Raw genomic sequence first — 57,671 nt, forward strand, 5'->3', positions numbered from 1 at the left:
GACTTGATACGAAACTGTCCCGTGTGCAGCGTCTCAGAGCGCTCCAGGGAGACTACGACGTCACCATATGTGTCCCACCCCTGCTCGGTGAGGTGCTCCTGAACGCAGTCGGTGAGGAGGTCGGTCACCCGGGCCTCATCACCGGTGAGCCGTTCGTGGTCGGACGGGCTCAGGAGCACAACGTAGTGGTTGCACGCCAGCAGACGGCCCCCCGCGAGCTCCCGCAGCTGGACCTCAGCCTCACGCTGCAGGTCCTGCGCGACCTCTTGCGGGACCACCTTCCCGCCGAACACGCGCGCGAAGCCATTGCCGACCATGCCTTCGAGCTTGCGCTCGAAGCGCTGCACGAGGCCCACGACAATCCCCTCCACGCGTACGACTCCGGCACCCATCGTATCTGGGTCAACGGGGCGGGACACCGACCAGTTCCCAACTCGTGCCACCCCCGCTGAAAGTCACCTTCGGAGGGGTGCTAATCTTTCCCAGCCAGCACGACGGGGGCACGGAACACCAGCCAGGTGAAACGGACCCCGGTGCAGACGGCCGAAGCGGGCAGGATAAGCTTCGACCAAGCCACGGGCGAGTGGCGGAATGGCAGACGCGCACGGTTCAGGTCCGTGTGTCCGTAAGGACGTGAGGGTTCAACTCCCTCCTCGCCCACCAGCGAAAGGCCCCCGGTTCAGCCGGGGGCCTTTCGTCGTTCTCGGGATGCTCAGTCCGGGGGAGTGGTGGTGAGCACGTCCAGCGCGGCCCGTAGCGCGGGACGTCGGCCCGCCCCCGTTCGCCACACCGCGTGCACGCGCCGGGACAGCGCCGGGCGCACCCGCACCATCCGCACCCCGTTCGGCACGGTGCCGCGGCCGAGGCGCGGGACGATGCCGATGCCCTGCCCGGCGGCGACCAGGGCCAGCTGCGTCGGGTGCTCGGTGACGGCGTGCGCGATCAGCGGTTCCACGCCCTGCCCGCGCAGCGTGTGCAGCAGCCAGGCGTGGCAGGTGGAGCCGAACGGCCAGCTGATCCAGCGCTGCCCCGCGACCTCGGCGAGGTCGACCTGCTCCCGCCCGGCGAGCGGGTGGTCTGTGGGCAGGGCCACGTCCACCGGGTCCTCGAACAGCGCGGTCCTGGTGAGGTGGTCGGGCACGACCAGCGGATCGGTCTCCCAGTCCTGCACCAGCGCGAGGTCGACCGCTCCGCGGGCGACGGCCGGGATCGACTCGCCGGGGTCCTGCTCCCGCAGCTCGACGCACAGCTCGGGGTGGCGCGCGGCGAGCTCGGCCATCACCCCCGGGAGCAGCCCCCGGGCCGCGGTGGCGAAGGTGGCCAGCGAGAGGACGCCGTAGACGCGGTCGCGGTGCTCCTCCAGGTCGGCCTTGGCCTCCTCGACCAGCGCGAGGATGCGCTTGGCGTGGTCGACGAGCCGGTGCGCGGCGTCGGTGAGGCGCACCCCGCGCCCGTCCCGGACCAGCAGCTGCTGCCCGGCCTCCCGCTCCAGCTTGGCGAGCTGCTGCGACGCGGCCGACGGGGTGACCACGAGGGTGGCGGCGGCCCCCGCGACCGAGCCCTCGGTGGCGACCGCGTGCAGCAGCCGCAGGCGTTCGAGGTTCACGGGAGCCCCCTGTCGGGAATCATCAGTTCTGCTACGTGGTCGAGCTTAGAACAATTCGCTTTTCTCACCTGTTCATCGGCAGGAAGCTGGGGTCCGGGCCGCAGGAGCACGCGGCACCCGCCGAGAGCGAGGTTTTTCACAGTGCGCGACACGACTGACGCGAACCCGGCCGAAGGGCCCCCTGCCGAGCTGCGCCGCCACCTGACGGTGGTCCCGGCCACGGCGCTCGCCGTCACCACGGTGATCGGCGGCGGCGCGCTGGTGCTGCCGGGAGCCGCGCTGCGCGAGGCGGGCGACGACGCGCTGCTGGGCTGGGTGCTGGCCGCGGTGATCACGATCCCGCTGATCTTCGTGTTCGCGCGGCTGGGAGCGCGGTTCCCGTCGGCGGGCGGGATCGCCGGGTTCGCCAGGGCCAGCTTCGGCCGGGTGAGCGCGGCGGGCGTGGAGGTCGTGCTGATCGGCACCTTCGGCCTGGGCATCCCGGCGATCGCGCTCAGCGGCGGCGGCTACCTCGCCGCCGCGCTGGGCTGGCCCGCCGAGCGGTCGTGGATCGGCGCGGTGGTCCTGCTGGTGCTGGTGGCGGCGATGCTCACCGCCGGTTCGTCGCTGTCCGCGCGGGTGCAGACGGTGCTGGCGGCCGTGCTCACGATCGCGCTGCTGGCGGTGGGAGCGCTGGGGCTGCTGGCGCCGGGAGCGCAGTTCAGCGGCCCGGACCTCGGGGCGGGCGGCTGGCAGCACGCCCTCGCCGTGGTCGGCATCGTGTTCTTCGGCTTCACCGGGTGGGAGATGATCGCGTTCACCACCGGCGAGTACCGCGATCCGCGCCGGGACTTCCCGCGCGTCGTGGCGCTGAGCTTCCTGATCGTGATCGGGGTGTACCTGGTGCTCGCGGCCGGGGTGCAGGCGGTGCTGGACCCCTCGTCGCCGCGGGCGGACACGGCGCCCCTGGCCGAGCTGGTGGCGGTGGCGTTCTCGCCCGCCGCGGCCGCGCTGGTCTCCGCGCTGGGGGTGCTGATCCTCGGCGCCAACCTCGTCGGCGCGGTGTGGGGCGCCTCCCGGCTGGTGTACTCCAGCGCCGACGAGGGCTTGCTCCCCCGGGCGCTGGCGGTGGTGGGCCGCGCCAGCGGGGTCCCGCGCCGCGCGGTGCTCGCCACGGCGGCGCTGTTCCTCGTGGTGGTGGTCGTCTCCGCCGCGGGCCTGATCTCGGTCACCACCATGTTCGAGGTCGCCGGGCAGAACTTCTTCCTGCTCTACGTCCTGTGCGCCGCCGTGTACGCGAAGGTCGCGGAGCGCGCGACGACCAGGGCGTTCGGCATCGCGGTCGCGGTGTGCCTGGCCGCGGTGGCGGTGGTCGGGTTCGACCTGCTCACGATCGGCTACCCGCTCGTGCTGTTCGCCGCGGGCGCGGCGGTGTCGCTGATCCGCTCCCGGGCCGCGTCACCGGGCGGCCGGCAGCGGGTGCGGCCAGTCCTGCTCGGGGAGGAACCGGGTCTCCGGCTGTGGCCCCATCGGCCGGATCACGTAGCAGGCGCCCTCGGGACCCGCGACCGATCCGTGCACCGTTCCGGCGGGTAGCTCGATCACCGCGCCCGGCGAGCACCGGCGCTCGTGGTAGCCGGTCGTCCCGTCGTGCCAGAACAGCACGAGATCACCGCTGATCACGTGGAGCTGCTCGTCCACGCTGTGCGCGTGCCAGCTGAAGGTCTTGCCTGGGCCGTCGTGCTGGAGCTCGACGGCGCCCTGCTCGGGGAGCAGGTCCGCCAGCTCCCGGGGGAGCGGGAGCGCCGCGGCGTCGGTGATCGCTGGTCCGGTCATGGTGGTTCCCTCCGGTCGCGCGGACAGCGGGCACCGCTGCCCGCCGGGCGTGCTCTGATCGGTGTCGGGCAGGAAGTACTGGGCCCACTCCCGGTTGTGCGGGGCGCCGAAATCGCCGAGATCGGCGTGCACCGGGATCCGGTCGTACTCGGCGAGGCGCTTCCGGATGATGCCCCGGGCGTTCTTCCCCGCCGGGCTGTCGGCGGCGAGTCCGTCGAACACGAATCGGGGTTGGAAGGTGATCGCGAAGTGGTCGAAGTTCCGGCTCCTCCGCAGTTCGTGCGCGGGGGTGTTCGCGACCACGAAGAACGGTGTGCCGAAGCAGGAGAATTCCCAGAGCGGGCTTTCCGGGTCCTGGTCGATCCCGTCCGGCCAGGGGTGGTCGTCGGCATCGCGGACGGCGCCGAGCAACCGCCAGAACTCCGCCCGGAACGCGGCGATGCCGTGGATCCCGGGATCGTGCTCGAAGAAGGTCACCAGCGAGGTGCGCCGCCCCAGCCCGGCACATCCCGCCGCGTATTCCCGCAGCGCGGCGACCAGGTCGGGAATCCGGTTCCGCCCGCTGCGCGCGAAGGCGTAGCGCAGGGTGCCCCTGCGCACCGCGTCGACGCCGAAGATGCAGGGGAAAGGCTCCCGCGATTCGAGCATCCGCTGCTCGAAGGCGGCGAGCGCGAGCCGCTGCCAGCGTTTCGGCGGTGACTCGCCGGGGATCACCAGCACCGTTCTCCCGCGCTGGTCGGCATTAGTCGTGGACGTTTCCATGAACACGTGCTGCCCCCAGTTCTCCGTGCGGTCCGGAAACCGCGCGAAAATGGCCGCAAGAATGCGCGTGACGACGTCGATTTCGTGGCCGAACTCGACCCGTCGATCGACGGAGAGATTCAACCCACCCCAGTGGTACCCCTCGGTGGACAGCATTCATCAGATCGTCATGACGGGCAATGTTCTGGTTGACAATGCATTCAGACGGCTCAGCCGTTGCTCCCCTACGGGCTCAGCGGGGCTGCGCTGGGAAGGCCGCCGCGGTCCGAGCCGGGCGTGGTTGCATGTCCCCGTTGCCGACGGGCGGGAGAGCGGTGTGCTGACAGCGGCCGAAGTGGAGTCCTTCGCGCGCGCGGCGAGCGCGGGCCAGGTCGACAAGGCGGGGCGGCCCTACGCCGAGCACCTGGCCGCGGTCGCGGGCGGGGTCGCCGCGCGCGGCGGGGACGAGCACCAGGTGGTCGCGGCCTGGCTGCACGACGCGGTGGAGGACGGGGCCGTTCCCGAGGACTGGCTGGACACCGCGGAGATCTCCGAGCGCAGCAGGCTGATCGTGCTGGCGCTGACCAGGCGGGTAGGGGAGCGGCCCGAGGACTACGCGGCCCGGATCCTCGCGACCCCGGGAGCGCTGCTGGTCAAGGAGGCGGATCTCGCGCACAACGCGGATCCCGCCCGGCTGGCGGAGCTCGACGGGCCGACCGCGCGGCGGCTCGCGGCGAAGTACGCGGCGATGCGGGCGCTGCTCGGCGTCGCGGGCTGAGTCAGGCGTTCCAGGTGACTTCGCAGGGCTGGTGCGGGCGGACGGTGTCGTTGCAGTCCCGGCAGCGGGCGGTGATCGCGTCGATCGCCGCGTCCCGGCCGGCGAAGGGCACCTTGATCCAGCGGTTGCAGATGGTGGGCAGCAGCTGCCCGCGGGGGAATGCGCCGGGGGCGAACTCCACGGCGTGCCGGACCTTCGCACCCGGCCCGACCAGCCAGTACACCGTCTCCCGCATCGCGCCTCCCCGAGCCTGGCGGTCCGGTGAACGCTAGCCGCGATGCTGCGCGATCAGTAGATATCGGTGGAGTGAACCGGTCGGTCTCGGATAGTGATCGGCCACGCGCGGCGGGTGCCGCGGGCGCGGTCCGCCCGATCCGGCCGGACCGACCACCGGGCTCGGCGAACGGCCCTTGGCCGCCGACCGGGACTGTGCTGGGCTGGGCACCGGGACGAGGAGCCGGCCGGGAGGACGCGATGGCGGGCAACAGCCGGGACGCGGGGCGTTCGGTGACGGGGCGCGCGTTGAGCGTGCTGACCGCGTTCGACATCGAGCACACCAGGCTCACGCTCACCGCGATCGCCCGCCGCTCCGGGATCCCGCTGGCCACGGCGCACCGGCTCGTCGGCGAGCTGGAGTCGTGGGGAGCGGTGCAACGCGCCGCGGACGGGCGCTACGAGATCGGGCTGCGGCTGTGGGAGATCGGCCTGCTCGCCCCCGTGCACACCGCGCTGCGCGCGGCCGCGCTGCCGCTGATGCAGGAGCTGTGCGAACTGACCCGGGAGAACGTGCACCTGGCGGTGCGCGACGGGCGGGACGCGGTGTACGTGGAGAAGCTGACCGTCCCCCGCGCGGTCCCGATCGTCTCGCGGACCGGTGGCCGGTTGCCGCTGCACCCGACCGGCGTGGGCCGGGTGCTGCTCGCGCACGCGCCCGCGCACGTGGTGCAGGAGTACTGCGAGCACGGCCTGTCCCGGCACACGCCCTACACGATCACCGAGCCCGGCAGGCTCGTGCGGGAGCTGCAGGCGGTGCGCAGTCGGGGGTTCGCGCGAACGTCGGAGGAGATGACCCTCGGTAATTGCTCGGTGGCGGTTCCGGTGCGCGATGGCGGGGGTGCGGTGGTCGCCGCGCTCGGTCTGGTCGCTCGCAGTGTCCGAACCGAACATTCCAAGCTGGTCAAGCCATTGCTCCCCGCGGCGGAAGCGATCGGGAAACGACTGGCCGAGCACGATCCGGCCCGTTCCGGCGCAGGTGGGGGCGGGTTCGCGGACCGCGGGACCATCCCCTTCTGAGCGTCACCTGATTGGCCGCACCGCCGGGCTGAAGTCGCTGAACCGCTCACCGACCGGTCACCGACCGCTCGCCGCCGCCGGTCGCAGGAGCACCGCATGAGCGCAGAGGAATCGGCCCCGACCTGTTTTAGTCGAGCTGCCTGGGAAGAACGAATGCCGGGCGAGTGAGCACTTTTTGTTGCAGCCAGTGCATCGAGGGAGGCGGGGAGCCGTGACCGGAATGCCGGGACGTGCCACGGTCGACAACGAGGTCCGGATCAGCTCTACCCACGCACGATCTCCGCTCGATTTACCTGCCTCCATCGGCAGGCTGACCTCGCTGGCGGCCGACGCCCTCGCCTGGTCCGGCACGGTGCTGCCGCCGGTGAAGATGCTCGGCAGGCACGTGGTGCCGGTCGCGGAGCTCGTCCCCGACGCGCACGCCGAACGGCTGTGCTTCGGCAGCGAGCCGGTGCTGGACCGGGCCGAGATATCGACCTGGGTGTGGCCGGAGATGGATGGCCGGGTGCCACCACCGAGCGCGCACCTGGTCGGCATGCTCGCGCCGGCGAGGCACTGGCGGACCGCGCTCACCGCGGCCGTGCCGTTCGCCCGGTTCACCAGCACCGCGATCATCGTGCCGAAGAGCGTGACGCTGGCGAAGGACTTCATGTCCACCTGCCTGATCCGGGCGCGCCAGTTCGGCGTGGCGGTGCTCAGCGCGGAAGCCGACGACGTGCAGGTCGAACTGCCGGGCCGGTCCTTCGCGGACGCCCCGCCGATCGAGCACACCGCCGTGTCCCGCTGGGTCAACGAGGTCGTCTACCAGCAGCTGCTGTCCGCGGAGGCCCCGGCTCCGTCCCGCAGCTGACACCCGGTCCGGAGCGCGCGGTGGCCGCGCGCCCGGACCTAGGGTGGGGGCATGCGAATCGTGGTAGCCGGAGGACATGGCAAGATCGCCCGCCACTTCGGGCGGCTGCTCGCCGAGCGGGGTGACACGGCGGTCGGGTTGATCCGCGACCCGGAGCACGCCGACGACCTGCGCGCCGACGGGGCGGAACCCGTGGTGCTGGACCTGGAGTCCACCGACGCGGCCACCCTCGCCGCGCAGCTCACCGGTGCGGACGGGGTGGTGTTCGCCGCGGGAGCGGGCCCCGGCAGCGGCGTCGAGCGCAAGGACACCGTGGACCGCGCCGGTTCGGTGCTGCTGGCCGAGGCCGCGCAGCAGGCGGGCGTGCGGCGCTTCCTGCAGGTGAGCGCGATCAGCGTGGACGAGCCGAAACCCGCGGACGTGGGCGAGGTGTTCAGCGCCTACCTGGACGCGAAGCTCGCCGCCGAGCAGGACCTGCGGGCGCGCGACCTGGACTGGACGATCCTGCGCCCGGGCACCCTCACCGACGACCAGCCGACCGGCCGGGTCGAGCTGGCGGAGCGGACCCGCCGGGCCGAGATCACCCGCGCGGACGTGGCGGCGGTGCTGGTGGCGTTGCTCGACGAGCCGAAGTCGACCGGCCACGTCCTCACCCTGATCAACGGGGAGACGCCGATCGCCGAGGCCGTGCGCGGCGCCGTCGCCTGACCGGACGGCTTCCCGCGGTCCCGCCGGCCGGGGCGTCCCGGGGGAGCGCGGGAAGCCGCTGAGGTTCCGCTACCTGAGCACTACGCGGCAGAAGTAGCGGGACAGGCAGTCACCCCAGCACCCGGTCCAGGTACCGGTTGCGGAACAGCCCGCCCGGGTCCAGCTCGGCCCGCAGCGCGCGGAAGTCGTCGAAGCGCGGATAGCGCTCCCGCAGGTCGTCGGCGGCGAGCCGGTGCATCTTCCCCCAGTGCGGCCGTCCGCCCGCCGCGTCCACGATCGACCAGAACGCCTCGAACCACTCGCGGTGCGGCATGCCGGCGAACTGGTGCACCGCGATGTACGCGCTCGGGCGCCGGTGCGCGGTGGACAGCCAGATGTCGTCCGGCGCGGCGACCCGCACCTCGACCGGGAACATCACCGGGTCGGTGAGCCGGGCCGCCGCGGCGCGCAGTTCGCCGAGCACCGCGGGCAGCGCGGCGCGCGGCACCGCGTACTCGGACTCCACGAACCGCACCCGCCGGTTGGTGACGAACACCCGGTGCGCGTGGTCGCTGTAGTGCCGGGCGGACCAGGTCGCCGCGCAGAACCGGTTGAGCGGGCGCACCAGCCGCGGCTGCACCCGGCCGAGGCGGCAGAGCGCGCCGAACGCCCGGTTCTCCACCACCTCGTACTCCACGAACTCGCGCACCCTGCTCAGCGGCCGCGGCGCGTCGCCGGCGGGGAGCCGGTTGTTGCGCTTCACCAGGGTCCGGGTGCTGTGCGGGAACCAGTAGAACTCGAAGTGGTCGTTCTCCGCGGCGAGCTCCTCGAACCGGTCCAGCACCTCGGCCAGCGGTTCCGGTCGTTCGTCGGCGACCAGGTGGAACGCGGGGACGCAGCGCAGCGTGACGCTGGTGAGGACGCCGAGCGCGCCGAGCCCGACCCGGGCGGCGGCGAACAGGTCGGGCCGTTCGGTCGCCGAGCAGCGCAGCGTCCGCCCGTCGGCGAGCAGCAGTTCCAGCCCGGTGACCTGGGTGGCGAGCCCGCCGAGCTCGGCTCCGGTGCCGTGGGTGCCGGTGGAGATCGCGCCGGCCACGGTCTGCCGGTCGATGTCGCCGAGGTTGGGCAGCGCGAGCCCGAGTTCGCCGAGCTCCCGGTTGAGCAGGTGCAGCGGGGTGCCCGCGCGGACGGTGACGTCCGTCCGCTCGACGCGTTCGATGCCGCTCCAGTGCACGAGGTCGAGTCCGAGCGCGCCGTCGTCGGGGGCGCCGACGCCGGTGAACGAGTGCCCGCTGCCGAGGGGGCGCACGGTGCGACCGCCGTGGGTGGCGGCGCGGAGCAGGATCGCGGCTTCGGCGACGTCGCGCGGCCGGGCGGTGCCGCCGGGCGCTCGGCTGACGGTGTGCGCCCAGTTCGTCCAACCTGGTCGAGACATGGCGGCAGACCTCCTGTGGCCCGGGCGGTGCTGCTGCTCGAGGCCGGTGCGGGGGCAGTGCCGAAGAAATTAAGTGAATGAGATTCACATAACAACCCCCGGCCGCCTACCGTGGACGAGTGGCCCACACCTCACCGCAGCCCGACCCGGAAGCCGACCGAGCCAGGCTCGACCGGGCTACCCGCGACCTCGACCCGCCGTTCGCCGTCGTCGACCTCGACGCGTTCCGGCGCAATGCCGCCGACCTGCGCCGCCGCGCCGCGGGTACCCCGATCCGGGTGGCCTCCAAGTCCGTGCGCTGCCGGGACCTGCTCGAACGGGTGCTCGGCACCCCCGGGTTCGAGGGGCTGATGGCGTACAGCCTGGCCGAAGCGCTCTGGCTGCACCGGCAGGGCACCTCGGACGACATCCTCGTCGCGTACCCGACCGCCGACCGCGCGGCGCTGCGCGCGCTCGCCGCCGATCCCGCGGCCGCCGCCGCGATCACCCTGCTGGTCGACTCGGACGAGCACCTCGACCACGTCGACCACGTCGTCGGACCGCACCGCGAACCGCTGCGCGTCTGCCTCGAGGTGGACGCCGCCTGGCACCCGATCCCCGGCGGCCTCGCGCACGTCGGGCCCCGCCGCTCCCCGGTGCACACCCCGGCCCAGGCGCGCCGGTTCGCCGAGCGGATCGTGCGCCGCGACGGGTTCCGGCTGGTCGGGATCATGGCCTACGAAGGGCAGATCGCCGGCCTCGGCGACGCCCCGCCCGGGAAACCGCTGCTGGCGTCCTTGCTGCGCTGGATGCAGCGCCGGTCCGCCGCCGAGCTCGCCGAACGCCGCGCCGACGCCGTCGCCCGGGTGCGCGCGGTCGCGCAGCTGGAGTTCGTCAACGGCGGCGGCACCGGCAGCATCGAGACGACCGGCGCCGAGAGCAGCGTCACCGAGATCGCCGCGGGCTCCGGGCTCATCGGCCCCACCCTGTTCGACGCCTACCGGGCGTTCCGCCCGCAGCCCGCCGTGCTCTACGCGCTGCCGGTGGTGCGCAGGCCGAGCCGGTCGTTCGCCACGCTGTTCACCGGCGGCTACATCGCCTCCGGCCCCACCGGGCCGAGCCGGGCGCCGAGCGTGCACCTGCCGCGCGGTTTGAAGCTGACCGCGGCCGAAGGGGCCGGGGAGGTGCAGACCCCGGTGTCCGGCGCGGCCGCGCGGCGGCTGCGGATCGGCGACCGGGTGTGGCTGCGGCACGCGAAGGCGGGCGAGCTCGCCGAACGCTTCGCCCACTACCACCTGGTGGAGGGGAACCAGCTGGTCGGCGAGGTGCCCACCTACCGGGGCGAGGGCGTGTCGTTCGGCTGATCGTCGGGCATCCGGGTCGACAGGTAGCCGCGCACCAGCTCCTTCGCCTCGGCGACGAGCTGCGGATCGCCCGCCGGGTCGCGCCGGAACGCCAGGTTCAGCACCGCGTCGGCCGCCTCCACGGCCACCGACAGCGGCAGCACCAGCTGCTCGCCGTCCAGCGGGAACCGCTCGCCGAGCAGCGCGACGAGCTTGTCGGCGATCACCGCGTTGTTGTCCTTGCTCTCGTCGAGCAGTCGCAGGTCGACCACGTCGCCGAAGTGCAGCCTGCTGAACGCGGGCACGTCGCGGTGCATGGTGATGTACACGTCGATCACCGTGTCCACCGCGTCCCACCAGTGCGCGAGCTCGGCGGTGGCGAAGCGCTCGCCGATCGTCTCCACGAAGCGGTTCAGGTTGCGCCGGGTCAGCTCCTGCACGACGGCCCGCTTGTCCGGGAAGAACTGGTACAGCGAGCCGACGGCGACGCCGGCGCGCTCGGCGATCAGAGTCGTGGTGACCCCCTCGTAGCCGAGTTCGTCGATGAGCTGGGCGCAGGACTCCAGCATCTTCTCCACGCGCTGGGTGCTGCGCTGCTGGACGGGCTTGCGCCGCAGCGGTGCGACTTCGGCGGACAAGGCGACTCCTTGATCACTCGTGCGGACCGTCGTGGGAGGGGCGTCCGGCAGGTGCGCGGTGGACGGTCGGCGAACTCCCCTTGCGGTCCCGCCGCGAGATCATCCCAGGTCCTTGCGTTCGAGATCATCTCAATCGACGAGATCAATCATCCTCGGAAGCGATTCGCCGCCGACCGGATCGACGAGCGGGAACCGCGCTCCCGGCCGGAGCCGCCGGTGCTCGCCGTTTCCGGATCGAGGTGCCGCGGGACGACGGTGCGGCAGCGCTCGGTCCGCCACAGTGTCCCGCGCGCGCCGTCCGCGCAGGCAGCGGACATGCCGGGGCCGGTGTCCACCGAAGGGGTGCCGCTGCGCGGGGTCGTCTCGCTCGGCGGAAGGAGCGGCTTGCGGATTCATCTCACCCCCATAGTGTTCCAGGTCACTGCTATCGGGTCGGAGTTACGGTACTGGCGTATGCATTCGGTCACGTTGCCGACGCGCATTGTCACTATCTAGCGTGAGTCGACCTGACCCGAGCTGTGATGGAAAGGTGATCGTGAGCTACTGCGGCGTCGCGCCTGGTTCTCCCCGCATCCGCACTCCCCGCGACCTCGCGCCGGGGCGCCCCGCCGGCCAGGACCGGATCGCCCCCAGACTTCCGGCGGCCCACCGCCACCCCGCACCGCCCGGCCCGCGCGCGGTCCCCGCGCCGGCACCGCGCCAGTCCGCCCGGTGACCGCGCACACGCCGGTCTCCCGGCCGAGTTCCGCGGCGCTCCCGGCCGCCCTGGTCCCGATGTGGACGGACCGGCCCGCCCAGGACCTGTGGTCCCCGCTGCCGGTACCGGAAGCCGACCGGATGCTGCACGACGGCGGATACGCACTGCGCCTGCGCAGGCACGGCGGCGAGCTCCGGCTCGTCGGCGACGGAGCGGGCGACGGCCTGCCGCTCGGGGCCGAACCGACCTGGGCCGAGCTGTACCGGCTGCTGGTCCGGTTGCGGCGCAGGCGGCGCGACCACGACCCCGGCTGGCTGCGCGCGCTCACCGGAACCCTCGGCGCGGTGCTCCCGCCGCGGGCCGACCTCGCCGCCGACCCGCTGCCGAGCGCGGTCCGCGACGACCCGGTGCTGCGCATGCACTGCGCGACCCTCGTTCCCGACGCCGCGCGCCGCGGCGCGGACCCCGACCCGCGCGGCGGTGCGCTGCCCACCCCACCGCATCCGCAGCACCCCGGCGGCACCATCGCGGTCCGGCCGGCCGCGCTGCTGGCGCCGGGACCCGACGGGGCGCCTGGGCTGCTGCGACTGGTCATCGACAACCGCTTCGGCCACCGGGAACACGAGCTCTGGTTCTTCCTGGAGCACTTCGTGCGCCCACCGCTGCGCGCCTTCCGGCACGCGCTCGAACACCGGGGCACCGCGCTGTTCGCGGTCGACGCCGCGGGCACCGACCCGATCGCCTTCGAGCTCTCCACCGAGCTGGAGGCCACCGGGCGGGTCATCGCCTCCGCCGCCGTCGCGGAACCCGACGAGCAGGCGGTGCGCTCCGCCGCGCGGGAGCTGCTCGCCGTGATCGCCGAGCTCGCCGACGGCTTCCGCCGCATCGGCTACCCGCTGCCGCGCGGCGAATCCGTGCGCACCGGCATCGACCGGGTGCTCGACCAGGAGCTGCGGCACCTGGACCGGCCCACCGCGCGGCTGCTCGGCCGCACCGACCTGCGCGCCCACGCGCACTCGGTGGACCCCGAGCAGCACGCGGTGCTGCGGCGGGTGCTCGACACCGTGCAGGAGCGGACCCGGCACCGCCGCTGGGAACCCGAGCGGCCGCGCCCCACCGTGGTCATCGACCTCGACCTGTGCGGCATCGTCCCGCTGCGGCGCACCGTCGAAGCCACCCGCGCCGTGTCCGGTCCCCGGCCCGGCGCGCCGCACGGCATCCCCGAGCTCGCCGATCCCGACGCGCTGCCGGTGCTGCCGACCTACGCCGAATCGACCTGGGACGTCTTCCTGGAGCTCACCGGCCTGGCCGAGAAGTACCCGGCGGTGGACTGGCGCGCGGTGCACGCCGAGTTCTTCCGCGCCTTCGCCCGGCCCTGGCAGCGGTTGCGCACCGACGAGGTCAACGCCGGCCTGGCCCGTTTCACCTGGGACGTGCGGGACGCGGGCGGGCAGGTCGTGTTCTGCACCGGCCGCCGCGAACGCGTCCGCGAGCACACCGCGGCCGTGCTGCGGGCGGCGGGCGTGCCGGACGCGCCGCTGCTGTGCATGCCCGACGACCGCACCCGGCCCATCCCGGAGCTGAAGGTGGCGCGGCTGCGGGAGTTCGGCGAGCTCGACGTGGTCGCCGTCTTCGACGACATGCAGGACAACCGCACCGCGCTGGGCAAGGAGTTCCCGGGCGCGCTCACCGTCGCGGTGGAGGTGCCGGGACTCGTGCACGAACGCGTCCCGGGTGGGCCGGTGCCGGACGGCGCCCCCGCGATCGCCACCTTCGAGGTGGAACCCCGGCCGCGCGCGGGCGGATCCGGACCCGGGCTGCTCTCGCACACCCACTCGCTGGAGGAGCTGCAGATCGGCGCGCTGCGGGCGAACCGCTCCGCGCAGCGCTGGGCCGTGCACCTGGACCGGGACGCCGCGCTGGAGCTCGCCGGGAACGTGCTCGCCGACGTGGACCGGGCCGCCGACCGGGTGGCCCGCGCCGCCCGCGACCGGTTCCGGCTCGACGAACCCGCGACGGAGTCCGACCACCGGGAACGGGTGGTGCACGCGCTGCACCACGTGCTGGGCCGCAAGCAGTTCCTCAAGGGGGCGCGGTCCCACTACCAGGTGGAGCACCTGCGCCAGGACGTCGAACCGTTCTTGCGGTCGGGCGAGCCGATCGACGTGGTGCTGCTGGGCTTCCCCATCAAGCAGTGCCTGAACGGGCTGAAGGCCAGCGGTCCGCTGCCGGACCTCGCCGAGTTCGGTGGGCTGGCGCGCTTGCGCGAGATGCAGCGCGCGGCGAGCGCGGTGCACCCGCCGGGGCTGCGGTTCCGCATCCTCACCGACGGCAGGCACTTCCGACCGCGGCCGCTGTCGATCACCGGCACCTACAGCTCGATCCTGCGCGAGTACGCCGACCTGGCCGGGCTGGGGTCGGCCGCCACCATCGAAGAGGTGGACGCGGTCGCCGCCCGGCGGCTCGACGTGGACCTGCCCGCCGAACGAGCCGAGCGCACCGCGCGGCACCGGCGGCTGCTCGCGGAAGCGTTGCGGGGGCTGGACATCTCCGACAACCCGCTGCGCACCCTCGACCAGGTGGACCGGCGCGCGGACGGCGTCGCGGAGGAGGTCGCCGCCTCGGTCCGGATGTTCCGCGACATGCTGATGTCGGTGGTGTTCTCGGTCCCGCTGTCGGTGCCGGAGGGCATCGACCGGGCGAACTGGGCGCGGGCGGTCTACGCGGACGTCTACGACCTGGACGGGAACGCGGTGCCGCCGCTGCTGCGTCAGTCGCGGGTGGAGGTGCTGCGCCGCGCCTGGCACACCGTGGTGCGGTACCTGGCGACGATGCGGGTGGACGAGGAACTCGGCTACGAGGAGCGGTTGTTCCCGAACCGGGTGCGGCTCACCGTCAGCGCCGCGCGCCCCGGGCGCTGCGGGTTCACCTACCTCGGCGGGTCCGGGCTGCTGCCGTGGCAGGGCACCGGTGCGCTGGACGGCCGCGGGCGGCTCGGCGCCGACTTCGCGGTCTCGTTGCAGGACAGGGGATTCGTGCCGGTGTACACGCCGCTGCTCGGGCCGCGGCAGCCGTGGTTCGCGGTGCCCGCGGAGCACACCCGGCCCGGCCCCGACGGCGGGATGCGGCTCGACCCCGAGTTCGCGGCCACCGCCCGGCTGCGCCGCAAATGACGGGCTGCGGCTGACGGCGAGAGCGGCTGAAGACAAGAAAGGTCCCGGCGCTCGTCCGGGGAAACGAGCACCGGGACCCCTCGTCCACCCCGGCGCCCCTTCGGGGAAAGGGGAACCGGAGTCGTTGGAATCCGCGGACCGGTACCGGTCGGGGGAGGGGAGTGCTGCAGCACCGGCCCGCGGAAGACTCGTGCGGCGGCGATCTCCTGCGGTTCGGGAGTCCTTCGGGGGGACTCCCGAACCTGGCGGGGAACGGAGCTCTTCGGGGTAGCTCCGGGCTCTCGGGGAGCTCGGGCGCCTTCGGGGATCAGGAGATCTTCGGGGCGCCGCCTGCACGTCCACTGTGGAATTGGAAGTTGTGTGGTGGCCGGCGACCACTGCCGTGGTCGGGGGTGCACGGCGTTGGTGCGCCGGCCACCGGGGCGATGGCTCGATCCGTCCGGTTCGGGGAGGGAGTGGTGCTGACCGGGGGATCGGGCGATCGCCGGTCTACGGCACCGGCGCCGCCGGGCGCAGCTCGTGCGCCGGTCGCTGGTGCCGTGCGGGACGGGGTGCCAGGGCTCCCGCGACCAAGTGCTCGTAGGCCGAGCGCCACACCGAGCACGGTGCGCTGCGGGGTCGCCATCGGGAAGAGCACTCGATGCAGTTGCCCTTGTCGTCGGTGTCGTGCGCGGCCAGCAGCGTCCGCCATCCCTCGGTGAGCCGGGGGAGTTCGGAACGCGCCACGGACAGCAGGGACGGGGCGTCCGCGCGGTTCGCCAGCTCGCTCAACACGTCGAGCCGCTCCCACACCGCGTTGCGCAGCACCTGACCCAAGATCTCGTCCACCGCAACCTCACCGTCACTTTCTCGCCTGCTCAGCGGCCCGCCGCAGTGCTTCGCTCAACTCGCCGACTCCATCGGTCGACAGCACCACGGTGCGGCCGGGCGGTCCGACGAGAACCACCCTGTCCCGGTTGACCAGCACGGTGAGGTAGCGGCGGATGTGCCCCACGTCGCGACACAGCACCCGCCACCAACGGCGGCGGCCGGCGGGTTCCGCCGCGGATCCGGCCTGTTCGGGCACCGCCGCGTTCGCGGTGACCTCCACGCCGCCCCGGGGGTCGGACTCCGTCATCCCGTCCACTGCCGTTCGGGTTCCTCTCCGTGCTCGGTTGCTACCGATGACTAGATTGGAATGCGTCGAACGCGGGCGGTAGCCGGTAGGCGATGACCGGCTCAACGGCGACGACGAACGGTCGGTGGACTTCACCCCCACCGATCACCTCTGCCGATACGCACTTCACCGGCTCGTCGAAGTGCCCTTACTCTGCGACCGACGCCCGTGCAGAGTGTGAGGGGGTCTAAATGAACACCATCGGTTCGAACGGCTCGCCCGTTACACGAGACGTCTGGGACGGCCGTGAGATGCGGGACGCGTTGGCGGCGCGGAACGTCAGCGAGATCTACCGGCAACTGCGCCGGATCGGGGTTTCGCAGCGCCAGATCGCGGCATCGACGGGCCAGTCGCAGTCCGAGGTCTCGGAGATCCTGAAGGGCCGCCAGGTCATGGCTTATGACGTGCTGGCCCGAATCGCCGACGGCCTCGGGATACCGAGGGGGTACATGGGCCTCGCCTACGACGGGGCGACGGCAATGAGGGTCGCGAAGTCGAACAGCGGCCCCCAGGCTGAGGAGGACGAGTCGGTGAAGCGTCGGAAGTTCCTGTCCCACGCGGCCGCGGTGACCATGGGTGCCGCGGTCTTCGGGGCGGAGGAGAGCACCTGGGTGCCGAGCAATGTGCAGACGCCTGCTCCGATGCGCATCGGCATGACCGACGTGCAGCAGATCCAGGCGGCCACCAAGGCGCTGCGCGACCTGGACTACCGCTACGGCGGCGGCACCTGCCGCGACGCCGTGGTCGCCCAGTTGTCCTGGGCTCAGCAGTTACTCGACGCCAACGCGTCCGACCAGGTCAAGCGCAAGCTCTACGTGTCGCTGGCGGACATGCACAGCTTGGCGGGCTGGACCTCCTTCGACACGGGTCTGCTGGACCCGGCGCGCGGCCACTTCGGGAAGGCGCTGGAGTTCGCCAAGCAGGCCGAGGACGACAGCCTCGTGGCGAGCGTGCTGTACCGGATGGGCCGCGTCTACCTGCACTACCAGGAGCCGAACGAGGCGCTGAAGCTGTTCCAGCTCGGCCAGATCGCCGCGCAGGAATCCGGTTCCTCGCTGACGGTCGCGGTGCTGTGCGCGAACGAGGCCTGGGCCTACGGGATGCTCAACAAGCCCGAGCAGGTGCAGAAGATGGTCGGCCGGACCAAGGACGAGTTCGCGAGGGCGAACGTGGCCGAGGCCCCGGACTGGGTGCGGTTCTTCAACGAGAACGACCTGCACGGGATGATCGGCTCGGCGCACGACGCGCTGGCCGTGTTCGACCCGGACCGCTACGCGCCGCTCGCCGTCGCCGAGACGATCAAGTGCAACGAGGCGTACGGCGCCGACATGCAGCGCACCCACGTGTTCGGGCTGAGCCTCCAGGCGACCAACCACATCCGGGCCGGCGACCTGCAAGAGGGCATCAAGGTCGGGCGTTCGGCGCTGCAGATCGGCGAGAAGGTCAAGTCGGCCCGCGTCGCCGACCGGCTCAAGCCGCTGGAGCTGGAAGCCGGGCGGCACCGGATGAACTCCGACGCCCGAGACCTGTCCGAAGAGATCCGCCGCTTCCGCGAGGCGTGAGACCGGTGCGCGGCAGGCGGTTCGGTGCGCGGTTCTCGCGAGGTCCGGCCCGTGCCGGTTTCCCCGGCGCGGTGCAACGGCACGACCGGGCAGGACCCCGATGACGTCGGGGACCCGCTCGGCGGAGGGCCGCTACACGCGGCCGAAACTGGCTTTGGCGCTGGCGGAGGTGTGCGCGGCCGCGGGTCTCGACCCGCGGGGCGCTCGGCTGGTGCGGTTCGTCAACAACGGCGTCTTCCTGCTGCGCGAGCACCCGGTGATCGTCCGGATCGTGCTCGCGCCGTCCTTCGCCTACCGCGCGGTGAACGTGGTGGAGGCGGGCCGGTTGCTCGCCGAGCACGAGGTCCCCGCGGTGCGGTTGCTGCCGGGCGTGCCGCAGCCGGTGCGCACCGGCGGGCACCTGGCGACGTTGTGGCAGGCGGTCCCGGAGGTGGGGCCCGCCCCGGACGGTGCCGACCTGGGCAGGCTGCTGCGGCAGGTGCACGACATGCCGCTGCCGTCGACCTTGCCGAGCTGGCAGCCGATGCCGGACGTGCGCAGGCGGCTGGCGGACGCCGAGGAGCTGGACGCGGCGGACCGGGCGTTCCTGGAGCAGCGCTGCGACGACGTGGAGGCGCGGCTGGCGGAGCTGGACTTCCCGCTGCCGCCGTCGGTGGTGCACGGCGACGCCCACCTGGGCAACCTGATCGCCGGCCCGGCGGGACCGCTGCTGTGCGACCTGGATTCGCTGTGCATCGGGCAGCCGGAGTGGGACCTGACGCCGATGGCGGTGGGCATGCTCCGGCTGGGCGCGCCCGCCGAGCGGTACCACCGGTTGTCCGAGGTCTACGGCTTCGACGTGACGGCGTGGTCCGGGTTCCCGGTGCTGCGCGACCTGCGCGAGCTCAAGATCACGGTGAGCGTGCTGCCGATCCTGCGCAGCAATCCCGGAGTGCGCGACCAGCTGCGGAGCAGGTTGCGCTCGATGCGGGAGGGTGACGCAGCGGCTCAGTGGGAGCCCTACAGGTAGCGATTGATGCGTACGATCGGGCGAAGTTCATCGACGCGTGGGGGCCACGTCGGTGATTCTTGGTGACGAGCGAGGTCTGAAGTAATACGTATGTGTGAGTGTCTGCGGCACGGGGGGCCCGGATGGACGTGATGACCAGGAACGTCGCGCGGATGCGGCGCAAGCTCACTTCGCGCGGGCGCAAGGCGCTGGACTCGGCGCGGGTGCTCGACGACGTGGTGAACAGCGAGGTCCGGCTGGTGCCGGGGCTCAGCGGGGAAGCCCGGCAGCGCGCCGTGGACCACCTCGCCGAGCTCGTGCAGCTGAGCCAGGCCTACCGGCACTACTCCTACGGCTGGATCAGCAGGCGTGAGCTGGAGCGCCGCGGCCGGGGCGCGCTGGGCCGGTTGGAGTCGCTCTCGTCGTCCGGCGTGCAGCAGCTCACCGAGCGCGAATGACCGTTCGGCGACGAGCCGATCTTTTCCGCACCGCGGAAAAACCGCCCGGAGTTCGTCCGGGCTGAAGCGCCGCGCGCGAATCCGGGAGCCGTCCCGGGGTCCGCGCTCCGCGGCATCGTCCGACTCTAGTTCCGCTCGTCGGCCGCTGTACCGCCGAACGTGGCACCTTCGCGCAGCCGGGAGCGGGCCGCCCGCGGTGGAGCGGCCCGCCCGCCGCGACTAGTCGCTCGACCGGCCCAGCCGCAGCGCCAGCACCAGGCCCAGCGCGACGAGCACCACGGCTCCCGCGATCCACGGCCAGATCGGCATCCCGCCGCTCGACTCGGACTCGCCGCGGCCGGTGTCCGGCGGCGGTGCCGGCGTGCCGGTGCCCGCCTCGGTCAGGGTGAAGCCGCGCTTGCCGCTGACCGGGTGGCCGTCGTTGGACAGCACCCGGTAGCCCACGGTGTAGTCGCCCGCGGGCCCGAGCGGGCGCACCGGTGCGACGACTTCGGTGCCCTCGACCCGCACCTCCCCGTCGGTCCAGAACGTGCCGTCCGGGCCGACGACGGTGATCGTGTTGTAGCCCTCGCCCGCGCGCACCGGCTGGTCGAAGGTGAGCCGCACTTCGGCGGGACCGGTGCTCAGCTGCGCGCCCTCCGCGGGGTCGCTGCCGACGAGGGTGTTGTGCGCGAACGCGGGACCCGCGGCGCCGAGCAGCGTCGCGAGGGTCAGCGCGGTGATCGCGAGCAGCCGCTTCACGCCTTGCCCCCGTTCTTGCGGCGGGCGGTCAGCAGCGCGCCCGCGCCGATCCCGAGCCCGAGCGCGCCGACGACGAGCCCGGCGCCGCCGAGCATCCGCGCGGTGTCGTCCGTCCCGCCCGACTCGGCGGCGTCGGAAGCGTCGCCGTGCTCGCCGTGGCCGTCCGCCGCGCCGCTCGGCGCCGAGCCGTGGCCGTGCCCATCGCCGTCCCCTTCGACCAGGGCCAGCGCGGGCGCCGGGTGCTCCGGTTCGGAACCGTCCGGGGCCGGGGGCTGGTCCCAGCGCACGACCTCACCGCTGTCGTAGGTCTGCTCGGTGGGCAGCAGCAGCCGGTCGGTGTCGGTGGGGAGGGTGCCGAGGGTGGCTTCGAACTCCTGGAACTGGTCGGGCGCGATGGTGGTGCCGGGCCGGGCGGTCCAGGTGATGCCGGCGACGGCTTCGGTGACCTGGGCGCCCGCCACGTCGACGGGCCGGTCCAGCCGCACCTTCTGCACCTCGGCCGTCCAGCCGGGCAGCGGCTTGGTGCGCACCGAGCTCAGCGGGTGGTCGAGGGGGAGCGCGACGTGCACCCGCACGGTGCTCGCGTCGGGCCGCTCGTTCGGGACGCGGAAGGCGACCTTGGCGTGGCCGCCCTGCTCCGCCTGCTCGGGCTGCGCGGTGACGTGCGCGGCGGCCGTGCCCGCCCCGGCGAGCGCGGTGAATGCGATCGCGGTGCCGACGCCGGTGGCCCGGAACAGAGATCGAGTTGTGGACATGAAGATCTGGACTCCTGATCTGTGCGGTTTCGCACACCAATTCAAGAATTGCGAATCGATCGGGGATACGAATGGGCAACGATCCGGGTGCCGTTCGGTGTCACTCCGGGTCCGCCGTTCGGCGGTTCCGGCGGTCCGCGCAGAGCGTGGATCCGCTGCCGGATCAGTTGTTCGATCAGGAGGAGCGGCTCCGCCGGGAGGCAGGCCGCGAATCTCGTCGTCACGGGGGGTAACGGTGACGACATCTTGCGCGGAAGCGTCAATCGTAAGGTTGAAACGATTACATAGAGTGCATCGTCGGCTCGGTGCAGCAGGGCGGCTACCAGCAGCCCGGCGAGCGCATGACCCAGGGTCATCGAAACGGGGTCCAGCGGCAGCCCCGTGCTAGGAACCGACCCCGCGTGCGAGCTCGCTAGCTGCAGGAACAAGTGAAGTGACACCTGTCCGACACAGATTGCCCCTACAATGCTCCACAACCCTCGCCTGCGGTCGGCGAGCGCGACCCCGGCTCCGGACAACAAGGCGGTGATCAACATGGTGGTTCCGAGATCGGGTGTGGAACCACCTGCTGCGCCATGTGCGGCTACGGATAGTGACGCCGAGGTGGCCGTCAGCACCAGCCCGCGCAGCGCACGAGCAGCGCCACGCGCAGGGATGGAACAGGTCGCCACGGATGTCCAGCCTAGATGTCGGTTCGGCCACGCTGAGCGCAAGTGAGCTTGCCTTGATCCGCCGAATGGGTCACGGTTTATAGGTTGCAGACGGTCGGAAATTGTCCCTGTAGGAGCAGGCAGTGACAGGTGAATACACGTTCCGGCCGTCGTGACATGAGGTACGGAGAGGAGGGGGCGTCGCGACTTTCGGGCGCCGGAACCTGTGTCGACTGAAGCAGATCTACGAGAGGGTGGCTCGTCGAGCCACTCAGCGGAACCACCGGGTCACCCCGAGTTCATCGGCAAGCCGCGGACGGACTGGACCGTCTTCGGCGTCACGGCCGCCATCATGTTCATCCTGGTGGCGTGGGGCTCCGTGGGCACGGAATCGCTCAGCGGCTTCGCCGAGGGCGCACTGGAATGGCTGGTCACCAACACGGGCTGGGGCTTCGTCCTGGCCGCGACCGGCTTCGTGATCTTCGCCCTGTTCCTGGCGTTCAGCCGGTACGGGCGCATCCCGCTCGGCGCTGACGGCGAGAAGCCGGAGTTCAGGACGATCTCCTGGATCGCCATGATGTTCAGCGCCGGCATGGGCATCGGGCTGATGTTCTACGGCGTCAGCGAGCCGCTGACGCACTTCATGACCCCGCCCCCCGGCACCGTCCAAGGCGGTACCGACGCGGCGGTGGGCACCGCGATGGCGACCTCGCTGTTCCACTGGACCCTGCACCCGTGGGCGATCTACGCGGTGGTCGGGCTGGCGATCGCCTACAGCAGCTTCCGCCGCGGTCGCAAGCAGCTGATCAGCGCGGTGTTCATGCCGCTGATCGGCAAGCGCAACGCCGAGGGCCCGATCGGCAAGCTGATCGACATCCTGGCGCTGTTCGCCACGCTGTTCGGCTCGGCCGCCTCGCTGGGCCTGGGCACGCTGCAGATCCAGTCGGGCATGCAGGCCGCGGGCTGGATCGGCCAGACCAGCACCGTGCTGCTGGTGCTGATCATCGTCGTGCTGACGATCTGCTTCATCGCCTCCGCGGTGTCCGGCGTCTCCAAGGGCATCCAGTGGCTGTCGAACATCAACATGGTGCTCGCGGCGGTGCTGGCGATCTTCGTGTTCGTGGCCGGCCCGACCGTGCTGATCCTGAACCTGCTGCCGACCTCGCTGGGCGCGTACATCAGCGACTTCGGCGAGATGGCCTCCCGCGCCGGTGCCACCGGCGGCGACGAGATGCACTCGTGGCTGTCCAGCTGGACGGTCTTCTACTGGGCGTGGTGGATCTCCTGGACGCCCTTCGTCGGCATGTTCATCGCCCGGATCAGCCGCGGCCGCACCATCCGCCAGTTCATCGGCGGTGTGCTGCTGGTGCCCAGCGTGGTGAGCCTCGTCTGGTTCGCGATCTTCGGCGGTGCCGCGATCGACACCGGCAAGGCCGACCCGGCCATCGTCAACGGCGGCGCGGAAGCGCAGACGTTCACGGTGCTGGAGCACCTGCCGCTGGCGCTGATCACCTCGGTGCTGGTGATGATCCTGGTCGCGATCTTCTTCGTGTCCGGTGCGGACGCCGCCTCGGTGGTCATGGGCACCCTCTCGCAGCGCGGCTCCATCGAGCCGAGCCGCTGGGTGGTCATCTTCTGGGGTGCCGCGACCGGTGCGGTCGCCGCGATCATGCTGGTGATCGGCGGTGGTGAGGACGACGCGCTCTCGGGCATCCAGAACCTGACGTTCATGGGTGCGCTGCCGTTCGCGATCGTCATGGTGCTGCTGTGCGTGGCGCTCACCAAGGACCTGCGCAGCGATGAGATGACGCTGCGGGACGAGAAGGGCGCCGAGGTCCTCGAGCAGGCCGTCATCGCCGGTACCGAGGAGCACGACGGCGAGTTCCAGCTCGTCACCACTCCCGCGGAGAACGACGACGAGGACGACAGCGCCGCGAAACCGGGGGCGTCCACTTCGTGAGTTTCCTGGAATACGTCGCCTCCAGGTGGCAGCAACTGCTGGTGGACTCCTACCAGCACGCCAGCATGGTGCTGCAGTGCATCGTGCTGGCGACCATCGTCGGCGTCCTGGTCGGGGTTGCGGTGTACCGCAGCCCCGCCGGGGCCGCGGTGGCCACCGCCCTGTCCAGCGCAGTGCTGACCGTTCCCTCGTTCGCCCTGTTCGGCCTGCTCATCCCTGTGCTGGGGCTGGGCGTCGCGCCGTCGGTGGTGACGCTGGTGCTGTACGCGCTGCTGCCGATCATCCGCAACACCATCGTCGGGCTGTCTACAGTCGACCAGCCGATCCTGGACGCCGCCCGCGGCATCGGCATGAACCGGTTCCGGGTGCTGACCAGGATCGAACTGGCGCTCGCGTGGCCCGGGATCCTCGCGGGCATGCGGGTGAGCACCCAGATGCTGATGGGCATCGCCGCCATCGCCGCCTACGCCAAGGGACCCGGGCTCGGCAACCTGATCTTCAGCGGCCTGTCCGGCCTCGGCAGCGCGAACGCGCTGAACATGGCGCTCGCGGGCACGCTCGGCGTGATCGTGCTGGCGCTGCTGCTGGACGCGGTGTTCGTGCTGCTCGGACGCCTGACGACTTCGAGAGGTATTCGTGGCTGAGAACAACAAGCCCGACACCGACGGCCGCGCCGGCGGCCACGGCGTCGAAATCCGCCTGGAGGAGGTCTCCAAGCGGTACCCGGGCCAGAAGCTGGCCGCGGTCGAATCGGTCACCATGACGATCCCCGCCGGCGAGACCGTCGTGTTCGTGGGCCCCTCGGGCAGCGGCAAGACCACCACCATGCGCATGATCAACCGGCTGATCGAGCCCACCTCTGGCCGGATCACCATCGGCGGCCAGGACGTGCTCGGCCTGGACCCGGACAAGCTGCGCCGCGAGATCGGCTACTCGATCCAGCAGGCCGGGCTGTTTCCCCACATGACGGTGGGCGAGAACGTGGGCATGGTGCCCGGCCTGGTCGGCTGGACCAAGCAGCGGATCGTGGAGCGGGTCGACGAGATGCTCGACCTGGTCGGCCTGGACCCCGCCGAGTACCGCGGCCGCTACCCGCGGCAGCTCTCCGGTGGGCAGCAGCAGCGCGTGGGCGTGGCCCGGGCGCTGGCGGCCGACCCGCCGGTGCTGCTGATGGACGAGCCGTTCGGCGCGGTGGACCCGATCACCCGCGGCGTGCTGCAGGACGAGCTGATGCGGCTGCAGGCCGACCTGGGCAAGACGATCGTGTTCGTCACGCACGACTTCGACGAGGCCGTCAAGCTCGGCGACCGCATCGCGGTGCTCGGTGATCGGTCGAAGATCCTGCAGTACGACACGCCCGAGGCGATCCTGGCCAACCCGGCCGACGACACCGTCGCCGGTTTCGTCGGCGCGGGCGCCGCGCTCAAGCAGCTCACGCTGCGCCGGGTGCGGGAGATCGAGCTCGGCCAGGTGCCGACCGCCGGGATCGACGAGCAGCCCAGCGTGCTGCAGGAACGCCTCGGCACCCGGCGCGGCGCCATCGGCCTCGTGCTGGACCGCCGCAAGCGGCCGCTGCGCTGGGCCACCGCCCGCGAAGCCGGTTCCGTCTCCGCGCTGGAGCGGGCCGGCCGCGCCGTGGAGGACAGCGTCTCGCCCGCTTCCACGCTGCAGGACGCGCTGGAGGCCATCCTCACCGACGACGACGGCGTCGCCGTGGTCACCGGGTCGCGCGGGGAGTACATCGGCGTCGTCGACATCGACACCGTGATGACGACGATCAAGGATCTCCGCGAGGAGCACGCCGACGACCACGCGGACGCGCCTGCGGACGCCCCCGCGGATGCGCCCGCCGACACCGGGGACCGGTCATGAGCGGCTCCTACGCCGCCGACTCCGGGAACCGCACCGCGGAACGGCTGCGCCTGTTCGCGCAGCCGCTCGCGGCGCTGCTGCTGGTCGTGGTCGTCGTCGGCGTGGCGTTCACCCACCGGGACAACGTCGTCACCAGCCGGAACATCACCCCGTCCACGCTGCTCACGCTCACCTGGCAGCACGTGCTGATGAGCGTCGCGGTCGCCCTGATCGTGGTGCTGGTCGCGGTGCCGCTGGGCATGCTGCTCAGCCGCTCGTGGGCGCGGCGGGTGAGCCCGCTGGTCATCGGGCTGGCGAACATGGGTCAGGCCGCGCCGTCGGTCGGTCTGCTGGTGCTGTTCTTCCTGCTCACCAACGGCACCACCGGGTTCTGGATCGCGACGCTGCCGATCGCGGTGTACGCCCTGCTGCCGGTGCTGCGCAACACCCTCGTCGGCCTCCAGCAGGTCGACCCGTCGTTGATCGACGCGGGGCGCGGCATCGGCATGTCCGGGTTCTCGGTGCTCGTCCGCATCGAACTGCCGCTGGCCGTGCCGTTCATCCTGGCCGGGTTGCGGACCGCGCTGGTGCTGGCGGTCGGGACCGCCACGCTGGCCTGGTTCGTCGGCGCGGGCGGGCTCGGTGAGCTGATCGACACCGGGTACAAGCTGAGCAACTGGACGGTGCTGTCCGTCGGCGCGGTGCTGGCGATGGCGCTGGCCCTGATCGTCGACTGGCTGGGCGGGCTCGCCGAGCGGTACCTGTCGCCGAGGGGGCTTCGATGATGCGTGGAACTCCGATGTCCCGCCGGGGAGCGTTGAAGCTGTTCTCGGCCGCCGCGGCGGGCGCGGCGCTCACCGGCTGCGGGCTCAGCTCGGGCTCGTCGGTGCCGCTGAGCGTGCGGCCCGGCTCCATCAAGCCGGTCCCGGAGCTGGAGGGCGTGCCGCTCACCGTCGGCTCCAAGGACTTCACCGAGCAGATCGTGCTGGCCTACATCGCCGAATTCGCGCTGGTGGCCGCCGGTGCGGACGTGCGGGACCTGAGCAACATCACCGGTTCCGCGAGCGCCCGCAACGCGCTGGTCAGCAAGCAGATCGACGTGGTGTGGGAGTACACCGGCTCGTCCTGGATCAGCTACAACGGCAAGACCGACCCGATCCCGGACGCGATCGCCCAGTACGAGGCGGTGCGCAAGCTCGACCGCGAGCAGAACGGGGTCGCCTGGTTCGCGTTGTCGCTGGACTCGGACAACACCTACGCGCTCGCGCTGAACCGGGAGAACGCGGACCGGCTCGGCGTGAACACGCTGTCCGACCTCAAGCGGCTCGGCCGGGAGAAGCCGGACGAGCTGTCGTTCTGCCTGGAGAGCGAGTTCGCCAGCCGCAACGACGGCATGCCGGGCGTCGCGGAGACCTACGGGTTCGCGGTCGATCCGGGCCGGGTGGAGACGCTGAACACCGGCACCATCTACACGGCCACGGCCACCGGCAAGTCCTGCAACTTCGGCGAGGTGTTCACCACCGACGGCCGGATCCAGGCGCTGGACCTGAAGGTGCTGGAGGACGACAAGAAGTTCTTCCCGCGCTACAACCTGGGCGTCACCGTGCGGGTGGACATGCTGGAGAAGTACCCGCAGCTGGAGGACGTGTTCCAGCCGATCTCGGACCGGCTGAACAACCAGGAGCTGCTGGACCTCAACGCCGGGGTCGACGTGGACGGCCGGGACCCGGCCGACGTCGCCCGCGACTGGATGGTGAAGCAGGGGTTCGTCACCCTCTGACGAACGCGCCCGCTGACCATCGCGGCAGGGCCGGTCGCTCCGTTCGGGGAGCGACCGGCCCTGCCGTCGTTCGCGGCCCGTCAGATGCCGAGCCGCTTGAGCAGGTCCTCTTCGATGCGGTCCAGCTCGCCGGTCACCGCCCGGTGCGCCGCGCGGCGGCGCGGGGCGGGCATGTGCTCGGCCGCGCGGACCGCGCCCGCCAGCTGGCCCAGCCTGCCGTCGGCCTGGTCCGCGAACTTCTCCTGCACCGAGATCTCGGCGGCGCTGCGGCCGCCGGTGCGGGAGCGCAGGTCCTGCAGCGCCGCGGCGTCCCCGGCGATGCGGGCGTGCAGCGCGGCGCCGCGCCCGGTGAACCGGCCCAGGTCGTCGACGGGCACGCCGAGCCGCCGCGCGCGGGCCCGGTCGTAGCCGTCCCGGGCGGCCGTCAACGCCTGCCACGCGTAGGGCGCCAGCGCCGGGGCGAGGATCTTGGCGACGCCGACGGCCTTGCGGGCGTCGCCCGGGGTGAACCGGCCGTGCTCGCCCTTCTTGCGCGCCTTCTCGTCCCGCTTGGCGGCCTTGTCCGCGGCCTTCGCCTCCTGCTTGGCGGTCTTGGTCTCCGCCTTGGTCTCCTGCTTGACGGCCTTGGTGTGCTCCTTGGCCGTCCTGGTCTGCTGCTGGGCGGCCTTCGCCTCCAGCTTGGCGACCTTCTTGACCTGCTTGGCGGCCGAGCGCACGTCCTCGCCGGTGTCGCCGCCGGTGAGCGGTTCGGTGCCGAGCACCTCGGTGGTCAGTGCTGCGGTGGCCGGTTCGCCTCGCGTCATCGCCGCCTCCTGCTGTTCCGGCGCGGTCCGCGCCGTGCCGATGCCCCGGCCCGGGGCTTCCCCTCGCTCGCGGATCACTGTAAGGAGTCATCGCGGCCGATGCCGGTTGACCGGAAGCGCGAGTGATCCACGGGTCGTGCACTCCGGGTGACCGATCGTGCTGCTGCGTCACCGGGGTGATGGGCGCGATCGTCGGGGGCACGGCCTACGCTGCGGGGCGTGGAGAACGAGGTGCTGCTCGATGCGGGCGTGGTCACGCGATGCCGCAGGAGGGTGCACCTCGACAACGATCCGCACGCCCGCGACCTGCCGAAAGCACCCGTGGACCCGGGCATCGAGCAGCGCGTCAGCGACGCCGCCGACCACCGCCGCGCCATCGCCGACCGGCTCGAAGCCGCCCTCGGCGACTCGTTCGCGCGCATCCCGCGGGACGCGTCCCGGCGGCAGCGCGAACGGGAGACGCTCACCGCGATGCGGGACGGCGTCCGCTTCATCTCCGGCGCGCAGCTGCCCCCGGACCCCGACGCGGGCCGGTTCGGCGGCATCGACCTGCTGGTGCGCGTCGAGTCCGGCTACCTGCCGGTGCTGGTGGTGCGGCACAAGACCACCGACCCGGGCAACGGCGCCCGCACTTCGCCGGTGGAGGATCCGCTGCCCGGCTCGGCGCGGCGGGACCCGCGGCGCAAGGTGCGCTCCCAGCCCCGGGACCAGCTGCGGCTCGCGCACCTGGTGCGGCTGCTCGCCGCGTGCGGGATGGCCGCGCCCGGCAACCCCACCGGCGGCGTCATCGGCGTGGACGGCGACGTCGTCGTCTGGCACGACCTGCTCGCCCCGAACTGGCCCGGTGGCCGCACCGCGCTCGCCGAGTACGACGCCCGGTTCACCGATCGGGTCGCCGTCGCCACCGCGGCCGCGACCGGCGCCGAACCGCTCGCCCTGCCGTCCCGCGTCACCGAGTGCAAGGGCTGCCCGTGGTGGCCGACCTGCTCGGCGGAACTGCGCGAAGCCCGGGACGTGAGCCTCGTCGTCCGCGGCGAGGACGCCACCGCGCTGCGCGGCGCCGACGTGCACACCGTCGACGACCTCGCCGCCATGACCCCCGAGCGGGGCGGGACGACCGCGCTCGGCGCCGCCCGCACCGCCGAGGCCGTGCTGCTGGCGAAGGCGTGGCTGCGCGACCTCCCGCTGGTGCGCCGCGTCCGCGAACTCCAGGTGCCGCGCGCCGACGTGGAGATCGACGTCGACATGGAGAGCTACGCCGACTCCGGCGCCTACATGTGGGGCTGCTGGCTCTCCGGCGCGGACGTCGACGAGGAGCAGGGCTACCGCGCGTTCGTCACCTGGGATCCGCTGCCCTCCGACGACGAGGCCCGCTCGTTCGCCGAGTTCTGGTGCTGGTTCACCGCCGTCCGCGAGCGGACGCACGCGCGCGGCCTCACCTTCCGCGCCTACTGCTACAACGAGCTCGCCGAGAACCGCTGGATGCTGTCCTCCGCCGAGCGCTTCGCGGGCAAGCCCGGCATCCCCGAGGTGTCCGAGGTGCGCCGGTTCATCGGCTCCGGCGAGTGGGTCGACCTGTTCGCCGCCGTCCGGGACCAGTTCCTGTGCCCGCAGGGCAAGGGGCTCAAGGTGATCGCGCCCAGCGCCGGGTTCGCCTGGCGCGACCCGGAGGCCAGCGGGGAGAACTCGATGCGCTGGTACCGGGACGCGGTCGGCCTCGACGGGCAGCGCCCCGAACCGTCCCAGCGGCGGCGGCTGCTGCAGTACAACGAGGACGACGTCCGGGCCACCCTCGCCGTCCGCCGCTGGATGACCTCCCCGGAGGCGGGCGAGATCCCCTTCACCGAGGACCTCTGACCTCCGGCGCCCGCCGGCCTGCGTGACGGGCAGCCTGGTGACGGGCAGCCTGCGTGACGGGCGACCTCTTACGGCAGCTGACCTGCTGGACGGCGGGCCGCCGCGGTCGGCGTCCGAGGCGGCCCGCAACCCGAGGTGACCGGGCGAGCCGACGCCGACCGCCGCGGCCGGAACCCGCACCCGCTCACTTCGGCGCCATCCGCAGCGCGCCGTCCATGCGGATGACCTCGCCGTTGAGGTAGTCGTGCTCCACGATGCCCACCGCGAGCTTCGCGTAGTCGCCCGGCACGGCCAGCCGCTTCGGGAACGGCACCCCGGCGGCGAGCCCGGCGCGGAACTCCTCGCTGACGGTGGCCAGCATCGGGGTGTCCACGATGCCGGGCGCGATGGTCATCACCCGGATCCCGGCGGAGGACAGGTCGCGGGCGGCGGGCAGCGTCAGGCTCGCCACCCCGCCCTTGGAGGCCGCGTAGGCGGCCTGGCCGATCTGCCCGTCGAAGGCGGCCACGGAGGCGGTGTTGACGACGACGCCGCGCTGGCCCTCCCGGTCGGCCTCGGTCTCGCGGATAGCCGCGGCCGCCAGCCGCAGCACGTTGAAGGTGCCGAGCAGGTTGACCTCCAGGACCTTGCGGAACAGGTCGAGGTCGTGCGGCCCCTGCTTGCCGCTGATCCGCGCGGACGGCCCGATCCCCGCGCAGTTCACCACGATCCGCAGCGGCACCCCGGCGCCCGCGGCCTGCTCGACTGCGGTGCCCACCTGGTCGGCGTCGGTGACGTCGGCGGCGGTGTAGGTGATCCCGTCGACGGGCGGTGCCGCGGCCACCGAATCCGGCAGGTCCACGCCGAACACGTGCGCGCCGCGCTCGGCGAGGGCGCGGGCGGTGGCCGCGCCGAGTCCGGAGGCGGCGCCGGTGACGATGGCCGCGGTGCCGGTGATCTGCATGGGGTTCTCCTCGGTGTCGATCGCGATGCGCCCGTAGTCAACCAGTACTGAGCGCCGTTGTGCAGTACTGATCGTGTTGTGAACTGCGGTGCACCGCTGCGTCACCGCCCGAGCAGCAGCGCGTGAACAGTTGCCGAAGCAGCGTCGCCCACCCGATCGGTGTGCCACGATTCGGACGAGGTCAGCTTCCCGAACTGGGGATTTCCCGGTCGGGCCGCCGCTGTGGAGGTCGCCGTGTTCGCTCGCCGGATCGTGGTCGTCGGGACGGGGTACGTCGGGTTGACGACCGGCGCCTGCCTGGCGTCGCTGGGACATCGGGTGGTGTGCAGCGACGTGGACGCGGCCAAGGTCGCCCGCCTGTCCCGCGGCGAGGTCGGCATCCTCGAACCCGGCCTCGGCGAACTCGTCGCCGAGGGGATCGCGGCCGGGCGGCTGGAGTTCGTGCTCGGCTCGGCCGGCGCGGTCGCCGACGCCGAAGTGGTGTTCCTGTGCGTGCCCACGCCGATGGGCTCCGGCGGCGGTGCGGACCTGGCCGCCGTCGAATCGGTCGTCGCCGAGGTCGCCGCCGAACTGCCCACCGGGTGCGTGCTGGTGTGCAAGTCGACGGTCCCGGTGGGCACCTCCGCGCGGGTCGCCGAGCTCGTCGGCCGCCCCGACGTGCCGGTGGTGTCGAACCCGGAGTTCCTGCGCGAGGGCTCCGCGGTGCACGACTTCCTGAACCCGGACCGGATCGTGGTGGGCTCCGCCTCGCAGGACGCCGCCGAGCGGGTCGCCGCGCTGTACGCGCGGCTCGGCGCGCCGACGGTGCTCACCGACGCGCCGAGCGCCGAGATGGTCAAGTACGCGGCGAACTGCTTCCTCGCCACGAAGCTGTCCTATGTGAACGCGGTGGCGGAGCTGTGCGAACGGCTGGGCGCGAACATCTCCGACGTCACCGAGGGCATGGGCTACGACCGGCGGATCGGGCAATCGTTCCTGCAGCCGGGCCCCGGCTGGGGCGGCTCCTGCCTGCCGAAGGACACGGCCGCGCTGTTGCAGGTGGCGCAGTCCGTCGGGTTCGACTTCGAGCTGCTCGGCGCCGCGATCGACTCGAACGCGCGGCAGCGGGAGCAGATGGTCGCGAAGGTCTCCGACGCGTGCGGGGTCGGCGTGGCGGGCTCGCTGGACGGGGTGCGGCTGGGGCTGCTGGGCCTCACGTTCAAGGCGGGCACCGACGACCTGCGGGATTCGCCCGCGCTGGCGGTGGCGGAGCTGCTGGCCGCGCGCGGTGCGGAGCTGGTGGCCTGCGACCCGGGGCTGCGCGGGGACGAGGCGCCGCTGCAGGGCGTGGTGACCCTGGTGGACGACCCGTACGAGGCGGCGAAGGGCTCGGCCGGGCTGGTGGTGCTCACCGAGTGGCAGCAGTTCCGCGCGCTGGACTGGCCGCGGGTGGCCGGGTTGCTCGCGGGACCGGTCGTGGTGGACACCCGCAACCACCTGGACCCGGACGTGCTGCGGCGGGCCGGGATCTCCTGGCGCGGCGTAGGCAGGCTCCCCGTCGGCTGACTTCCTGTCGATGAGCTCCTTTTGCGCAGCGCTGGGGTGGCGGAACCTCAGCGGGATTCTCGCTGCGGGATCTTTTTCCCGAGTGGCTCCGCCACGAGGGAAAAAGCTGTCCTCGCGAGAATCCCGCTGAGAACCCGCGGGTGGTCGGCCTGGGTACGTGGTCGGTGCTCTGCGGCTTCGCCGCTGACGAGAAGCAGCGGCGGCCCGCTGGGGAGGGGCGAAGGCGGGCGGTGCGGCGTCGGCATCGATCGCTCCGGCGGGGTTGCCTTGCGGGGCGGTCACCCTGGGGCACGTGCGGCTTCTGGGACGGGTGAGGCCGGTGGTCCGGTGCCGGACCTCGGGACGGATCGTCCCCGGCGCCGCGGGGCTGTGGACGGGCGGTCCGCGGGCCGTGCGCCGGGCAGGCGGTGGCGCCCCGGTGGCTGTCCGGTGCGGAACCGGTGGATGACCGGCCGGTGAACGCGCGTCCACACCGCCGGGCCAGCGCAAACATTCTTTCCACAGCCTGTGGACAACTCCGTTCCCCGAGTTCCCGGGGGTGCGCGGGACCCGGTCCGCACCCGGTTGTGCACAGGTGTGGACGAAGTTGTCCACAGGTGTGCACAACTCGGCGCGCACCGCGGTCGAGGCGCCGCAGGGAGGTTTCGGGCGGTCGGCGGTCATCGCGACCCAGGGTGACGCCGGAGCCCCCGGGAACCGGGCCGTCGACCGGATCGGGTCTCGGGCCGGCGCTCAGGAACCGAGCCGGTAGCCCATCCCGCGGACGGTGCGGATCCGCTCGCTGCCGATCTTGCGGCGCAGCGCCCGCACGTACACGTCCACCACGTTCGACCCGGGATCGAAGTCGTAGCCCCACACGTGCGACAGGATCTGCTCCCGGGACAGCACCTGGCCGGAGTGCCGCAGGAACAGCTCCAGCATCGCGAACTCGCGGGCGGTGAGGTCCACCGTCGCGTCCGGCAGCTGGGCGCGGCGGCTCCGCAGGTCCAGCGACAGGTCGCCCTCGCGCAGCACCGCCACGTCCGGCGCGCGGTCCGCCGAGCGCAGCCGCAGCCGGACCCGCGCCAGCAGCTCCTCGAACCGGAACGGCTTGGTCATGTAGTCGTCGGCGCCGCCCTCCAGCCCGGCGACGGTGTCGTGCACCGAGTCCCGCGCGGTCAGGATGATCACCGGCAGCGTGATCCGCTGCGCCCGCACCGCCTGCAGCACCGAGAACCCGTCCTTGCCGGGCAGCCCGAGGTCGAGCACGGCCAGGTCGTAGTCGCCGCCGAGCAGCAGTTCCTGCGCGGTGGCGCCGTCCCCGGCGACCGCGGTGCCGAAGCCGTTGGCGCGCAGCCCCTTCTCCAGGAACGCCGCGATGCGCGCCTCGTCCTCGACGATCAGGATCTTGCTCACGGGTGGGCCTCCTCGGCGGTCGCGGACGGGACGAGACCGGGCACCGCGCCCGGCCAGGCGGGCAGGTCGAGGCCGAAGGTCGCGCCCTCCCCGGGTTCGGACAGCACCCGCACCCGCCCCTGGTGCGCTTCGGCGATGGCGGCGACGATCGCCAGCCCCAGCCCGGCGCCGCCGCGGCCCGGCCCGCTGCCGTGCGCGAACCGCGCGAAGATCTGCTCGACCTCGGCCGGGTCCACCCCGGGGCCGCGGTCGGTGACCCACAGCGTCAACCGGCCCAGGCTCAGCGCGGAGCCGATGCGGATCTCCGAGCCGTCCTCGGTGTGCTGCACCGCGTTCTGCGCCAGCTGCACCACGGCCTGGGTGAGGCGCTGCGCGTCGACCACCACGTCGCCTTCGCCGATGCTCTCCAGCACCCAGCGCCGGTCCGCGATGGAGCGCACCTTCGCGTCGATGTCGCTGGTGAGCTCGGCCAGCGACACCTCGGCGGGGTGCACGAAGTCGGGCCGGTCCGCCTTGGCCAGCATCAGCAGGTCCTCCACGATGCGGGTCATCCGGTCCAGCTCGTCGGTGCACAGCCGCACCACCTCGTCGCGTTCCTGCGGGTCGTCCCCGAGCAGTTCGAGGTGCCCGCGCACGATGGTGATCGGGGTGCGCAGCTCGTGGCTGGCGTCGTCGACGAACTGGCGCTGGGTGCTGAACGCCGATTCGAGCCGGTCGAGCATCGCGTTGAACTGGTAGGCGAGCGCGGCGATGTCGTCGCGGCCCTCCACCGGGATGCGCCGGGTCAGGTCGTGCTCGCTGATCTCCGCGGCGGTCTGCCGGACCACCCGCACCGGCCCGAGGATCGCCCCGGCCACCACCCAGGAGGACGCGGCCGCCAGCAGCACGCCGCACGCGCTGACCAGCGCCAGGGTGCGCACCACCTCGTGCACCTCGGACACGTCGGCGGCGGTGAAGTGCCCGGTGATGAACCAGGCGTGCCCGCCCTCGCGGGTGTGCACCTCCACCTTCACCCAGCGCAGCGGGCCGGCGCCGGTGCGGGCGGTGCCCTGCCGGTTCGGATCGTGCGAGATGCGTTCGAGCAGGCCGGGTTCGTGCACCGCGGTCCGGGTGCCCTTGTCCTGCGCCTGCACCCGCGCCTGCAACCCGGTCGGCGTGTCCCAGGTGCCGATGAGCGCTTCCCACGCGTCCGGGTACTGCTGGCCGAGGTAGGTCTCGAACAGCACCTCCGGGTCGGCGATCGGCACTCCGGTGGCCGGGTCGCGGCCGACGTGGGCGAAGTTGACGAACTCGTGCCCCTCCTGCTCCAGGGCGGCGGTGACCTTGTTCATCGCCTCGTTCTGCAGGAACCGCCAGACCAGCAGCACGATCCCGGCCAGCACCAGGACCAGCACCAGCAGCATCCAGCCCATGATCTGCGCGCGGGCGGGGACGCGGGTGCCGCGGCGCGCCTGCTCAGTCGTCATCGTCCGGCTCGTCCGAGGGATCCGGCCGGTCCGGGGCGTCGGAGCGGTCGTCGTCGGGATCATCGGAATCGTCGTCGTCCTCGGGTTCCGGCGGGGGCAGGTCGGCGCGCGGTGCGGTGCTGACGACCGGTGGCGGTGCGGACCCGCTCGGGGCCGGGCCGACGAGGTCGCCGACGCGCACCTCGGCGGGCACCTGCGGGGTGCGCGGCCCGTTGCTCAACGCGTAGCCCAGCAGCACCGCGGCGATCGGCAGCGCGAGCGCGGCGATGAGCAGTGGCAATCTCTTCACCGGCCTCATGCGCGCATCGTCGCCGCCTTCCTGGCACCGGGGATGAGAAGGGCATGAGAACTTTCTCATGCGGAGGTGCCGGGGTTGTGCGGCTCCCGCACCTGACCGCGCCGCCCAGCGGCTAGCCTGCACCACGAACGGGTGCGGCCGCGATCGCGCGGATCGGCGCCGACGGGTACTGGGGTCGAAGGCAGACGCGATGGATGAAGACGGCGACCGGCTCATCGACTGGACCGGGGAGCGCTGCGTCCCCTGGGCCGACGACGTGCAGGTGATCTACGAGCACTACCACCGGTACGCGCTGGCGGCCCGGTTCGTCCGCGGCAAGCGGGTGCTGGACCTGGCGTGCGGCGAGGGCTACGGGGCCGCGCTGCTGGCCGCCGAGGGCGCGGAGGTCGTGGGCCTCGACGTCGACCCGGCGACCGTGGAGCACGCCACCCGCAGCTACGGCTCCCGCGACGTCTCGTTCCGCACCGGCTCGATCACCGACCCGGACGCGCTGGCCGACGAGAAGCCGTTCGACGTGGTGGTGTGCTTCGAGGCGATCGAGCACGTCGCCGAGCACGACGCGGTGCTCGCCCTGGTCCGCTCCCGGCTCGAACCGGGCGGGTTGTTCCTGGTCAGCACCCCGGACACGGACGTCTACCAGCACGAGCACGGCAACGACAACCCGTTCCACGTCAAGGAGCTCACCGGCCCCGAGTTCGAATCGCTGCTGGAGGCCGCGTTCCGGCACGTGGCGGTGCTGCGGCAGAACACGGCGGTCGGCTCGGTGCTGACCCCCGCCGACCCGGGCGACCCGGACACCGCGATCGCCGGCGTGCGGTTGCAGACGCTGCACCAGGACGGGTCGGGCGCGTGGACGGTGCGCCAGGGCCTGCCGCACACCTACCTGCTGGGGGTGGCCTCGGACCGGGCGCTGCCGAAGCTGCCCGCCGCGGCGGTGCTGCTGGACGACGAGCTCACCCTGGTGCGCCGGGCCGGGCAGGCCGACGTGCGGCCGATCATCGAGCAGCGCGACGAGGCCGTCGCCGACGTCGCGAAGCTGAACGAGCACTACCGGCGCAGCCGCGCGGAGGCCGAGGAGCTCAAGGGCGCGGTCGCCCGGCTGGAGGAGCTGCGCCGCGCCGAGGAATCCCGCGCGGACGAGCAGGTCCGCGAGCAGCAGCGGCTGCGCACCGAACTCGAATCCGGCCTGGAGCAGGCGCGGCTCGGTGCCGACCGCGACGCGGCCCGCATCGAGTGGCTGCGCGACTCCGTCGCCCGCCTGGAGCAGCGCACCGCGGAAGCCGAGCGCAGCGCCGCCGAGCTCACCGCGCGCAACGCCGAGCTCGCCGCGCAGAACTCGGCGCTGGTGCAGCGCGCCGTCCGCAAGTACCGCACCGTCGTGGAGCGCGTCGCGCCCCGCGGCACCGCGCGCCGCGACGCCTACGAACTCGCCCTCGGCAGGCAGCCCGGCGCGGTCGTGGCCGAGCAGGCGCCGGAGACGGGACCGGTCGCGGTGCCGCGCAGCGACGACCCGGTGGTCAGCGTGATCGTCCCGGTGCACGGCAAGTGGCCGTACACCCGGCAGTGCCTGCGATTCCTCGGCGGGCACCTGGTGTCGGTGCCGTTCGAGGTGATCGTGGTGGACGACGCCTCCCCGGACGACAGCGCGGTGCGGCTCGCGGAGTGCGAGGGCGTCCGGCTGGTGCGCGCCGAGCGGAACCTCGGGTTCATCGGCGCCTGCAACCTCGGGGCGCAGCACGCGCGCGGCAGGCACCTGTTCTTCCTCAACAACGACGCCGAGGTCACCGAGTCCTGGCTGGACCTGCTCATGTCCACTATGGACTCCGACGAGCGGATCGGGCTGGTCGGCGCGAAGCTCGTCTACCCGGACGGCCGGTTGCAGGAGTGCGGCGGCATCGTCTGGTCCGACGGCACCGGCTGGAACCTGGGGCGCAACGGGGAACCGGCGGCCTCCGAGCACAACGTGCTGCGCGACGTGGACTACTGCTCCGGGGCGGCGATCCTGGTGCGCGCCGAGGTGTTCCAGCAGGTCGGCGGCTTCGACACCCGCTTCGCGCCCGCCTACTACGAGGACACCGACCTGGCGTTCGCGGTGCGCGCCGCCGGCTACCGCACCGTGGTGCAGCCGAAGGCCGTGGTGGTGCACCACGAAGGCGTCTCCAACGGCACCGACCTGTCCACCGGCGTGAAGCGGCACCAGGAGCTGAACCGCCAGGTGTTCGTGGACAAGTGGCGGGACGTCCTCGCCGATCACCTGCCGGAGGCCTCGCCGCGGAACCTGTGGCTGGCCCGGCAGCGCGGCGCGCGCGGGCACCACGGGCCGATCGTGCTGGTGAAGGACCACCAGGTGCCCCGCCCCGACTTCGACTCCGGTTCGGTGCGGATCCGCCGCGTGCTGGAGCAGTTCGTGGAGCTCGGCGCCCGGGTCGTGTTCTTCCCCGCCAACCACGCGAAGCTGGAGCCCTACACCACCGAGCTGCAGCAGGCGGGCGTGACGGTGTTGCCGGAACCCGAGCTGCAGCAGGCGTTCCTGGTCGAGGCGGGCTCGGAGATCTCGCTGGCCGTGCTGTCCCGCCCGCAGGTCGCGTGGAGCCTGGTGGAGGAGCTGCGAACCCGCGCGCCGCAGGCCGTGCTCGCCTACGACACCGTGGACGTGCACTTCCTGCGGTTGCAGCGGCAGGCCGCGCTGGCCGAGGAGCAGGGCGAGCCGGACGTGGCGAAGGCGTTGCGGCGCAAGGCCTTCGCGTCCCGGGAGATGGAGCTCGGCCTGGTCCGCTCCTGCGACGTGACGCTGGTGGTGTCGGAGGCCGAGCAGGAGCTGCTCGGCGAGCTGGTGCCGGACGCCGACGTGCGGGTGCTGTCCAACGTGCACGACGTCCACGACGGCACCGAGTCCCCGTACGGCCGCCGCGACGTGCTGTTCGTCGGCAGCTTCGACCACCCGCCGAACCGGGACGCCGCGGAGTGGGCCGCAGCCGAGGTGCTGCCGCTGGTGCGCGAGCAGTGCCCGGACGCGGTGCTGCACGTCGTCGGCTCCAACCCGACCGAGGAGGTGCTGGCGCTCGCCGGGGACGGCGTCGAGGTGCACGGCTGGGTGCCGGACCTCGCCGCGCTGTACGCGCGCAGCCGGGTCGTGCTGGCGCCGCTGCGCTTCGGCGCGGGCGTGAAGGGCAAGGTGGGGGAGAGCCTCGGGCTGGGCGTGCCGGTGGTGGGCACGACGCTGGCGATGGAGGGCATGCACCTCGAACCGGAGCGGGACGTGCTCGTCGCGGACGACGCGGCGGGGCTGGCGGCGGCCGTGGCCCGGCTGCTCACCGACGACGCCACCTGGTCGCGGCTGTCGGCGGCGGGCAAGGCGGGCATCGCCGCGCAGTTCGGCCCGGACGTCTCCCGGGCAACCATCGCGAAGCTCCTCGACACGACTCTGTGAACTCGGTTTGCGTAGCGCTCGGGTGGCGGAACCTCAGCGTTCTCCTCGCTGCGGGATCGTTTTCACCGGTGGCTCCGCCACAGGCGAAAACGCTGTCCTCGCGAGGAGAACGCTGAGAACCCGCGGGTGGTCTTGTTGAGCGGGTGGGCGGCGGCTCAGCGGCTTCGCCGCTGACAGGAAACAGCCAAGATTCGCGATGCGGGTTCGAAGGCGGGCCGTGGGGTTCCGCCGCCTCAGTGCTGCGCGGCGCGAGTCGAAGTACCGGTCAGGGGCATCGGACGTGCGACGGCCCGCCATCCCACGGGATGGCGGGCCGTCGGTGTTCGGGAGCCGTCAGTCGCGGACGGTCGGCGGCGTCTGCGCGAGCTGCTGGTCCAGCAGCGCCTTGAACGCGGTCTGGGCGGCCGCCTTGTCCGGCGCGTTCACGTCCACGATGATCGCCCAGCCGTGCGCCACGTACGCGGTGCGGAACACGCCGCCGCCGGTCGTCATGACCTCCACGCCCCGGTACGACAGGTCGTCGTCCGCGGCGAGGCCCTGCTGGTCGTCCAGGTAGGCCTCCGCCACCGACTGCGCCGCCGTCTGGTCCGGCATCCGCACCGCGATCAGCACCGAGGTGGCGGCGCCGTCGCTGCGGCTGAAGAACCCGTCGATCAGCCCGCCCTGCAGCGCGGCGGCGCGCACCGGGTCGCGCAGCACGCCGGACTTGGGGCTGTTCTCCAGCGCCGGGCGGTCCAGCGGGCCGTTGTACGGGTGCGGCTCGCCCGGCGGCACGGCCACCAGCACCTCGGGGGTGGCGGCGGGCGCGGGCTTCGGCGCGGGCGGTTCCGGCAGCGGCTCGCTGGTCGGCACCGGCGGCGCCTGCTGCTGGGTGGGCTGCTGCGGGCCCGCCTCATCGCTGCCGGAGGTGAAGTAGAAGACGGCGGCGACGATGACGCCCACCAGCAGCACCGCGCCGAGCGCGATCCCGGCGATGGCCTTGCCCTTCGACGCGCCGTCGCCGACCTCGAAGACCTCCGGGCCCTGGCGCATCCAGCTGGTGTCGCCGTGCTCCGGCGTCGACGGCTGCTCCGGCTCGCCCCACGGGGAGGCCTGCTCGCCGGTGTTCCAGCCGGGCTGCTGGTTCCAGCCGGACTGCTGCTGGCCCGCCCACGGCTGCTGCCGGCCGACGTTGACGACCTGGGTGCTCTCCGACTGCTGCGCCATCGGGTTCGGCACGACCTGCGTGGACTCGTTCGACGGCTGCGGCTGCTGGGGCTGCTGGGGCTGCTGCTGGGCGGCCTGCGCGCCTTGCGCCGCCGCGGCGCCCCAGTTGAACGCCGGCGGGAACGGGCTCTGCTGACCACTTTGCGGGGTCCCCTGTTGGGGGAAGCCGCCGGAGGGCGTGCCGGGCTGCTGCTGCGGGAAGTCGCCGGATGCAGGTCCGGATTGTCCGCCCTGCGACCTGCCGATCAGCGCGTCCCGCCGGGAGCGGTACTCCTCGGCGGAGATCCTGCCTGCCGCGAGTTCGGCGTCGAGGTTGTGCAGCTCGTCTTGCCAGGTCACCGATGCGCCCTTTCCGGTTTTCACGAGTCGCTGCCGATGTGCGATCGATCGTCATTTTGCACCCCGGGAAGCGCGCGCGATGCACCGGCCGGATAACGATCCGCCCGGTGTGAGCAACTGCGCGCGGCCTCGCTCGTCGAAACGCGCGTCGAGATCGCGGTGCCACCGGATACGCTACTCGGCGTCGAGGGTGGGCTCGACGGTGACATCGCGGGGGTGAAACGGATGGGCACGCAGCGTGTCGATCACGCCCATCCCGAGCGGTTCGCCGAGCCCTCGCACGGTTTCGCGTGGATTCGCATGATCGGCGCGCTGCTGGTGATCTACGGGCACAGTTCGCCGCTGGTCGGAACGGGAGAACTGTTCCCGCCGGAATGGCCGGTGCAGCCCGACGAAGGCGTCCTCATGGGTTTCTTCGCGATGAGCGGATTCCAGATCACCGAGAGCTGGGTGCGCGATCCGCACCCGGTCCGGTTCGCCGCGAAGCGTGTCCTGCGGTTGTGGCCGCCGATGCTCACGGTGACCCTCGGCATGGCGCTGATCGTCGGTCCGCTGGTGACGACGCTGCCCGCGCGGGAGTACTTCGCCGCGCACGAGACCTGGGGCTACGTCGTCAACAACGCCGGGATGCTGACGCTGCAGCACACCCTGCCCGGCGTGTTCACCGCGAACCCGTGGCCGGACGCGGTGAACGGTTCGCTGTGGACGTTGCCGATGGAGCTGCTCGCCTACGGCGGGCTGTACGTCCTGCTGCTGCTCGGCGCGGCGAAGCAGCGGTGGCGGTGGCTGGCCGTCGCGGCGCTGATCGCGCTGGTGGTGTGGGACCGGCACCTGGAGCAGCTCCCCGGCGCGGAGTCGGGCGGTGCCCTGCTGAGCGTCCCGGTCGAGTCGCTGGTGGCGTTCCTGGTGGCCTTCGCGCTGGGCGTGGTGCTGAACCTCTACCGCATCCCGCTGTCGGTGACGGCCGCGGTCGCGGGCCTGGTGGTGCTGGCGGCGATGCCGAACAGCATCGCCGCGTCGTTCCTGATGACGTTCGTGGCGAGCTACGCGGTGGTGGTGGCGGGGCACTTCTGGCCCGCGCGGCTGACGGTGCCGGGCTGGTTCGTCAACGGCAGCTACGGCGTCTACGTGTGGGGCTTCCCGGTGCAGCAGCTGCTGGCGATGGCCGGGATCGCGAACCAGTACGTGATGCTGCTGTGCGCCGCGCCGATCGCGTACGTGCTGGGCACGGCGTCCTGGGTGTTCGTCGAGGACCCGACGATGAAGCTGCGCCGCTACGTGGCCCCGGACCGACCGGCCCGCGCCGCCGAGCAGCGCCCGCTGGACGGCGGTCGTGCGGAGGACGACGACCGCTGGGCGGACGAGGACGACTGGGACGACCACTGGGCGGACCGGGACGACTGGTCGGACGAGGACGACGACGACCGCGACGGCAGGGGCGACCGCGACGGCCACGAGCGCTGGGATGACCGCGAGCGCTGGGATGACCGGGACGGCCACGAGCGCTGGGATGACCGCGAGCGCTGGGATGACCGCGAGCGCTGGGATGACCGCGAGCGCTGGGATGACCGCGAGCGCTGGGATGACCGCGAGCGCCGGGACGACCGGGACGACCGGGAGCGCTGGGGCGCGCACGGCGAACGGTACGGCCGCGACGACCGCGAGGGCGGCCACCGAGCGCGCGGGGACGACCGCGACGACCGGGACCCCGCGGATCGGGACGGCCGCGCCGCGCTCACCGCCGCCCACCAGGCCCACGCCGAGCGCGGCGACCGGGACGACTTCGCGCCCCGGACCCAGCGGGCCGCCGTGCCGGTCCACCGATCGGAGCAGCCGCGGCACCGCGCCGACCCGCTGACCCAGCGCGCCGAATCCGTCCGACCCGACCCCGCCAGACCCGACCCCGGCCGCCCCGGCCCGGCTCGGCAGGAACCCGCCAGGCCCGAACCAGGCAGGCAGGAACCCGGTAGGCAGGAACCCGGCCGACCAGAACCAGTCCGGCAGGAACCCGCCAGGCCCGAACCGGTTCGGCCGGAATCCGGCTCACCTGAACCCGCCAGGCCCGACCCGGCCGCGCGCGCGGAACCGACCTCCCGCGCCGATCCGACCTCCCGCGCCGAGGCGACCCAGCGCGCCGAGCCGATCCGGAGCCCGGAACCGGCCCGGCACGTCGAGCAGCCCCGGCGCTCCGACTCCACCCAGCGGGTCGACCCCACCCAGCGGGTCGATCCGGCCCAGCACGCCGACTCGACCCGGCGGGTGGACCTGTCCCGGCGCTCCGAACCGCCCCGGCCATCCGAGGCCGACCACCCCACGCACCGCACCGAACGCCCCGCCGAGCTCCGCCCCCGCGCGGACCCGGAGCCGGCCCGCGCCGCGCCCCCGGTCTCCTGGCCGGGCGGCGAGCAGCAGGCCGAGCCCACCACCTCGCGCGGCTTCACCGGCGACCTCGCCGATCCGGCCTCCGCCGAACCGCACCGACGCAGGCGCGCCGCTCCGCCGCCCGCGGTGGAGGAGACCCGCCCGCTGGGCCGCTTCCCCCCGTCGCAGTCCTGACCGGCCGGTGTGACCTGCGCCGACCGGACTGGCGATCAGTCGAACGCGCGTTCTACGGTGTTGCTGCGTTCAGGGGAGGGGAGTCCCCGCGACGCACCCGCGCCCCGCGCCCGTCACCCCGGGCGCGGGGCGCTCCACATCGGGGACCACCGCTGATCCCGCGCGTAGCATCGGAGCCATGGGACTGTTCTTCGGCGACCGGACCCGCATGATCGGTCCGGACGAGGCGTTGCCCGGGCGTTCCACCCCGCTGCCGGTGCCGGAACGGCACGCGGTGTTCGGCGATCGCACGATCGTGCCGCCGTTCCCGCAGGACACCGAGTCGCTGGTCGTGGGCATGGGCTGCTTCTGGGGCGCGGAACGGGTCTTCTGGCGCACGGACGGGGTGTGGACGACGGCGGTCGGCTACGCGGGCGGCTACACGCCGAACCCGACCTACGAGGAGGTGTGCAGCGGTCTGACCGGGCACACCGAGGCGGTGCTGGTCGTGTTCGACCCGGCGGTGCTGGACCTGGCGGGGGTGCTGAAGGTCTTCTGGGAGGGCCACGACCCGACGCAGGGCCTGCGGCAGGGCAACGACCGCGGCAGCCAGTACCGCTCGGCGGTCTACTACGCGGATGACGAGCAGCGCGCCGTCGTCGAGCGGACCCGCGACGCCTACCAGGCGGCGTTGACCGCGGCGGGCCGCGGCTCGATCACCACCGAGGTGGCGCCGCTGGGCGAGTTCTACTACGCCGAGGGCTACCACCAGCAGTACCTGTCCGAGGCGAAGAACCCGAACGGCTACTGCGGCATCGGTGGCACCGGGGTGTCCTGCCCTGTCGGGCTCGTCACGGAGTGATCGCGGCCGGTCGCCCGGCGTGGCAAGATCCACTCGGTTCGGCCGGGGCGATCCCGGGTGAACCGCGATCGGAATTTTCCCGCGATTCCGTTCAATTAACAGAATTCCCGGACGGTCGCCCAGCGCGTCACCGGGAGCGCCGAATTCCGTTGAACGGAATTCGACGCACCGCGGCCCGGCGTGTTAGTGGCACGCCGGGCCGCGGCACCGGGGGACATTCTAGATCATGTAATCAGCCGAAGTTCACGTCGGCGCAGGAGTAGAACGCGTTCGCGGTGTCCGCGATGTCCCACACGCCGACGATGACGTGCCTGCCGGACTTGCCCTCCGGCATCTTCCCGTCGTGGGTGTAGGTGTTCGGCGGCTGGGCGCCGCCGTAGTCCACGTCGACGAACGGCGCGGGCTCGAGCTGGTCGCGGCTGATCGGCTGGTTCGGGTCCCAGCCGTCCTTCGTGACGAAGTAGCGGAACGAGCTGGTGGAGTGCGCGGCCGTGATCTTCCACTGGAACTGGAAGTCCTGACCAGCGGCGACGTCCGTGGTAGGCCACTGGCCACCGCGCGGGTCGTCGAGTTCGGAGAACTGCGCCACGCCTGCGGAGCAGATGCTGCCGTCCTGCGGGCCGGCTTCGGGGAAGCCCTTCGGCCCTTCGGCGCTCTGCGGTTCCCACTGGATGGCTCCGCAGTCGTTCAGCGTCCCGTTCGAGCAGGCCTCCTGGCGGCTCGCGGGGCTCTGGACGAATCCGTGCCCGGTCGCCACTCCGGATGTGAAAACCGGTAATGCCAATCCGGCGATGCTGACCGCGGCGATACCGATCGTGCTTTTCACACTTTTCTTGAGCATGGGGGAGTGCTCCTTTCTGAATCGGTGTCGCAAAATTACGTGTCACTCTTCTGGCTTAATAGCTCCGTTCCGGGCAACATGAGATTGGCAGACCCGCCGCTATTGGTCCAGACCTTGAGCCCGATTGGTCTAGCCCATGATCACCGTCGGCTTGCGGGGGACTGCCGCCGTGCGGACCATCCCGGCATGGCAGACAACGTCTATCGCGTCACCGAGATCGTCGGATCGTCCGAGCAGGGCGTCGATGACGCCGTGCGCAACGGGGTGCGCCGCGCCGCGCGAACGCTGCGGGAGGTGGACTGGTTCGAAGTCACCGAGATCCGCGGCCACGTCGAGAACGGCGAGGTCGCCCACTTCCAGGTCGGGCTCAAGATCGGGTTCAAGCTGGAGGACTGACCGGGGGCCGCGCGAGCAACCGGGCCCGCACGCGAAAAAGGCCCCGCCGTCACCGGCGGGGCCTTCTGCGAGCGGATGACGGGACTCGAACCCGCGACCCTCACCTTGGCAAGGTGATGCGCTACCAGCTGCGCTACATCCGCATCAACGATCTCGGAGGACTCGATCACCGGAGTGATCTTCGCGCCCCTCGAAGCGCTGTTGAGAACACTCTAACCCATCGTTCGCGGCCCGTTTCCGGGGGGTCACCCACCGCTCGGGCCGGCCCGTTCGAGCTCGACCCGCAGCAGCACGCGGTGCTCCTCGACCATCGCGCGCCGGTACGCCGCCCAGTCCTCGTGCTCCCCGGCGACCCGGCGGTAGTAGTCCTCCAGCAGCGGCAGCGCCGCGGGCTGCTCGACGACCTCCACCGAGCCGTCGACCCGGACCCACTCGCCGAAGAACTCGTCCGGCAGCACGCACACCCACGCCCGCGGGTCCCGCCGCAGGTTGCGCACCTTCGCGCTGCCGTCCCGGGTGCTGATGAGCGCGCGCCCCGCGTCGTCGACGGCGACCAGCACCGGGACCAGCTGCGGGGTGCCGTCGGCGCGCAGCGTGCCCAGCACGGCGCGGTGGTGCTCGCGCAGGAAGGAACGTGCCCGGTCGAGATCCATGTCGTCCTCCCGGTCGTCGCGGCCGCACCCACCGTAGCCCCGGTACCGCGGGTTCCGCGGTCGGCGAACCGGCCGGGGCTGGTCCCGCCGCCGTCCGTGATCGACAATGATCCGGGTGCCCCCGGGTTTCACCCTCAAGGCCGATGACGCACGCGATACGGTATCGGCACGCTCGGTGATGGTGCGCTGCCGCCGGAACCGGGGGCACGGCTGGGACGAACGATCCGAGAACGCCCGGCGCCGGGCGAGGAGGCGACGATGAACCGGGTGGTGCGGGGATCCGACGGCAGGCTGTGGAACGTGCGTTCCAGCCTGGAGTGGTCGAACCCGATCGCGGGTGACGACTTCGAGCACGACGTCAACGGTGGCGCCGGACCGGCGATCCTCATGTTCGGCGTGCTCGCGGTGCTGATCCTGACCTTCATCCTGTGGACCCCCGAAGGCGTCTACGTCCCGATCTGGGTGATCCTCCTGCTCGTCGCGGCGGTGCTGTTCTTCCCGGTCCGCTGGCTGATGCACCGCCCGTGGACGATCATCGCGGAGACCCCGGGCGACGAGGACGAGCACCAGCCGGAGCGCTGGGTCGGCGTGCAGCGCGGCTTCTTCAACACCCGCCAGGAGACGGCGAAGATCGCCCGCCAGATCGAGCTCTACGCCGAACCCGACATGAACGGTTCCCTCCAGCCGACCGAGTGAGCCGGGCCGCGGATCTTGGCAGACTGGTGGGGTGCCCGAGCTGCCGGAAGTCGAAGCGCTGGCGCGGCACCTGCGGGACGTCGCCGCCGGTCGCGCCGTCACCCGGGTCGACGTGGCCTCGATGAGCGTGCTCAAGACCGCCGACCCGCCGCACACCGCGCTGGCCGGCCGGACCGTGACCGGCGCGGACCGGCACGGCAAGTACCTGGACCTGGACTGCGACGGCCTGCATCTGGTGGTGCACCTGGCGCGGGCCGGCTGGCTGCGCTGGTCCGACGCGCTCCCGCCCGCCCCGCCCAAGCCGGGCCGCGGGCCGATCGCGCTGCGGGTGCACCTGGGCGGACCGGGCTTCGACCTCACCGAGGCGGGCACGCAGAAGCGGCTCGCCGCGTGGATCGTGCGCGACCCGGCGGAGGTGCCCGGCATCGCGCGGCTCGGGCCGGACGCCCTCGGGATCACCGAGGAGGAGTTCGCCGCGGTGCTCGCCGGGCGCTCGGAGCGGGTGAAGACGGTGCTCACCGACCAGTCGCGGCTGGCCGGGGTCGGCAACGCCTACTCGGACGAGGTGCTGCACCGCGCGAAGCTGTCCCCGTTCGCCACCGCCGGGAAGCTGGGCGAGGACGGGGTGCGGCGGTTGCACGCCGCGCTCCGGGAGCTGCTCGAGGACGCCGTCGACCGCTCCCGGGACGCGCCGCGGCTGAAGGCGGAGAAGCGCTCCGGGCTGCGGGTGCACGGGCGCACCGGACTGCCCTGCCCGGTGTGCGGTGACCTGGTGCGGGAGGTGTCGTTCGCGGACCGCTCGCTGCAGTACTGCCCGACTTGCCAGACCGGCGGCAAGCGGCTGGCGGACCGGCGGATGTCGCGGCTGCTGAAATGACCGCCGGTCGGGTTCGTCCGGCGCAGCCGACAGGTCCGAACGGAGCCGGTGAGCACCGTTCACCGACCGGAACCGGCTACCCGGCGTAGCGTTCTTGATTCCCCGAGTGCCGGGGACGAATACTGGTGGGCGTGCCGGAGATGTTGACCGAGCGGACCGTGCTGACCGCGCTCGCCGCCCTAGCCGTGCTCGGGATGTTCGTGCTGCTGTGCCGTTCGCGCCGGGTGAGCACCTCGGTGGAGGACGCGATGCTGACGGCGCTGCACCACGTGACGGGTGCCGCGCCGTTCCTGCGCGCGGGCATGACCCAGGAGTCGGCGGACAAGACCGCCCCCCACCTGCGCGAACTGCTGGCCTGCGTGGCGGTGGGCGTGGTGGACGCGGACGCGACGCTGCTGAGCTGGGACGGCGACGCGAACCACCACTACGCGGACCTCCGCGGCAAGATCGAGGTCACGCTGCGCGACGGCAAGCGCGAGTACATCGACCACACCGACCTGCTGTGCGACCAGCGGCCCTGCCTGATGCGGTACGGGGTGGTGGTACCGCTGGAGGTGTCCGGGGAGATCCGCGGCGCGCTGGTGATCATCAGCGGCGGGGATCGGAAGCGGCTGCTGCGCGCGGCCAGCGAGGTGGCGCACCACGTCTCCACCCACCTGGAGCTCGCCGAGCTGCAGGAGTCGAAGGAGAAGCTGGCGCACGCGGAGGTGCGGGCGCTGCGGGCGCAGATCTCGCCGCACTTCATCTACAACGCGCTCAACACCATCTCCTCGCAGATCCGCAACGACCCGGAGCAGGCGCGCGACCTGCTGATGGAGTTCGCCGACTTCACCCGCTACTCGTTCCGCTCCACCGGCCTCTACACGACCCTGGCCGACGAGATCCGCAACATCGACCGCTACCTGATCCTGGAGCGCGCCCGGTTCGGCCCGGACCGGTTGAAGGTGCAGCTCAAGATCGCGCCGGAGGTGCTGCCGGTGGTGGTGCCGTTCCTGGCGCTGCAACCGCTGGTGGAGAACGCGGTGCGGCACGGGCTGGCGACGAAGCCGGGCGGCGGCACGGTGTCGGTGATCGCCGAGGACCGCGGTTCCGAGGCGCTGATCAGCGTGGACGACGACGGCATCGGGATGGATCCGAACCGGCTGGACGCGGAACTGGCGAACGCGCACCTCACCGGCGCGCACGTGGGCCTCGGCAACATCAACAACCGGATGCGGGCGACGTTCGGCGACGACTACGGCCTGGTGGTGGAGACGGCGGAGGACGCGGGCATGAAGGTGATCATGCGGGTGCCGAAGTTCGCGCCCGGCGTGCTCCCGCTCCCGGTGGCGGCCTTCGACGAACCGGCACCGCCCGGCGCCACCCCGCAACCCAGCCGCTGACCCGCACCGGCCGGGTCCCTCACCTGCGGTGCGAACACCGGTTCCGGCGGCCGCGGAGCCGGTAACGTCGGGGCATGAACGACAACGCACCGCAGAAGTTCACCGACGTCCTGACCGGCAAGCTCGCCTCGAAGTTGCCGCCGAAGCTGGCCGAGCGGGCCGAACGCGGACCGGTGGTGGCGGTGGTCAAGTTGCACGGCACGATCACGCCCACGCCGAGCCCGATGAACCGCGGCACCATCTCGCTGCAGACCACCGAGTCCGCGCTGAGCAGGGCGTTCGGTCACGACCGGCTGTCCGCGGTGGTGCTGTCGATCAACTCGCCGGGCGGGGCGCCGACCCAGTCGGCGCTGGTCGCCGACCGGATCCGCCAGCTGTCGGCGGAGAAGAAGGTGCCGGTGCTGGCGTTCTGCGAGGACGTGGCGGCCTCCGGCGGGTACTGGCTGGCGTGCGCCGCCGACGAGATCTACGCGCACCGCACCTCGATGGTCGGCTCCATCGGCGTGGTGAGCGCGAGCTTCGGCCTGGACGGGCTGCTGGAGCGCATCGGCGTGCAGCGCAGGCTCTACACCGCGGGCGCCAACAAGGTGCGGCTCGACCCGTTCAGCCCGGAGAAGGACGAGGACGTGCGCTGGCTGCACGGGTTGCAGACCGAGCTGCACGAGCAGTTCACCGACTGGGTGCGGGAGCGCCGCGGGAGCAAGATCGCCGAGGCCGACGTGTTCACCGGCGAGGTGTGGACCGGGGCGAAGGCGAAGGAGCTCGGGCTGGTCGACGGCCTGGGCACGCTGCGCGGCGTCGTCGCCGAGCGGTTCCCGAAGGCGCACATCGTGGACGTCGAACCGCGCAAGCCGCTGCTGGCCCGGCTCAGCGGTGGCGGACCCGGTGCCCGGCTGGGCCTCGGCACGTCGGCGTCCTCGCTGGTGGAGGCGCTGGAGCAGCGCGCCCAGTGGTCGCGGTTCGGGTTGTGACCGCCCGGCGGAGCGCGGCGAGCCGCCGCGCTTCGCCGACCCCGCCGCAGTCCTGCCCGGGTGCGCACCGTACGTTGTTTCGGCGGCGTGACACACCTCACTCAGCCGTGGCTCACGGCGTGGCCTGTGTCGCTCGGCCGAGTGATGCCACGATGATCGACGCAGCGGCTGCCACGGCATCCCTCGGCGACGCCGCACGTGCGAGCCGGGCACCGCGACGACGCCGTCGTGGCGCACCGAGCCGAGAAACCTGATCGTGGACATTGCGCCACCCGGCGCGGCAGGATTGGCGTTACTGTGAGTATTCAACCGGACACGAGCGCTCAACCCGGCACCACGGGATTGGTGGTGCTGGCGGTGGACGACGAGATGGCCGGGCTGGACGAGATGAAGTTCCTGCTCGGCAACAACCCGCGGGTGGGCCGGGTGCTCACCGCGTTCGACGCCGCCGAGGCGCTGCGGTTGCTGCGCAGCGACGACCAGCTGCGGTCCCGGGACGGCGAGGACTCGGTGGTGGACGCGGTGTTCGCCGACGTGTCGATGCCCGGGCTCAGCGGCATGGAGCTCGCCAGGGTGCTCAACGCCTTCAAGCAGCCGCCCTCGCTGGTGTTCATCACCGGCCACGAGGAGAACGCGCTGGAGGCCTTCGAGGTGGGCGCGCTGGACTACATCATGAAACCCGCCGATGCGGACCGGGTGGACCGCGCGCTGCGCAACATCGAGCGCAGCAAGGCCGAACGCGTCGCCGGTGGCCGGGCGGACGCCACGGCCGCGGAACTCCCCGCCGCGGCCGACGAGGACGAGGTGATCCCGGTGGAACTCGCCGGAACGACGAAGATGGTCTCCCGCAAGACGGTCCGCTGGGTGGAGGCGCAGGGCGACTACGCGCGGCTGCACACCACCGACGGCGGCTCGCACCTGGTGCGGATACCGCTGGCGCAGCTGGAGGAGCGCTGGGCGGACGCCAACTTCATCCGGATCCACCGCTCGTACCTGGTGTCGATGACGCTGGTCACCGAGCTGCGGATGTCCTCGTCCGGCTATTCGGTGCTGCTCGGCGGCGGCGAACCGAAGGAGCTGCCGGTCAGCAGGCGGCACACCCGGGAGCTCAAGGACCGGCTGGTGCGAGCGCCGCGGCAGGGCTGGGGGTCGCAGGGATGAGCGCGCCCCACCGCCCGGCCGGCCGGGCATGACGCCGGAACAACCGGCGGCCGCCCCCGGTGGCCGCCGCCCCCGCAGGCAGCGCGTCGTCCTGTCCGATCGTCGCCGCAGCACGCCGGTAGCCCGTACGATCATGGAGCTGGAGGAGCAGACCAGCGTCGGCGAAGTGCTGGTCAGTTACCTGGTGCGCGCCCAGCTGCGGAGCGCACTGCTGATGACGGGTCTGCTCGTGGCCGGGTTGTTCGGCCTGCCGCTGCTGTTCTACGTGCTGCCGTCGCTGGGAGACATGGTGATCGCCGGAATCCGGTTACCCTGGCTGGTCCTCGGGGTGCTGCCCTACCCGTTCATGGTGTTGCTCGGTTTCTGGTACTCGCGGGCCGCGGCTCGGCACGAGCGCGATTTCCTGCACATGATCGAGCGGTAGCGGGGGCTCGGCGGTGCCGGAGACCGTGTTCTGGGCGTTGGGCGGGATCGCCGTCGTGGTGGCGGCGACCTTCGCGATCGGCGTGTGGGGGTCGAGCCACGCCCGGACCACCTCGGACCTGCACCGCGCGCGGCGCCTGGTGCGCGAGGAGCGCAACGCGGCCGCGATCTCCGGGGAGTACCTGTCCGCGGCGTCGTTCCTCGGCGTGGCCGGGCTGGTGCTCAAGGACGGGTCGCAGGCGCTCTGGTACCCGATCGGGTTCGCCTCCGGCTACCTGGCGGTGATGTTGTTCGTGGCGGCGCCGCTGCGCCGGTCCGGGGCGTACACGGTGCCGGACTTCGCGGTGGTGCGGCTGGATTCGCCGTGGCTGCGCTGGTTGACCACGGGTTTCGTGGTGCTGATCGGCTGGCTGTACCTGGTGCCGCAGTTCCAGGCCGCGGGCCTGACGTTCGCGGTGCTCACCGAGCTGCCCGCCTGGGTGGGGGCGGCGGCGCTGCTGCCGGTGGTGCTGGCGAGCGTGTTCAGCGGCGGGATGCGCGCGGTGACCCTGGTGCAGGCGTTCCAGTACTGGCTGAAGCTGTTCGCGATCACCGCACCCGCGTTCGTGCTGTTCGGGGTGTTCCTGCTGGGCGGTTCGGCGGAGCGGCTGGACGAGCCGGGGCCGGTGTTCGACGCGCGGACCGAGGTGTCGGTGGAGACGCCGGTGACCGTGCGGGTCGTGGAACCGACCTGGGTGCTGGTGGAGTCGCCGCGGGAGTCCCCGGGCGGCTCGCTGCAGCCGAACGGGCAGGCGAACACCTGGGTCGAGCCGGGGGAGTACGAGGTCGACGCGGGCAGCACGCTGACCTTCGAGCCGGGCGCCGCGGTGCCGGTGGTGTCCGAGGCGGAACCGGACAACGGGTCGTGGCTGCACCCGTCCGGCGGCGACCCCGCCTCGCTGGTGGGCACGTACTCGCTGCTGGTGGCGACGTTCCTGGGCACGATGGGCCTGCCGCACGTGCTGGTGCGCTTCTACACGAACCCGAGCGGGCACGGGGCGCGGCGCACGGCGCTGTTCGTGCTGGTCCTGCTCGGCACCTTCTACCTGTTCCCGACGGTGCTGGGGCTGCTGTCCCGGCTGTTCGTGCCGCGGCTGCTGGTCACCGGCCGGACGGATGCCGCGGTGCTGCTGCTGCCGAACGAGATGCTGCACAACCCGCTGGGCGGGGTCCTCACGGCGTTGACGGCGGCGGGCGCGTTCGCGGCGTTCGTGTCGACGTCCTCGGGGCTGGTGGTGAGCCTGTCCGGGGTGGTGTCGTCGAACTTCCAGCGGGTGAAGGGCTGGCACATGCCGCTGCTGCTGGTGGTGTCGGCCGTGGTGCCGATGGGCGTGGCGCTGGTGGTGGCGGAGCAGGACCTGGCGCGCAGCATCGGACTGGCCTTCGCGATGGCGGCGTCGACGTTCTGCCCGCTGCTGGTGCTGGGGGTGTGGTGGCGCGGGCTGACCGCGTTCGGCGCGGCGGCCGGTCTGGTGGCGGGCGGCGCGCTGGTGCTGCTGGCGCTGGCGGTGGGCGCGGTGCGGCCGGGCGGCGAGGGGCTGCTCGCCGAGCTGGTGCAGCAGCCCGCGCTGGTGAGCGTTCCGGTGGCGTTCCTGGTGATGGTGTTGGTCAGCGCGGGCACCAGGCAGCGGGTTCCGGAGGGCGTGTCCCGGGTGATGTTGCGGATGCACGCGCCGGATCGGCTGGGTTTCCAGGACGATCGGCGGGTGCGCAAGCCCGCGCCGGCCAAGGATTCCGGTGGCAGGCACCGCCGTTAGCCCGTTCGGCCCAGCAGTCCCGGGTCCGTGGCGCGGCCGGGGCCAGGGGGCGTGGCGATCCCGGCTCCGTGATCAGTGCGGACGTCCGTCCGGAGCGGGTCGCGCGGTGCTCACCGGCTGCGATCACCGGCCGCGCCCGCTGCGCCGGGGCGACGTGCCCGGTTCGTCCGGACGGCCGGGCGGGCGACTCGCTGACCTGCTGAGTCTCGTATTGGGCCGAACGGGTTGAAGGCGTGACAGGTGTCACGCCGCGTGTCATGATAGCGGGTTTGTCGGTGCACCGGTCACCCAGCGGATTGATATCAATCCACGTTCGGGGTCTATCCAGATTCGGACGAACTACGTAGCGTTCGCGCGTCGACAGGAGATAGAGGTCACACGTCGCCGGCGGGTGCGACCTCTCCTACCCAGGAGGACAACCGTGAATTCCACGGGCCAGAGCGACCCCAGCCCCGGCAGCGACTCCGGTCGTGAGCCCGGTCCGGGCCATGACCCCAGCGATGACCCCAGCGCCGATGACTCCAGCGCCACCCCCGGCCCCGTCATCGACGCCGAGACGTGGGCGGCCGCGCAGAGCAGCCCCGAATTCGCCACGCTGCGGCTCCGGCTGCGCAAGTTCGTCTTCCCGGTATCGGCGATCTTCCTCGTCTGGTACCTGATCTACGTCCTGCTCGCCGACTACGCGCACGGGTTCATGAGCATCAAGCTCGTCGGCAACATCAACGTGGGCCTCGTGCTCGGCCTGCTGCAGTTCGTCTCCACCTTCCTCATCACGACGCTCTACGTCCGGTACGCCAACAAGAACCTGGACCCGGTCGCCGAGCAGATCCGCGAACGCGTCGAAGGAGAGCAGCGGTGACCACACTCCAGGCCGCCCATCCGTTCCTCGCGCAGCAGACCGACACCGCGTCCAACCGGTGGCTCAACATCGGCATCTTCGGGCTGTTCGTGCTGGTCACCCTGGTCATCGTGTTCCGCGCGAGCCGGAACACGCGCACCGCGTCGGACTACTACGCGGCGGGCCGGGCGTTCAGCGGGCCGCAGAACGGCATCGCGATCTCCGGCGACTACCTGTCCGCGGCGTCGTTCCTCGGCATCGCCGGGGCCATCGCCGTGTACGGCTACGACGGGTTCCTCTACTCGATCGGTTTCCTCGTCGCCTGGCTGGTGGCGCTGCTGCTGGTCGCGGAGCTGCTGCGGAACACCGGCCGCTACACGATGGCCGACGTGCTCAGCTTCCGGATGCGGGAACGCCCGGTGCGCACGGCCGCCTCGCTGTCCACGCTGGCGGTGTCGTTCTTCTACCTGCTCGCCCAGATGGCCGGTGCCGGTGGGCTCATCGCGCTGCTGCTCGGCATCGAGAGCAAGGCCCAGCAGGCCATCGTGATCGCCGTCGTCGGCGCGCTGATGATCCTGTACGTGCTGGTCGGCGGCATGAAGGGCACCACATGGGTGCAGATCATCAAGGCCGCGCTGCTCATCGCCGGCGCGTTCGTGATGACGCTCTGGGTGCTCGGCCACTACGGCTTCAACCTGTCCGGGCTGCTCGGCGCCGCCGTGGAGCGGGCCGGGACGGGCGGCGAAGAGCTGCTCAACCCGGGCGCGCAGTACGGGGCCAGCGGCACCAGCAGGCTCGACTTCGTCTCGCTGGGCATCGCGCTGGTGCTCGGCACCGCCGGGCTGCCGCACGTGCTGATGCGCTTCTACACGGTGCCGACCGCGAAGGAAGCGCGCCGCTCCGTGGTGTGGGCGATCTGGCTGATCGGGATGTTCTACCTGTTCACGCTGGTGCTCGGGTACGGCGCCGGTGCCATGGTCGGGCCCGAGGCGATCAAGGACGCGCCGGGCGGGGTGAACTCGGCGGCACCGCTGCTGGCGCTGCAGCTGGGCGGGCCGCTGCTGCTCGGGTTCATCTCGGCGGTCGCGTTCGCCACGATCCTCGCCGTCGTCGCCGGTCTCACGATCACCGCTTCCGCGTCGTTCGCGCACGACATCTACGCGAACGTGATCAAGAAGGGGAAGGTCGACGACAAGAACCAGGAGGTCAAGGTCGCGCGGATCACCGCGGTGGTGATCGGCATCGTGTCCATCCTCGGCGGCATCGCGGCGAACGGGCAGAACGTGGCGTTCCTGGTGGCGCTGGCGTTCGCGGTCGCGGCCTCGGCGAACCTGCCGACCCTGCTGTACTCGCTGTTCTGGAAGCGGTTCAACACCACCGGGGCGCTGTGGAGCATCTACGGCGGGCTCGCCGTGACCATCGCGCTGATCGTGTTCTCGCCCGCGGTGAGCGGCAACGAGGAGGCGATGTTCCCCGCGCTGGACTTCGCGTGGTTCCCGCTGAAGAACCCCGGGGTGATCTCGATCCCGGTGTCGTTCCTGCTCGGCTACCTCGGCACCGTGGTCAGCAAGGAGCCGCACAACGCGGCGAAGTACGCGGAGATGGAGGTCCGCTCGCTCACCGGGGCGGGCGCCGAGAAGTCCACGCCGCAGCACTGATCGCCGGAGCACCCGCCGGGCTCCGCGTCACGGAGTGAGCGGACCGTTCGTCCGATGCGAAGGGACGGACGGTCCGCTCGTCCGTTTCCGCGGGAGCGGCCGGTATCTCCGGAGTGAGCGGACCGTTCGTCCGATGAGATCGAACGGACGGTCCGTCCGCGCCGCGACACCTCACGACGGGCCCACGGGGCGCGTGGCAGCATCGGGGTCGTGACTACCCCGATGCAAGTACCCGGTGTGCCGCCCGAGGACCTGCCCGCCGAGCTGCCGGACGCGAAGTCGGTGCTGCTGGACGTGCGGGAGAACGACGAGTGGGCCGCGGGCCACGCGCCCGGCGCGCTGCACATCCCGATGAACGAGGTCCCGCAGCGGCTCGACGAGCTCCCCGAGGCCGACCAGGTCTACGTGGTGTGCCGTTCCGGCGGCCGGTCCGCGCGGGTCACGGCCTACCTGAACGCGAACGGCTGGGACGCGGTGAACGTGGAGCGCGGCATGAACGGCTGGGCGGCTACCGGCCGACCGGTGGTGTCGGACGAGCCCGGCGCCGAACCGATGGTGCTGTGACGACGCCACCGGATCGCCCCGCCCGTTCGGGCCTGCGGGTGGAGTGGGTGGCCACTCCGCCGGGCGGGTTGCGGCCGCGGCGCCGCGCGCGCCCGCAGGCCCGCTACTCGGGTCCTCCGTCGTACCCGGGCGTCCCGCGCTGGGGTTTTCCGCTGCTGGGCTGGCGGTGGCCGTTGGCGCTGCCGACGCAGCGGCAGGTCGATCCGGTGCAGCGGGTGACGTGGTTGTCGGCGATGTCGTGGTCGGCGTTGTGGCTGATGGCGGCGGTGTCCGGCGTGGCCGCGGTGGCCGAGGCGTGGCGGTACGGCCTGCTGCTGATGAGCCGGGGTTCGGCGTTGTCGAAGGTGGCGCTGGACCTGTCGGACACGCTGGTGGTGACCTCGGGCGTGCTGAGCTGGCTGCTCGGGGCGACCAGCGGGGTGTTCGCGGTGCTGTGGCTGGTGTGGGCGCGGCGCGTGTCGGCGCGGGACCTGGAGGTGGTGCCGCGCCGCCCGGAGTGGCAGGTGGTGGCCGGCGTCCTGGTGCCGGGCTGGAACCTGGTGGCGCCGGGCACGGCGCTGGCGGAGCTGGAGCACGGCGTGCTGGTGGCGGCCGGTGCGCGCGAGCCGGGGGAGCGTCCCCGGCCGTCGCGGCTGGTGTCCCGCTGGTGGCTGTCGTGGGCGGTGAGCCTGCTGCTGGGCTGGGCCGCGCTGCTGTGGAGCTTCCGCGGCGGGGTGCAGGCGATGGCGGACGGCGTGGTGCTGCACTTCTGGGCGGACGTGGCGGCGTGCGCGTGCGCGGTGCTGGCGATGCGGGTGATCACGTACGTGACGAGCCTGCTGGTGCCGCTGGACCCGACGCTGCTGGTGCGCCCTCGCGTCGTGGGCGTGCGCGGCGCCCCGAAACCTCCGCGCGCGGCTCGCCCCGCGGACGCCCCCCGCTGACCTGGCAGCAGGCGAACGGCCCACTCCCCCGAACCGCACGAGGTGAGTGGCCCATTCGCCCAGCCGCACTGGGCGGGTGGCCCGTTCACCTGGGTGGAGCTCCGAGGTGAGTGGCCCATTCGCCCAGCCGCACGGCGTGAGTGGCCCGTTCACCTGGCGGGTCTCCGGCGTGGCGGGCTCGCGCGTGCAGCGGTCGGGATAATGCCCGGCATGGGTTCCCCGCAGGTCGTCGCGCACCGCGGTGCGTCGGCGGAACGCGCCGAGCACACCCTCGCCGCCTACCAGGTGGCGCTGGACCAGGGGGCCGATGCGCTGGAGTGCGACGTGCGGGTCACCAGGGACGGGCACCTGGTGTGCGTGCACGACCGCCGCGTCGACCGCACGTCCTCGGGCCGCGGCGTGGTGAGCGAGCTGACGCTGCCCGCGCTGTCCCGCTTCGACTTCGCGCACTGGCACCACGAGCTCCCGGAATCGGCGGACGAGCTGGTGTTCGAGCCGCAGGCGAGCGCGGCCATCGGTGCTTCGCAACGCCGCATCCTGACGTTCGACGACCTGCTGGGCCTGGTGCGCGCGCAGCGCCGCCGGGTCCGGTTGTTCGCGGAGACGAAGCACCCGGTGCGCTACGCGGGCCTGGTGGAGGCGAAGTTGACGGCGGCGCTGGCCCGGCACGGCGTGTCGGCTCCGGCGTACAAGGACGAGTCGCCGGTGGTGATGATGTCGTTCTCGTCGGCGGCGGTGCGCCGTTTCCGCGCGGATGCGCCGAGGGTGCCGACGGTGCTGCTGTTCGACCGGGCGTCGCGCGCGGCGCGGGCGGGGGAGCTGCCGCGCTGGGCGGATCTGGCGGGCCCGAGCATCCGGTTGCTGCGCCGGGATCCGG

At 72.3% G+C, this 57,671-nt stretch carries 50 protein-coding genes, 2 tRNA genes and 1 pseudogene (2 of these 53 only partly in view); 34 read left to right on the forward strand and 19 right to left on the reverse strand.

Features of this window, described 5'->3' with window-relative positions:
• On the reverse strand, positions 1-356 hold the start of the coding sequence (locus AC29IT_RS07090) for an FHA domain-containing protein (protein ID WP_358435365.1). Its footprint begins 940 nt before the window's first position; only the first 356 of its 1,296 coding nucleotides appear in the window; the start codon lies at positions 354-356; its stop codon lies off the left edge, out of view.
• Positions 357-577: 221 nt separating this feature from the next.
• Between AC29IT_RS07090 and AC29IT_RS07095 the strand changes: the two genes are divergently transcribed.
• Positions 578-663: transfer RNA gene (locus AC29IT_RS07095), tRNA-Leu, on the forward strand.
• A gap of 49 nt (positions 664-712) precedes the next feature.
• Here the strand turns inward: AC29IT_RS07095 and AC29IT_RS07100 are convergent.
• The gene (locus AC29IT_RS07100) at positions 713-1,606 is read right to left on the reverse strand and encodes a LysR family transcriptional regulator (RefSeq protein WP_358435368.1); all 894 of its coding nucleotides are present in this window, start codon (positions 1,604-1,606) and stop codon (positions 713-715) included.
• 141 nt (positions 1,607-1,747) lie between these two features.
• On the opposite strand from AC29IT_RS07100, the gene AC29IT_RS07105 reads away from it, so the two are divergent.
• A complete protein-coding gene (locus AC29IT_RS07105; RefSeq protein ID WP_488218196.1) occupies positions 1,748-3,181 on the forward strand; it encodes an APC family permease in 1,434 nt (477 codons plus the stop codon).
• Between the two features lie 276 nt (positions 3,182-3,457).
• Here AC29IT_RS07105 and AC29IT_RS07110 read toward each other — a convergent pair.
• Positions 3,458-4,339: pseudogene (locus tag AC29IT_RS07110) on the reverse strand (YqcI/YcgG family protein); the annotation flags it as partial.
• Between the two features lie 160 nt (positions 4,340-4,499).
• Here AC29IT_RS07110 and AC29IT_RS07115 point away from each other — a divergent pair.
• Entirely contained in the window at positions 4,500-4,940 is a 441-nt protein-coding gene (locus tag AC29IT_RS07115; protein WP_488218197.1) for an HD domain-containing protein, read from the forward strand.
• A gap of 1 nt (position 4,941) precedes the next feature.
• On the opposite strand, the gene AC29IT_RS07120 is transcribed toward AC29IT_RS07115, so the two are convergent.
• Positions 4,942-5,175 carry a hypothetical protein gene (locus tag AC29IT_RS07120; RefSeq protein ID WP_358435379.1) on the reverse strand — a complete coding sequence of 78 codons (234 nt, stop codon included), beginning with the start codon at positions 5,173-5,175 and terminating at the stop codon, positions 4,942-4,944.
• A gap of 239 nt (positions 5,176-5,414) precedes the next feature.
• On the opposite strand from AC29IT_RS07120, the gene AC29IT_RS07125 reads away from it, so the two are divergent.
• The 3 genes from AC29IT_RS07125 (at position 5,415) to AC29IT_RS07135 (ending at position 7,791) form a co-directional block, all read left to right on the forward strand.
• Positions 5,415-6,233, forward strand: a complete 819-nt coding sequence (locus AC29IT_RS07125) for an IclR family transcriptional regulator (protein ID WP_358435382.1) — start codon at positions 5,415-5,417, stop codon at positions 6,231-6,233.
• 220 nt (positions 6,234-6,453) lie between these two features.
• Positions 6,454-7,083 (forward strand): hypothetical protein, encoded by a 630-nt coding sequence (locus AC29IT_RS07130; protein WP_358435421.1) that lies wholly within the window; start codon positions 6,454-6,456, stop codon positions 7,081-7,083.
• A 51-nt stretch (positions 7,084-7,134) separates the two neighbouring features.
• Entirely contained in the window at positions 7,135-7,791 is a 657-nt protein-coding gene (locus tag AC29IT_RS07135) for an SDR family oxidoreductase (RefSeq protein WP_358435384.1), read from the forward strand.
• 109 nt (positions 7,792-7,900) lie between these two features.
• Here AC29IT_RS07135 and AC29IT_RS07140 read toward each other — a convergent pair whose 3' ends face one another.
• A complete protein-coding gene (locus tag AC29IT_RS07140; RefSeq protein WP_358435387.1) occupies positions 7,901-9,205 on the reverse strand; it encodes a D-arabinono-1,4-lactone oxidase in 1,305 nt (434 codons plus the stop codon).
• A 119-nt stretch (positions 9,206-9,324) separates the two neighbouring features.
• Between AC29IT_RS07140 and AC29IT_RS07145 the strand changes: the two genes are divergently transcribed.
• Positions 9,325-10,548, forward strand: coding sequence for an amino acid deaminase/aldolase (locus AC29IT_RS07145; RefSeq protein WP_358435389.1), 1,224 nt, complete (start codon positions 9,325-9,327; stop codon positions 10,546-10,548).
• Here the strand turns inward: AC29IT_RS07145 and AC29IT_RS07150 are convergent.
• Positions 10,518-11,165: a TetR family transcriptional regulator gene (locus AC29IT_RS07150; protein ID WP_488218198.1), complete on the reverse strand. Its 648-nt coding sequence runs from the start codon at positions 11,163-11,165 to the stop codon at positions 10,518-10,520. The genes AC29IT_RS07145 and AC29IT_RS07150 overlap by 31 nt on opposite strands.
• Positions 11,166-11,876: 711 nt before the next feature.
• On the opposite strand from AC29IT_RS07150, the gene AC29IT_RS07155 reads away from it, so the two are divergent.
• On the forward strand, positions 11,877-15,035 hold the full coding sequence (locus AC29IT_RS07155) for an L-tyrosine/L-tryptophan isonitrile synthase family protein (protein WP_488218199.1): 3,159 nt from the start codon (positions 11,877-11,879) through the stop codon (positions 15,033-15,035).
• A 489-nt stretch (positions 15,036-15,524) separates the two neighbouring features.
• Here AC29IT_RS07155 and AC29IT_RS07160 read toward each other — a convergent pair whose 3' ends face one another.
• Both AC29IT_RS07160 and AC29IT_RS07165 read right to left on the reverse strand, forming a co-directional pair.
• Entirely contained in the window at positions 15,525-15,863 is a 339-nt protein-coding gene (locus tag AC29IT_RS07160) for a hypothetical protein (RefSeq protein ID WP_184483943.1), read from the reverse strand.
• 13 nt (positions 15,864-15,876) lie between these two features.
• On the reverse strand, positions 15,877-16,152 hold the full coding sequence (locus tag AC29IT_RS07165) for a hypothetical protein (protein WP_358435397.1): 276 nt from the start codon (positions 16,150-16,152) through the stop codon (positions 15,877-15,879).
• Positions 16,153-16,382: 230 nt separating this feature from the next.
• Here AC29IT_RS07165 and AC29IT_RS07170 point away from each other — a divergent pair, with 230 nt between their 5' ends.
• The 3 genes from AC29IT_RS07170 to AC29IT_RS07180 all read left to right on the forward strand — a co-directional run bounded on the left by AC29IT_RS07170 (position 16,383) and on the right by AC29IT_RS07180 (position 19,199).
• Positions 16,383-17,753 carry a helix-turn-helix domain-containing protein gene (locus tag AC29IT_RS07170; RefSeq protein ID WP_358435400.1) on the forward strand — a complete coding sequence of 457 codons (1,371 nt, stop codon included), beginning with the start codon at positions 16,383-16,385 and terminating at the stop codon, positions 17,751-17,753.
• A gap of 100 nt (positions 17,754-17,853) precedes the next feature.
• Positions 17,854-18,762 (forward strand): phosphotransferase enzyme family protein, encoded by a 909-nt coding sequence (locus tag AC29IT_RS07175; protein ID WP_358435403.1) that lies wholly within the window; start codon positions 17,854-17,856, stop codon positions 18,760-18,762.
• Between the two features lie 131 nt (positions 18,763-18,893).
• Complete coding sequence (locus tag AC29IT_RS07180; protein ID WP_358435406.1) at positions 18,894-19,199, forward strand: hypothetical protein; 306 nt, start codon at positions 18,894-18,896, stop codon at positions 19,197-19,199.
• Between the two features lie 219 nt (positions 19,200-19,418).
• Here AC29IT_RS07180 and AC29IT_RS07185 read toward each other — a convergent pair whose 3' ends face one another.
• Positions 19,419-19,940, reverse strand: a complete 522-nt coding sequence (locus AC29IT_RS07185) for a copper resistance CopC family protein (protein WP_358446532.1) — start codon at positions 19,938-19,940, stop codon at positions 19,419-19,421.
• Positions 19,937-20,695 (reverse strand): YcnI family copper-binding membrane protein, encoded by a 759-nt coding sequence (locus AC29IT_RS07190; RefSeq protein WP_488218200.1) that lies wholly within the window; start codon positions 20,693-20,695, stop codon positions 19,937-19,939. Before AC29IT_RS07190 ends, AC29IT_RS07185 begins: the two co-directional genes overlap by 4 nt.
• Before the next feature lie 951 nt (positions 20,696-21,646).
• Between AC29IT_RS07190 and AC29IT_RS07195 the strand changes: the two genes are divergently transcribed.
• From AC29IT_RS07195 to AC29IT_RS07215, 5 genes are read left to right on the forward strand one after another with little or no spacing between them, the layout of a single operon-like run.
• A complete protein-coding gene (locus tag AC29IT_RS07195; RefSeq protein ID WP_488218259.1) occupies positions 21,647-23,305 on the forward strand; it encodes a BCCT family transporter in 1,659 nt (552 codons plus the stop codon).
• Positions 23,302-23,949: an ABC transporter permease gene (locus tag AC29IT_RS07200; protein ID WP_358446527.1), complete on the forward strand. Its 648-nt coding sequence runs from the start codon at positions 23,302-23,304 to the stop codon at positions 23,947-23,949. The genes AC29IT_RS07195 and AC29IT_RS07200 overlap by 4 nt, the downstream gene beginning before the upstream one ends.
• Positions 23,942-25,177, forward strand: a complete 1,236-nt coding sequence (locus tag AC29IT_RS07205) for an ABC transporter ATP-binding protein (protein ID WP_488218201.1) — start codon at positions 23,942-23,944, stop codon at positions 25,175-25,177. The genes AC29IT_RS07200 and AC29IT_RS07205 overlap by 8 nt, the downstream gene beginning before the upstream one ends.
• On the forward strand, positions 25,174-25,941 hold the full coding sequence (locus tag AC29IT_RS07210; protein WP_488218202.1) for an ABC transporter permease: 768 nt from the start codon (positions 25,174-25,176) through the stop codon (positions 25,939-25,941). Before AC29IT_RS07205 ends, AC29IT_RS07210 begins: the two co-directional genes overlap by 4 nt.
• Positions 25,942-25,955: 14 nt before the next feature.
• Entirely contained in the window at positions 25,956-26,936 is a 981-nt protein-coding gene (locus tag AC29IT_RS07215; RefSeq protein WP_358446519.1) for a glycine betaine ABC transporter substrate-binding protein, read from the forward strand.
• 80 nt (positions 26,937-27,016) lie between these two features.
• Here AC29IT_RS07215 and AC29IT_RS07220 read toward each other — a convergent pair whose 3' ends face one another.
• Positions 27,017-27,739 (reverse strand): DUF6474 family protein, encoded by a 723-nt coding sequence (locus tag AC29IT_RS07220; protein ID WP_488218203.1) that lies wholly within the window; start codon positions 27,737-27,739, stop codon positions 27,017-27,019.
• Positions 27,740-27,958: 219 nt separating this feature from the next.
• On the opposite strand from AC29IT_RS07220, the gene AC29IT_RS07225 reads away from it, so the two are divergent.
• Positions 27,959-29,596: a TM0106 family RecB-like putative nuclease gene (locus tag AC29IT_RS07225; RefSeq protein ID WP_488218204.1), complete on the forward strand. Its 1,638-nt coding sequence runs from the start codon at positions 27,959-27,961 to the stop codon at positions 29,594-29,596.
• A 184-nt stretch (positions 29,597-29,780) separates the two neighbouring features.
• Here AC29IT_RS07225 and AC29IT_RS07230 read toward each other — a convergent pair whose 3' ends face one another.
• Positions 29,781-30,539: an SDR family NAD(P)-dependent oxidoreductase gene (locus tag AC29IT_RS07230; RefSeq protein ID WP_358446510.1), complete on the reverse strand. Its 759-nt coding sequence runs from the start codon at positions 30,537-30,539 to the stop codon at positions 29,781-29,783.
• Between the two features lie 234 nt (positions 30,540-30,773).
• Here AC29IT_RS07230 and AC29IT_RS07235 point away from each other — a divergent pair, with 234 nt between their 5' ends.
• Positions 30,774-32,084, forward strand: coding sequence for a UDP-glucose dehydrogenase family protein (locus AC29IT_RS07235; protein WP_488218205.1), 1,311 nt, complete (start codon positions 30,774-30,776; stop codon positions 32,082-32,084).
• A gap of 732 nt (positions 32,085-32,816) precedes the next feature.
• Here the strand turns inward: AC29IT_RS07235 and AC29IT_RS07240 are convergent.
• Genes AC29IT_RS07240 through AC29IT_RS07250 form a run of 3 tightly spaced genes read right to left on the reverse strand, consistent with a single transcriptional unit; the run spans position 32,817 to position 35,234 of the window.
• Entirely contained in the window at positions 32,817-33,479 is a 663-nt protein-coding gene (locus AC29IT_RS07240) for a response regulator transcription factor (protein WP_358447005.1), read from the reverse strand.
• Positions 33,476-34,945 carry a sensor histidine kinase gene (locus AC29IT_RS07245; protein WP_358447003.1) on the reverse strand — a complete coding sequence of 490 codons (1,470 nt, stop codon included), beginning with the start codon at positions 34,943-34,945 and terminating at the stop codon, positions 33,476-33,478. Before AC29IT_RS07245 ends, AC29IT_RS07240 begins: the two co-directional genes overlap by 4 nt.
• On the reverse strand, positions 34,935-35,234 hold the full coding sequence (locus AC29IT_RS07250; protein ID WP_358447000.1) for a hypothetical protein: 300 nt from the start codon (positions 35,232-35,234) through the stop codon (positions 34,935-34,937). Before AC29IT_RS07250 ends, AC29IT_RS07245 begins: the two co-directional genes overlap by 11 nt.
• A gap of 199 nt (positions 35,235-35,433) precedes the next feature.
• Here AC29IT_RS07250 and AC29IT_RS07255 point away from each other — a divergent pair, with 199 nt between their 5' ends.
• Complete coding sequence (locus AC29IT_RS07255; RefSeq protein WP_488218206.1) at positions 35,434-38,673, forward strand: glycosyltransferase; 3,240 nt, start codon at positions 35,434-35,436, stop codon at positions 38,671-38,673.
• A gap of 333 nt (positions 38,674-39,006) precedes the next feature.
• Here the strand turns inward: AC29IT_RS07255 and AC29IT_RS07260 are convergent, their stop codons facing one another.
• Positions 39,007-40,218, reverse strand: coding sequence for a hypothetical protein (locus AC29IT_RS07260; RefSeq protein WP_488218207.1), 1,212 nt, complete (start codon positions 40,216-40,218; stop codon positions 39,007-39,009).
• A gap of 225 nt (positions 40,219-40,443) precedes the next feature.
• Between AC29IT_RS07260 and AC29IT_RS07265 the strand changes: the two genes are divergently transcribed.
• Together AC29IT_RS07265 and msrA are read left to right on the forward strand one after the other, a co-directional pair.
• A complete protein-coding gene (locus tag AC29IT_RS07265; RefSeq protein ID WP_488218208.1) occupies positions 40,444-42,774 on the forward strand; it encodes an acyltransferase family protein in 2,331 nt (776 codons plus the stop codon).
• Positions 42,775-42,952: 178 nt separating this feature from the next.
• Entirely contained in the window at positions 42,953-43,615 is a 663-nt protein-coding gene (msrA, locus tag AC29IT_RS07270) for a peptide-methionine (S)-S-oxide reductase MsrA (RefSeq protein ID WP_358447026.1), read from the forward strand.
• Between the two features lie 232 nt (positions 43,616-43,847).
• On the opposite strand, the gene AC29IT_RS07275 is transcribed toward msrA, so the two are convergent.
• Positions 43,848-44,372 carry a lytic polysaccharide monooxygenase auxiliary activity family 9 protein gene (locus AC29IT_RS07275; RefSeq protein ID WP_358447023.1) on the reverse strand — a complete coding sequence of 175 codons (525 nt, stop codon included), beginning with the start codon at positions 44,370-44,372 and terminating at the stop codon, positions 43,848-43,850.
• A gap of 270 nt (positions 44,373-44,642) precedes the next feature.
• Between AC29IT_RS07275 and AC29IT_RS07280 the strand changes: the two genes are divergently transcribed.
• Entirely contained in the window at positions 44,643-44,852 is a 210-nt protein-coding gene (locus AC29IT_RS07280; RefSeq protein ID WP_358447021.1) for a dodecin, read from the forward strand.
• A 70-nt stretch (positions 44,853-44,922) separates the two neighbouring features.
• Here AC29IT_RS07280 and AC29IT_RS07285 read toward each other — a convergent pair.
• Both AC29IT_RS07285 and AC29IT_RS07290 read right to left on the reverse strand, forming a co-directional pair.
• Positions 44,923-44,995: transfer RNA gene (locus AC29IT_RS07285), tRNA-Gly, on the reverse strand.
• Positions 44,996-45,097: 102 nt separating this feature from the next.
• On the reverse strand, positions 45,098-45,505 hold the full coding sequence (locus AC29IT_RS07290; protein WP_358445276.1) for a PPOX class F420-dependent oxidoreductase: 408 nt from the start codon (positions 45,503-45,505) through the stop codon (positions 45,098-45,100).
• 258 nt (positions 45,506-45,763) lie between these two features.
• Here AC29IT_RS07290 and AC29IT_RS07295 point away from each other — a divergent pair, with 258 nt between their 5' ends.
• The 12 genes from AC29IT_RS07295 to AC29IT_RS07350 form a co-directional block, all read left to right on the forward strand.
• Positions 45,764-46,201, forward strand: a complete 438-nt coding sequence (locus tag AC29IT_RS07295) for a DUF1656 domain-containing protein (protein WP_358445279.1) — start codon at positions 45,764-45,766, stop codon at positions 46,199-46,201.
• A gap of 31 nt (positions 46,202-46,232) precedes the next feature.
• Entirely contained in the window at positions 46,233-47,078 is an 846-nt protein-coding gene (locus tag AC29IT_RS07300) for an Fpg/Nei family DNA glycosylase (protein ID WP_488218209.1), read from the forward strand.
• Between the two features lie 140 nt (positions 47,079-47,218).
• Positions 47,219-48,460, forward strand: coding sequence for a sensor histidine kinase (locus AC29IT_RS07305; protein WP_358445339.1), 1,242 nt, complete (start codon positions 47,219-47,221; stop codon positions 48,458-48,460).
• A 74-nt stretch (positions 48,461-48,534) separates the two neighbouring features.
• A complete protein-coding gene (locus tag AC29IT_RS07310) occupies positions 48,535-49,431 on the forward strand; it encodes a S49 family peptidase (protein WP_358445285.1) in 897 nt (298 codons plus the stop codon).
• 303 nt (positions 49,432-49,734) lie between these two features.
• On the forward strand, positions 49,735-50,592 hold the full coding sequence (locus AC29IT_RS07315; RefSeq protein WP_488218260.1) for a LytR/AlgR family response regulator transcription factor: 858 nt from the start codon (positions 49,735-49,737) through the stop codon (positions 50,590-50,592).
• 133 nt (positions 50,593-50,725) lie between these two features.
• Positions 50,726-51,016, forward strand: a complete 291-nt coding sequence (locus tag AC29IT_RS07320; protein ID WP_488218210.1) for a hypothetical protein — start codon at positions 50,726-50,728, stop codon at positions 51,014-51,016.
• A gap of 13 nt (positions 51,017-51,029) precedes the next feature.
• Entirely contained in the window at positions 51,030-52,811 is a 1,782-nt protein-coding gene (locus tag AC29IT_RS07325; protein ID WP_488218211.1) for a sodium/solute symporter, read from the forward strand.
• A 544-nt stretch (positions 52,812-53,355) separates the two neighbouring features.
• On the forward strand, positions 53,356-53,670 hold the full coding sequence (locus AC29IT_RS07330) for a DUF485 domain-containing protein (RefSeq protein ID WP_358445342.1): 315 nt from the start codon (positions 53,356-53,358) through the stop codon (positions 53,668-53,670).
• Positions 53,667-55,307: a solute symporter family protein gene (locus AC29IT_RS07335; protein WP_488218212.1), complete on the forward strand. Its 1,641-nt coding sequence runs from the start codon at positions 53,667-53,669 to the stop codon at positions 55,305-55,307. Before AC29IT_RS07330 ends, AC29IT_RS07335 begins: the two co-directional genes overlap by 4 nt.
• Positions 55,308-55,529: 222 nt before the next feature.
• The gene (locus AC29IT_RS07340; RefSeq protein ID WP_358445348.1) at positions 55,530-55,871 is read left to right on the forward strand and encodes a rhodanese-like domain-containing protein; all 342 of its coding nucleotides are present in this window, start codon (positions 55,530-55,532) and stop codon (positions 55,869-55,871) included.
• A 47-nt stretch (positions 55,872-55,918) separates the two neighbouring features.
• The gene (locus AC29IT_RS07345; protein WP_488218213.1) at positions 55,919-56,794 is read left to right on the forward strand and encodes a DUF4328 domain-containing protein; all 876 of its coding nucleotides are present in this window, start codon (positions 55,919-55,921) and stop codon (positions 56,792-56,794) included.
• A gap of 210 nt (positions 56,795-57,004) precedes the next feature.
• Positions 57,005-57,671, forward strand: partial view of a glycerophosphodiester phosphodiesterase family protein gene (locus AC29IT_RS07350; protein ID WP_488218214.1) — the 5' portion only. 152 nt of this gene lie beyond the right edge of the window; the window shows 667 of its 819 coding nt (coding positions 1-667); it begins with the start codon at positions 57,005-57,007; its stop codon lies off the right edge, out of view.

Source organism: Saccharopolyspora sp. MMCC62 (assembly GCF_057736575.1).

Coding starts and splice junctions, on each gene's coding strand:
- AC29IT_RS07120 (WP_358435379.1), bottom strand. CDS start 5,175: ATGCGGGAGACGGTGTACTGGCTGGTCGGGCCGGGTGCGAAGGTCCGG.
- AC29IT_RS07265 (WP_488218208.1), top strand. CDS start 40,444: ATGGGCACGCAGCGTGTCGATCACGCCCATCCCGAGCGGTTCGCCGAG.
- AC29IT_RS07320 (WP_488218210.1), top strand. CDS start 50,726: ATGGAGCTGGAGGAGCAGACCAGCGTCGGCGAAGTGCTGGTCAGTTAC.
- AC29IT_RS07310 (WP_358445285.1), top strand. CDS start 48,535: ATGAACGACAACGCACCGCAGAAGTTCACCGACGTCCTGACCGGCAAG.
- AC29IT_RS07175 (WP_358435403.1), top strand. CDS start 17,854: ATGACGTCGGGGACCCGCTCGGCGGAGGGCCGCTACACGCGGCCGAAA.
- AC29IT_RS07255 (WP_488218206.1), top strand. CDS start 35,434: ATGGATGAAGACGGCGACCGGCTCATCGACTGGACCGGGGAGCGCTGC.
- AC29IT_RS07125 (WP_358435382.1), top strand. CDS start 5,415: ATGGCGGGCAACAGCCGGGACGCGGGGCGTTCGGTGACGGGGCGCGCG.
- AC29IT_RS07130 (WP_358435421.1), top strand. CDS start 6,454: ATGCCGGGACGTGCCACGGTCGACAACGAGGTCCGGATCAGCTCTACC.
- AC29IT_RS07140 (WP_358435387.1), bottom strand. CDS start 9,205: ATGTCTCGACCAGGTTGGACGAACTGGGCGCACACCGTCAGCCGAGCG.
- AC29IT_RS07215 (WP_358446519.1), top strand. CDS start 25,956: ATGTCCCGCCGGGGAGCGTTGAAGCTGTTCTCGGCCGCCGCGGCGGGC.
- AC29IT_RS07340 (WP_358445348.1), top strand. CDS start 55,530: ATGCAAGTACCCGGTGTGCCGCCCGAGGACCTGCCCGCCGAGCTGCCG.
- AC29IT_RS07170 (WP_358435400.1), top strand. CDS start 16,383: ATGAACACCATCGGTTCGAACGGCTCGCCCGTTACACGAGACGTCTGG.
- AC29IT_RS07280 (WP_358447021.1), top strand. CDS start 44,643: ATGGCAGACAACGTCTATCGCGTCACCGAGATCGTCGGATCGTCCGAG.
- AC29IT_RS07210 (WP_488218202.1), top strand. CDS start 25,174: ATGAGCGGCTCCTACGCCGCCGACTCCGGGAACCGCACCGCGGAACGG.
- AC29IT_RS07245 (WP_358447003.1), bottom strand. CDS start 34,945: ATGACGACTGAGCAGGCGCGCCGCGGCACCCGCGTCCCCGCCCGCGCG.
- AC29IT_RS07135 (WP_358435384.1), top strand. CDS start 7,135: ATGCGAATCGTGGTAGCCGGAGGACATGGCAAGATCGCCCGCCACTTC.
- AC29IT_RS07230 (WP_358446510.1), bottom strand. CDS start 30,539: ATGCAGATCACCGGCACCGCGGCCATCGTCACCGGCGCCGCCTCCGGA.
- AC29IT_RS07165 (WP_358435397.1), bottom strand. CDS start 16,152: ATGACGGAGTCCGACCCCCGGGGCGGCGTGGAGGTCACCGCGAACGCG.
- AC29IT_RS07290 (WP_358445276.1), bottom strand. CDS start 45,505: ATGGATCTCGACCGGGCACGTTCCTTCCTGCGCGAGCACCACCGCGCC.
- AC29IT_RS07180 (WP_358435406.1), top strand. CDS start 18,894: ATGACCAGGAACGTCGCGCGGATGCGGCGCAAGCTCACTTCGCGCGGG.
- AC29IT_RS07220 (WP_488218203.1), bottom strand. CDS start 27,739: ATGACGCGAGGCGAACCGGCCACCGCAGCACTGACCACCGAGGTGCTC.
- msrA (WP_358447026.1), top strand. CDS start 42,953: ATGGGACTGTTCTTCGGCGACCGGACCCGCATGATCGGTCCGGACGAG.
- AC29IT_RS07305 (WP_358445339.1), top strand. CDS start 47,219: ATGTTGACCGAGCGGACCGTGCTGACCGCGCTCGCCGCCCTAGCCGTG.
- AC29IT_RS07190 (WP_488218200.1), bottom strand. CDS start 20,695: ATGTCCACAACTCGATCTCTGTTCCGGGCCACCGGCGTCGGCACCGCG.
- AC29IT_RS07295 (WP_358445279.1), top strand. CDS start 45,764: ATGAACCGGGTGGTGCGGGGATCCGACGGCAGGCTGTGGAACGTGCGT.